The 54,850-nt window shown below is 73.9% G+C and carries 51 protein-coding genes and 1 pseudogene (1 of these 52 cut by a window edge); 34 read left to right on the top strand and 18 right to left on the bottom strand.

Annotation, left to right across the window (positions count from 1 at the left end; translation table 11 throughout):
• From FGE12_RS22775 to gyrB, 10 genes and pseudogenes are all read left to right on the top strand, one after another.
• Window positions 1-1,100: the end of a hypothetical protein gene (locus FGE12_RS22775; protein ID WP_153868681.1), read on the top strand. Its footprint begins 1,327 nt before the window's first position; the window shows 1,100 of its 2,427 coding nt (coding positions 1,328-2,427); its start codon lies off the left edge, out of view; its stop codon occupies window positions 1,098-1,100.
• 19 nt (window positions 1,101-1,119) lie between these two features.
• A pseudogene (locus FGE12_RS22770) lies at window positions 1,120-2,247 on the top strand (DNA replication/repair protein RecF); the annotation flags it as partial.
• Between the two features lie 458 nt (window positions 2,248-2,705).
• A complete protein-coding gene (locus FGE12_RS22765) occupies window positions 2,706-4,253 on the top strand; it encodes an ATPase domain-containing protein (RefSeq protein ID WP_153868680.1) in 1,548 nt (515 codons plus the stop codon).
• Complete coding sequence (locus tag FGE12_RS22760) at window positions 4,250-4,627, top strand: response regulator (protein WP_194798174.1); 378 nt, start codon at window positions 4,250-4,252, stop codon at window positions 4,625-4,627. The genes FGE12_RS22765 and FGE12_RS22760 overlap by 4 nt, the downstream gene beginning before the upstream one ends.
• Before the next feature lie 12 nt (window positions 4,628-4,639).
• Window positions 4,640-6,061 carry a sensor histidine kinase gene (locus tag FGE12_RS22755; RefSeq protein ID WP_153868679.1) on the top strand — a complete coding sequence of 474 codons (1,422 nt, stop codon included), beginning with the start codon at window positions 4,640-4,642 and terminating at the stop codon, window positions 6,059-6,061.
• Window positions 6,058-6,585: a response regulator gene (locus FGE12_RS22750; protein WP_228531010.1), complete on the top strand. Its 528-nt coding sequence runs from the start codon at window positions 6,058-6,060 to the stop codon at window positions 6,583-6,585. Before FGE12_RS22755 ends, FGE12_RS22750 begins: the two co-directional genes overlap by 4 nt.
• The gene (locus FGE12_RS22745; protein WP_153868678.1) at window positions 6,582-8,279 is read left to right on the top strand and encodes an ATP-binding protein; all 1,698 of its coding nucleotides are present in this window, start codon (window positions 6,582-6,584) and stop codon (window positions 8,277-8,279) included. Before FGE12_RS22750 ends, FGE12_RS22745 begins: the two co-directional genes overlap by 4 nt.
• Window positions 8,279-8,653: a response regulator gene (locus FGE12_RS22740; RefSeq protein WP_153868677.1), complete on the top strand. Its 375-nt coding sequence runs from the start codon at window positions 8,279-8,281 to the stop codon at window positions 8,651-8,653. Before FGE12_RS22745 ends, FGE12_RS22740 begins: the two co-directional genes overlap by 1 nt.
• Before the next feature lie 62 nt (window positions 8,654-8,715).
• The gene (locus tag FGE12_RS22735) at window positions 8,716-9,186 is read left to right on the top strand and encodes a hypothetical protein (protein ID WP_153868676.1); all 471 of its coding nucleotides are present in this window, start codon (window positions 8,716-8,718) and stop codon (window positions 9,184-9,186) included.
• Window positions 9,187-9,367: 181 nt separating this feature from the next.
• Window positions 9,368-11,833, top strand: a complete 2,466-nt coding sequence (gene gyrB / locus FGE12_RS22730) for a DNA topoisomerase (ATP-hydrolyzing) subunit B (RefSeq protein ID WP_153868675.1) — start codon at window positions 9,368-9,370, stop codon at window positions 11,831-11,833.
• Between the two features lie 4 nt (window positions 11,834-11,837).
• Here gyrB and FGE12_RS22725 read toward each other — a convergent pair whose 3' ends face one another.
• From FGE12_RS22725 to FGE12_RS22705, 5 genes are all read right to left on the bottom strand, one after another.
• Entirely contained in the window at window positions 11,838-12,185 is a 348-nt protein-coding gene (locus tag FGE12_RS22725) for a hypothetical protein (RefSeq protein WP_153868674.1), read from the bottom strand.
• A gap of 138 nt (window positions 12,186-12,323) precedes the next feature.
• Window positions 12,324-12,959, bottom strand: a complete 636-nt coding sequence (locus tag FGE12_RS22720; RefSeq protein WP_153868673.1) for a hypothetical protein — start codon at window positions 12,957-12,959, stop codon at window positions 12,324-12,326.
• Window positions 12,960-13,094: 135 nt separating this feature from the next.
• Entirely contained in the window at window positions 13,095-15,227 is a 2,133-nt protein-coding gene (locus FGE12_RS22715; protein ID WP_153868672.1) for an Ig-like domain-containing protein, read from the bottom strand.
• Window positions 15,228-15,231: 4 nt separating this feature from the next.
• Window positions 15,232-16,149 carry a hypothetical protein gene (locus FGE12_RS22710; protein WP_153868671.1) on the bottom strand — a complete coding sequence of 306 codons (918 nt, stop codon included), beginning with the start codon at window positions 16,147-16,149 and terminating at the stop codon, window positions 15,232-15,234.
• 183 nt (window positions 16,150-16,332) lie between these two features.
• Window positions 16,333-16,890 carry a hypothetical protein gene (locus FGE12_RS22705; RefSeq protein ID WP_153868670.1) on the bottom strand — a complete coding sequence of 186 codons (558 nt, stop codon included), beginning with the start codon at window positions 16,888-16,890 and terminating at the stop codon, window positions 16,333-16,335.
• 251 nt (window positions 16,891-17,141) lie between these two features.
• Here FGE12_RS22705 and FGE12_RS22700 point away from each other — a divergent pair, with 251 nt between their 5' ends.
• The gene (locus FGE12_RS22700; protein WP_153868669.1) at window positions 17,142-17,495 is read left to right on the top strand and encodes a hypothetical protein; all 354 of its coding nucleotides are present in this window, start codon (window positions 17,142-17,144) and stop codon (window positions 17,493-17,495) included.
• On the opposite strand, the gene FGE12_RS22695 is transcribed toward FGE12_RS22700, so the two are convergent.
• Window positions 17,492-18,454, bottom strand: coding sequence for a YafY family protein (locus FGE12_RS22695; protein WP_153868668.1), 963 nt, complete (start codon window positions 18,452-18,454; stop codon window positions 17,492-17,494). The two genes, FGE12_RS22700 and FGE12_RS22695, sit on opposite strands and share 4 nt — an antisense overlap.
• A 320-nt stretch (window positions 18,455-18,774) precedes the next feature.
• On the opposite strand from FGE12_RS22695, the gene FGE12_RS22690 reads away from it, so the two are divergent.
• The 9 genes from FGE12_RS22690 (at window position 18,775) to FGE12_RS22650 (ending at window position 28,741) form a co-directional block, all read left to right on the top strand.
• On the top strand, window positions 18,775-19,332 hold the full coding sequence (locus FGE12_RS22690) for a hypothetical protein (RefSeq protein WP_153868667.1): 558 nt from the start codon (window positions 18,775-18,777) through the stop codon (window positions 19,330-19,332).
• Between the two features lie 367 nt (window positions 19,333-19,699).
• Window positions 19,700-20,335, top strand: a complete 636-nt coding sequence (locus FGE12_RS22685) for a LysE family translocator (protein ID WP_153868666.1) — start codon at window positions 19,700-19,702, stop codon at window positions 20,333-20,335.
• A gap of 134 nt (window positions 20,336-20,469) precedes the next feature.
• The gene (locus FGE12_RS22680) at window positions 20,470-21,084 is read left to right on the top strand and encodes a TetR/AcrR family transcriptional regulator (protein WP_153868665.1); all 615 of its coding nucleotides are present in this window, start codon (window positions 20,470-20,472) and stop codon (window positions 21,082-21,084) included.
• Window positions 21,081-21,881, top strand: a complete 801-nt coding sequence (locus tag FGE12_RS22675) for a malonate decarboxylase subunit alpha (RefSeq protein ID WP_194798173.1) — start codon at window positions 21,081-21,083, stop codon at window positions 21,879-21,881. The genes FGE12_RS22680 and FGE12_RS22675 overlap by 4 nt, the downstream gene beginning before the upstream one ends.
• 65 nt (window positions 21,882-21,946) lie before the next feature.
• On the top strand, window positions 21,947-22,672 hold the full coding sequence (locus FGE12_RS22670) for a CoA-transferase subunit beta (protein WP_370459115.1): 726 nt from the start codon (window positions 21,947-21,949) through the stop codon (window positions 22,670-22,672).
• 48 nt (window positions 22,673-22,720) lie between these two features.
• A complete protein-coding gene (locus tag FGE12_RS22665; RefSeq protein WP_153868773.1) occupies window positions 22,721-23,758 on the top strand; it encodes a zinc-binding dehydrogenase in 1,038 nt (345 codons plus the stop codon).
• Between the two features lie 41 nt (window positions 23,759-23,799).
• On the top strand, window positions 23,800-25,053 hold the full coding sequence (locus FGE12_RS22660) for a hydroxymethylglutaryl-CoA synthase family protein (RefSeq protein WP_153868663.1): 1,254 nt from the start codon (window positions 23,800-23,802) through the stop codon (window positions 25,051-25,053).
• Window positions 25,054-25,301: 248 nt separating this feature from the next.
• Window positions 25,302-28,214: a PAS domain S-box protein gene (locus tag FGE12_RS22655; protein ID WP_153868662.1), complete on the top strand. Its 2,913-nt coding sequence runs from the start codon at window positions 25,302-25,304 to the stop codon at window positions 28,212-28,214.
• Between the two features lie 50 nt (window positions 28,215-28,264).
• Window positions 28,265-28,741: a peroxiredoxin gene (locus tag FGE12_RS22650; RefSeq protein ID WP_153868661.1), complete on the top strand. Its 477-nt coding sequence runs from the start codon at window positions 28,265-28,267 to the stop codon at window positions 28,739-28,741.
• Window positions 28,742-28,835: 94 nt separating this feature from the next.
• Here FGE12_RS22650 and FGE12_RS22645 read toward each other — a convergent pair whose 3' ends face one another.
• The 3 genes from FGE12_RS22645 to FGE12_RS22635 all read right to left on the bottom strand — a co-directional run bounded on the left by FGE12_RS22645 (window position 28,836) and on the right by FGE12_RS22635 (window position 33,803).
• Window positions 28,836-30,566 (bottom strand): hypothetical protein, encoded by a 1,731-nt coding sequence (locus FGE12_RS22645; protein ID WP_153868660.1) that lies wholly within the window; start codon window positions 30,564-30,566, stop codon window positions 28,836-28,838.
• 239 nt (window positions 30,567-30,805) lie between these two features.
• The gene (locus tag FGE12_RS22640) at window positions 30,806-31,267 is read right to left on the bottom strand and encodes a hypothetical protein (RefSeq protein WP_153868659.1); all 462 of its coding nucleotides are present in this window, start codon (window positions 31,265-31,267) and stop codon (window positions 30,806-30,808) included.
• A 97-nt stretch (window positions 31,268-31,364) separates the two neighbouring features.
• Entirely contained in the window at window positions 31,365-33,803 is a 2,439-nt protein-coding gene (locus FGE12_RS22635; protein ID WP_194798172.1) for an ABC transporter permease, read from the bottom strand.
• Window positions 33,804-34,028: 225 nt separating this feature from the next.
• On the opposite strand from FGE12_RS22635, the gene FGE12_RS22630 reads away from it, so the two are divergent.
• The 4 genes from FGE12_RS22630 to FGE12_RS22615 all read left to right on the top strand — a co-directional run bounded on the left by FGE12_RS22630 (window position 34,029) and on the right by FGE12_RS22615 (window position 36,968).
• Window positions 34,029-34,838, top strand: a complete 810-nt coding sequence (locus FGE12_RS22630; RefSeq protein WP_194798171.1) for a 1-acyl-sn-glycerol-3-phosphate acyltransferase — start codon at window positions 34,029-34,031, stop codon at window positions 34,836-34,838.
• The gene (locus tag FGE12_RS22625; protein ID WP_153868657.1) at window positions 34,835-35,758 is read left to right on the top strand and encodes an NAD-dependent epimerase/dehydratase family protein; all 924 of its coding nucleotides are present in this window, start codon (window positions 34,835-34,837) and stop codon (window positions 35,756-35,758) included. Before FGE12_RS22630 ends, FGE12_RS22625 begins: the two co-directional genes overlap by 4 nt.
• Window positions 35,759-35,783: 25 nt before the next feature.
• Window positions 35,784-36,335: a DUF2378 family protein gene (locus tag FGE12_RS22620; protein WP_153868656.1), complete on the top strand. Its 552-nt coding sequence runs from the start codon at window positions 35,784-35,786 to the stop codon at window positions 36,333-36,335.
• A 93-nt stretch (window positions 36,336-36,428) separates the two neighbouring features.
• Window positions 36,429-36,968, top strand: coding sequence for a DUF2378 family protein (locus FGE12_RS22615; protein WP_153868655.1), 540 nt, complete (start codon window positions 36,429-36,431; stop codon window positions 36,966-36,968).
• A 4-nt stretch (window positions 36,969-36,972) separates the two neighbouring features.
• Here the strand turns inward: FGE12_RS22615 and FGE12_RS22610 are convergent, their stop codons facing one another.
• The gene (locus tag FGE12_RS22610; RefSeq protein ID WP_153868654.1) at window positions 36,973-37,449 is read right to left on the bottom strand and encodes an STAS/SEC14 domain-containing protein; all 477 of its coding nucleotides are present in this window, start codon (window positions 37,447-37,449) and stop codon (window positions 36,973-36,975) included.
• Window positions 37,450-38,203: 754 nt separating this feature from the next.
• On the opposite strand from FGE12_RS22610, the gene epsC reads away from it, so the two are divergent.
• Window positions 38,204-39,025: a serine O-acetyltransferase EpsC gene (gene epsC, locus FGE12_RS22605; protein WP_370459114.1), complete on the top strand. Its 822-nt coding sequence runs from the start codon at window positions 38,204-38,206 to the stop codon at window positions 39,023-39,025.
• A gap of 16 nt (window positions 39,026-39,041) precedes the next feature.
• Entirely contained in the window at window positions 39,042-39,956 is a 915-nt protein-coding gene (gene cysK / locus FGE12_RS22600; protein ID WP_153868652.1) for a cysteine synthase A, read from the top strand.
• Here the strand turns inward: cysK and FGE12_RS22595 are convergent.
• Window positions 39,953-40,318, bottom strand: a complete 366-nt coding sequence (locus FGE12_RS22595; RefSeq protein WP_153868651.1) for an Hpt domain-containing protein — start codon at window positions 40,316-40,318, stop codon at window positions 39,953-39,955. The two genes, cysK and FGE12_RS22595, sit on opposite strands and share 4 nt — an antisense overlap.
• A 214-nt stretch (window positions 40,319-40,532) precedes the next feature.
• Between FGE12_RS22595 and FGE12_RS22590 the strand changes: the two genes are divergently transcribed.
• A complete protein-coding gene (locus tag FGE12_RS22590; RefSeq protein ID WP_153868650.1) occupies window positions 40,533-42,077 on the top strand; it encodes an alkaline phosphatase D family protein in 1,545 nt (514 codons plus the stop codon).
• Window positions 42,078-42,080: 3 nt separating this feature from the next.
• On the opposite strand, the gene FGE12_RS22585 is transcribed toward FGE12_RS22590, so the two are convergent.
• Window positions 42,081-42,947, bottom strand: a complete 867-nt coding sequence (locus tag FGE12_RS22585) for an HAD family hydrolase (RefSeq protein WP_153868649.1) — start codon at window positions 42,945-42,947, stop codon at window positions 42,081-42,083.
• Window positions 42,948-43,040: 93 nt separating this feature from the next.
• Here FGE12_RS22585 and FGE12_RS22580 point away from each other — a divergent pair, with 93 nt between their 5' ends.
• Window positions 43,041-43,577: an N-acetyltransferase gene (locus tag FGE12_RS22580; RefSeq protein ID WP_153868648.1), complete on the top strand. Its 537-nt coding sequence runs from the start codon at window positions 43,041-43,043 to the stop codon at window positions 43,575-43,577.
• Here the strand turns inward: FGE12_RS22580 and FGE12_RS22575 are convergent.
• Window positions 43,574-44,245 (bottom strand): hypothetical protein, encoded by a 672-nt coding sequence (locus tag FGE12_RS22575; protein WP_153868647.1) that lies wholly within the window; start codon window positions 44,243-44,245, stop codon window positions 43,574-43,576. The two genes, FGE12_RS22580 and FGE12_RS22575, sit on opposite strands and share 4 nt — an antisense overlap.
• A 264-nt stretch (window positions 44,246-44,509) precedes the next feature.
• On the opposite strand from FGE12_RS22575, the gene FGE12_RS22570 reads away from it, so the two are divergent.
• The 4 genes from FGE12_RS22570 to pabB are packed head-to-tail and all read left to right on the top strand — an operon-like array spanning window position 44,510 to window position 48,639.
• Window positions 44,510-45,367 carry an alpha/beta fold hydrolase gene (locus tag FGE12_RS22570; protein ID WP_153868646.1) on the top strand — a complete coding sequence of 286 codons (858 nt, stop codon included), beginning with the start codon at window positions 44,510-44,512 and terminating at the stop codon, window positions 45,365-45,367.
• A gap of 4 nt (window positions 45,368-45,371) precedes the next feature.
• Complete coding sequence (locus FGE12_RS22565) at window positions 45,372-46,499, top strand: RNA polymerase sigma factor (RefSeq protein WP_153868645.1); 1,128 nt, start codon at window positions 45,372-45,374, stop codon at window positions 46,497-46,499.
• A gap of 19 nt (window positions 46,500-46,518) precedes the next feature.
• Window positions 46,519-46,893 carry a VOC family protein gene (locus FGE12_RS22560; RefSeq protein WP_194798170.1) on the top strand — a complete coding sequence of 125 codons (375 nt, stop codon included), beginning with the start codon at window positions 46,519-46,521 and terminating at the stop codon, window positions 46,891-46,893.
• A 15-nt stretch (window positions 46,894-46,908) separates the two neighbouring features.
• Window positions 46,909-48,639, top strand: coding sequence for an aminodeoxychorismate synthase component I (pabB, locus tag FGE12_RS22555; RefSeq protein ID WP_153868644.1), 1,731 nt, complete (start codon window positions 46,909-46,911; stop codon window positions 48,637-48,639).
• A 468-nt stretch (window positions 48,640-49,107) separates the two neighbouring features.
• On the opposite strand, the gene FGE12_RS22550 is transcribed toward pabB, so the two are convergent.
• Together FGE12_RS22550 and FGE12_RS22545 are read right to left on the bottom strand one after the other, a co-directional pair.
• Entirely contained in the window at window positions 49,108-50,058 is a 951-nt protein-coding gene (locus tag FGE12_RS22550) for a hypothetical protein (RefSeq protein WP_153868643.1), read from the bottom strand.
• A gap of 58 nt (window positions 50,059-50,116) precedes the next feature.
• Complete coding sequence (locus FGE12_RS22545; RefSeq protein WP_153868642.1) at window positions 50,117-51,895, bottom strand: DUF885 domain-containing protein; 1,779 nt, start codon at window positions 51,893-51,895, stop codon at window positions 50,117-50,119.
• A gap of 92 nt (window positions 51,896-51,987) precedes the next feature.
• Here FGE12_RS22545 and FGE12_RS22540 point away from each other — a divergent pair, with 92 nt between their 5' ends.
• Together FGE12_RS22540 and FGE12_RS22535 are read left to right on the top strand one after the other, a co-directional pair.
• Window positions 51,988-52,455, top strand: a complete 468-nt coding sequence (locus tag FGE12_RS22540) for an MAPEG family protein (protein WP_153868641.1) — start codon at window positions 51,988-51,990, stop codon at window positions 52,453-52,455.
• 82 nt (window positions 52,456-52,537) lie between these two features.
• Window positions 52,538-52,735 carry a hypothetical protein gene (locus tag FGE12_RS22535; protein WP_153868640.1) on the top strand — a complete coding sequence of 66 codons (198 nt, stop codon included), beginning with the start codon at window positions 52,538-52,540 and terminating at the stop codon, window positions 52,733-52,735.
• Window positions 52,736-52,814: 79 nt separating this feature from the next.
• On the opposite strand, the gene FGE12_RS22530 is transcribed toward FGE12_RS22535, so the two are convergent.
• From FGE12_RS22530 to FGE12_RS22520, 3 genes are all read right to left on the bottom strand, one after another.
• Entirely contained in the window at window positions 52,815-53,654 is an 840-nt protein-coding gene (locus FGE12_RS22530; RefSeq protein WP_153868639.1) for a DUF3592 domain-containing protein, read from the bottom strand.
• A 30-nt stretch (window positions 53,655-53,684) separates the two neighbouring features.
• Window positions 53,685-54,134: a hypothetical protein gene (locus FGE12_RS22525; RefSeq protein ID WP_153868638.1), complete on the bottom strand. Its 450-nt coding sequence runs from the start codon at window positions 54,132-54,134 to the stop codon at window positions 53,685-53,687.
• 75 nt (window positions 54,135-54,209) lie between these two features.
• Entirely contained in the window at window positions 54,210-54,668 is a 459-nt protein-coding gene (locus FGE12_RS22520) for a YciI family protein (RefSeq protein WP_153868637.1), read from the bottom strand.
• Between the last annotated feature and the right edge of the window lie 182 nt (window positions 54,669-54,850).

The raw sequence follows: 54,850 nt of genomic DNA, 5'->3' as shown, positions 1-54,850 counted from the left end.
TCGGCGGGCGCAGCGGGCAGGTGTGGTTCGGCCCGCGCCTCTCCACCGCGCGCCCGCTCTACCTGGACCGCGCGCCGCTCGCCGCCACGCTGGTGACGGACGCGGCGAGCGCGGGCAAGACGAACCTGGCCGCCATCACCGAGAGCACGGTGGCGGTGGACCTCGGGCGCCCGGGGGGCAACGGCCTCACCGTGCTCACGCTCGCGGAGCTCAACGCGGCGAACGGCGTCGCCGACCCCGCGGCGCTGGACGAGCGCTTCCAGCTCGCGGCGCGCGTGGAGGGCTTCGAGGACTGGTTCGTGCTCAGCTCCGGGGACCTGGTGAAGACGGGGGCGGGCGGCGGCTTCGGGCCGCGCCTGCTCGCCCCGGACGGCAGCCCCGCGCAGGGCCCCTTCCACGCGGTGGGCACGCGCGAGGGCAGCCGCGCGAGCATGGTGCTCTCGGCGGCGGACCAGCTCTACTACTGGGAGCTGGACCCGGCCGCGCCCCTGAGCGCGCAGGCCGCGGCGAGCACGCTCGCGCCGCGGCTCACGCCGGAGCCGGGCTTCCCCATCCGCTCGCTCGCGCGCAACCGGGCCGTCACGCTCGCGGGCAGCAGCGAGCTGGACGTGGCGGGCTGGGTGGTGACGAGCCGCAACCTCTTCGCCTTCTCGCGGGTGCGCGCCGGCGGGCGCTGGGCGCTGGAGGGGCTGAGCGCGAGCGTGGACGAGCCGGTGGAGCTGTGGAGCGTGGGCGAGCCCCCGGCAGCCTACGGGCGCGTGGGCCTGCGCGACGGCACCGTGCTGCGGCTCCCCGGAGGCCTGCCGCTCACCGGGCGGCTGGTGCGCGAGGACGGGCGCGCGGAGCAGGTGCGCGACTACGCGAGCGTGGGCGGCTGGACGCTCGCGCTGGGGGAGGCGGGGCTGTACCAGGCCGTCACCCCCACGGCGGCCGGGAAGCTGCTCGCCTGGACGGCCGTCCCCCTGCCGGCGGGGGTGACGGGGGCCCAGCTCGCGGGGGCGCGGCTCGAGGTGCTGCGGCGCGAGGGCCGCGACATGCTCTACCTCTTCACCGCGCAGGGCTTCGCCTACGAGGTCGGCCGCGCGCAAAGCGCGGGATGAGGTTATAGCAAGCGCCCCCGTGCGCCTCCTCTCGCTCCAGGTCCAGGACTTCCGCAACCTCGCCGAGGTGCGCCTCGCGCCCAGCGCGCGCGCCAGCATCGCGGTGGGGCAGAACGGGCAGGGCAAGACGAACCTGCTCGAGGCGCTCTACGTCCTGGCCACCCTCAAGCCGCTGCGTGCCACCCGCCTCTCGGAGCTGGTGCGCTGGGGGACGGGCAAGGCGCGCGTGTCCGGCCGCTTCCTGCTCAGGGGAGCGGAGCGCGAGATTGCGGTAGAGGTCGAGGGCGGCCAGCGCCAGGCCTTCGTGGACGGCAAGAAGGCGCAGAGCCTCGAGGAGTACTTCGGCGGCGTGTCGGTCGTGGCCTTCACCCCGGACGACCTCGGGGTCATCAAGGGCGGCCCGGACGAGCGGCGCACCTTCCTGGACCGCGCCGTCTTCAACCGCTTCCCGGCCTTCCTGCAGGAGAGCCGCAGCTACGCGCGCGCCCTCAAGAGCCGCAACCGGCTGCTGCGCGAGGGGGCGGGGCAGGTGCCCGACCCCGCGTACCTCGAGGCCTACGACGCCACGCTCGCGCGCGCCGGCGCCCGCATCCTCGTGCGCCGCCGCGCGCTGATGGCCGAGCTCGCGCCGCGCGCGCGCGCCACCTTCGAGGCCATCGGGCGTACCGAGGCCCGCGCGACGTACGGCTACCACCCCAGCCACCTGGGAGACGTGCACAGCCTGGACGAGGGGGCGCTCGCGGCGCGGCTGCAGGAGGTGCTCGCGCACCGGCTGCAGCGCGACCTCGCCCGCGGCTTCACCAGCGTGGGGCCCCACGCGGACGACGTGGAGGTGACGCTGGGCGGGCGCAGCGCGCGCGCCTACGCGAGCCAGGGGCAGCAGCGCGCGCTCGTGCTCGCGTGGAAGATTGCCGAGATCGAGAACCTGGAGGCGGCGCTCGGCGTGCTCCCCCTGCTGCTGCTCGACGACGTCTCGAGCGAGCTGGACCCCGAGCGCAACGCGTACCTCATGGGCTACCTGCACGCGAGCGGCGCGCAGACCTTCCTCACCACCACCGAGGGCAGCCTCGTGGGCGCGGCCGCCGGCCCCGACACCCTGTGGCTCGAGGTCGCCGCGGGGCAGGTGCAGCGCGGCGCGGGGCCCGAGGGGTGGGGGGCGCCGGCGACGAACGCCGGGCCTGCGGCCGAGGCCGCGGCGCTGCAGGCCGCCGAGGTGCCGGAGCCCGGCGCGTCGGAACCCGCCGAGCCCGCACCCGATGCCCCGCCCGCGCTTGCCCGGGCGCACTGAGGACGGGCGCGGCGCGGGACCGTGCACGCCCGCGCGGGTGCGCTTATGGACTCGGGCCCTCGCGGGCGGCCTCCCCCAGGAATGGGGCTCCCATGCTCCCCGGCCGCCCGCGGTGGCTCGGCTCGTACCGTGGGCTGAGGAATAGGGCGCCCGGCGGTTGAAGGGGCGAGATGTTCGCCTTCCCAATCGCGGCACGGGTGCTACAACCAAGCGCTCCGGCGCACGGGCGCGGCCTTGGCCGCGGGCCCTCTCGCGCTGGCACCCCTATGGGCCCGGCCCACCGCGCGTGCGGCCCGGGCGCTCGGAGCACCCCCGCCATGAGCGCAGTCGAATCCCCCTCGGTCCACCTGCCCCGCGTGTCCACCGGCATCGAGGGCCTGGACACGGTGCTGCACGGCGGCCTGCTGCAGGGGGGCACCTACATCGTCGTGGGCATGCCCGGGGCGGGGAAGACCATCCTCGGCAACCAGTTCTGCTACCACCACGTGAAGGGGGGCGGGCGGGTGGTCTACGTCACCCTCCTCGCCGAGACGCACAGCCGCATGCTCGCGCACCTGCGCGAGATGGACTTCTTCACCGCCGAGCCGCTGGCCACCGCGTTCCAGTACGTGAGCGCCTACCGCACGCTGGTGAAGGAGGGGCTCGCGGGGCTGCTCGAGAGCTTGCGCAAGCTCATCCGTGAGCACCGCGCGAGCCTGCTGGTCATCGACGGCCTGGTGAGCGCGACGCACAACGCCGCCAACGAGCTCGCCTTCAAGGAGTTCATCCACGAGCTCAACACCCTGGTGGGGGTGATGAACTGCACCACGCTCTTGCTCACCAACGGCCAGGGCCCGGACGACGTGCACCCCGAGCACACCATGGTGGACGGGCTCATCGAGCTGAAGGACGAGCTGGTGGGGGTGCGCAGCGTGCGCCACCTCAACGTGCGCAAGTTCCGCGGCAGCGCGCACCTGCGCGGCGAGCACACCTTCGTCATCACCGGGCACGGCATCACGGTGTACCCGCGGCTCGAGGCGCAGCTGGGCGAGAACGCGGTCATCCCCCAGGAGCAGGAGGGGCAGCTGCCGCTGGGCGTGCCCGAGCTGGACCGCATGCTGGGCGGCGGCCTGCAGCGCGGCAGCGTCACGCTGCTGATGGGCCCCTCGGGCAGCGGCAAGACGCTGCTGGGCCTGCAGTTCCTGCACGAGGGCGTGCAGCGCAACGAGAGCTGCCTCTACTTCGGCTTCTACGAGAGCCCGCCGCGCCTCATGGCCAAGGCGGACGGCATCGGGCTGCACCTGCGCCCCGCGCTGAAGAGCGGGCTGCTGCAGGCCCTGTGGCAGCCGCCCAGCGAGCTGTTGCTGGACGCGCTGGGCGAGCGGCTGCTGATCACGGTGAAGGCGCGCGGGGTGAAGCGGCTGCTGCTGGACGGGCTGATCGGCTTCAAGGAGGCCACCGTCCACCCCGAGCGCATCAACCGCTTCTTCGCCGTGCTCACCAACGAGCTGCGCGCGCAAGGGGTCACGGCGGTGTTCACCGAGGAGACGCGGCTGCTCTTCGGCCCGGAGGTGGAGGCGCCGGTGAAGGCGATGAGCGCGCTGGTGGAGAACCACCTCTTCCTGCGCCAGGTGGAGATGGACGGCGAGCTGCGCCGCGCCATCACCATCCTCAAGACGCGCGAGAGCAACCACGAGACGAGCGTGCGCGAGCTGCACATCAGCGCGCAGGGCTTCCGCGTGGGCGGCCCCTTCCGGGACGTGGACTCGCTGCTCACCGGCCAGAGCAAGCCGCGCACGGAGCGCGCCCTGCGGGCCAAGCCCCCGTCGAAGGCTTCGCCGAAGGGCGCCAAGAAGCGCGCGCCGGGGCGCGGGGGGAGCAAGTGAGAACCGTCCTGCTCGTCGACGACGAGCACGCCATCGTGGATGCCCTGCAGGGCATCCTCGAGGACGAGGGCTACCGGGTGCTCACGGCCGCCCACGGCCGCGAGGCGCTCGCGCGCCTGGCCGAGGCGAAGCCGGACGTGGCCCTGCTGGACGTGATGATGCCGGTGATGGGGGGCAGGGAGCTGCTCGCGCACCTGCGCGCGAGCCCCGAGTGGAGCCGCCTGCCCGTGCTGATGATGAGCGCGGTGCCGCGCGAGGTGCTCGAGCGGCAGGAGGGCGGCGCGCTCGCCTGCGACGCCTTCCTCGAGAAGCCCTTCGACCTGGGCACGCTGCTGGCCACCCTGGACCGGCTCGCGGGCCCGGAGAAGGGCTAGGAGGCCGGGACCGTGCCCGAGCGGCAGACCGCGCACTTCCGCCGCCTGCTCACGCGCTCCGTCGCGGTGCCCATCCTGCTGCTGCTGGCGCTCGCCGCGGTGCTCTTCCTGCAGCTCACCCAGCTGCTCGCGGCCTACCGCGCCACCGAGCACTCGGACGCCATCATCCTGCGCGCCGAGCGGGTGCGGCAGCTGCTGGTGGACCGCGAGACGGGCCTGCGCGGCTACCTGCTCACCGGCGAGCCGCGCTTCCTCGAGCCCTACGAGCGCTCGGAACGGGAGCTGCCCGGTGCGATGGCGGCGCTCGAGGGTCAGCTGGACCTGCCGCAGCAGCAGCAGCGCTACGGCCAGCTGCGCGAGCGCTGGAGAGACTGGGAGAGCATCGCCGCGCAGGAGCGGGCGCTCAAGGACGAGGGGGGCGACTACCGCGCCCTGGTGGCCGGCGGCGAGAGCAAGGCGCGCATGGACCGGCTGCGCGCGACGCTGGACGAGCTGGTCTCCTTCGCGCGCGAGCGCCGCGCCCAGCGCGCGGACGCCGCCCAGGCGAGCGCGCGCCGGGTGCTGGTGGGCACCGGCGCCGCGGTGCTGCTCATCGGCCTGGGGCTCGCCTACGTGAGCCGCCGCCAGCTGTTGATGCTCTCCGGCCGCTACGAGTCCAACGTGCGCGCGCTGCGGCAGCTCAACGCCGAGCTGGAGAGCCGCGTGGAGCAGCGCACCCGGGAGCTGCAGCACATGAACCGGGAGCTGGAGACCTTCAGCTACTCGGTCAGCCACGACCTGCGCACCCCCTTGCGCGCCATCGACGGCTTCAGCCAGGCGCTGCTCGAGGACGAGGCCGCGCGCATCAGCCCCGAGGGCCAGGACTCCCTGCGCCGCGTGCGCGCGGCGGCCGGGCGCATGGGGCAGCTCATCGACGACCTGCTGCGCCTCAGCCGCGTGGGGCGCGCCGAGCTGCAGCGCGCGCCGGTGGACCTGGGGGCGCTCGCGCAGGAGATCCTCGCGGAGCTGCAGCGCCGCGAGCCCGGGCGCCAGGTGCAGCTGGACGTGCAGCAGCCCCTGCCCGCGCACGCGGACCCGCAGCTCGCCCGCGTGCTGCTGGAGAACCTGCTGCAGAACGCCTGGAAGTTCACCGCGCGCAAGGCGCAGGCCCACATCGCGCTCCGGCGCGAGCCCGAGGGCGTGACCGGAAGCGCGCCCGGCGGCCCGCCCACCTACCGGGTGGAGGACGACGGGGCGGGCTTCGACATGGCGTACGCGGGCAAGCTCTTCAGCCCCTTCCAACGTCTGCACAAGACGAGTGAGTTCCCGGGCACGGGCATCGGGCTGGCCACGGTGCAGCGGATCGTGCACCGTCACGGCGGGAGCATCCGGGCGGAAGGAAGGCCCGGCGAGGGCGCCCGCTTCATCTTCACGCTGGGGGAGGCGAGCACATGATGGCAGGCGCGGCGGGGATGGAGGGCGCGGGAGGCGCGGGCTCGCTCGCGCCGCCGGGCACGGTGCTGCTCGTGGAGGACAACCCGGACGACGTGGCGCTCACCCTGCGCGCCTTCCAGCGCGCCGGCATCACCCACCCCGTGGTGGTGGTGGAGGACGGGGTGGAGGCGCTCGAGTACCTCTTCGGCGAGGGGCGCCACCAGAAGGAGGGCGCCGCCCACCGCCCGCTCGTGGTGCTGCTGGACCTGAACCTGCCGCTCCTGGACGGCCACGAGGTGCTGCGCCGCATCCGCCAGGATCCTCGGACCCGTACCCTGCCCGTGGTCATCCTCACCTCCTCCGCCGAGGACCAGGACGTGGTGCGCAGCTACGACTCGGGCGCCAACAGCTACGTGCGCAAGCCCGTCTCCTTCCTTGCGTTCGTGGAGGCGGCGCGCCAGCTGGGCGTGTACTGGCTGCAGCTCAACCACCCGCCGCCCCCGCGCCCCAGCTTCCCGAGCCCCGGCTCCGGAGGCTCGCGATGACCCTGTCGGCGACCCCCCCGCGCCCCCTCGCGGTGCTGCACGTGGAGGACAGCGCGGACGACGTGCTGCTGCTCGAGCGCGAGCTGCGCCACGGCGGCTTCGCCATCGCGCGCAGCGCGCAGGTGGAGACGGAGCAGGCGCTGGAGGCGGCGCTCGCGCAGGGCCCCTGGGACGTGGTGCTCGCGGACTACACCATGCCGCACTACAGCGCCCCCGCCGCCCTGCAGCTGCTGCGGCGCCGCGGCCTGGACATCCCCTTCATCGTGGTGAGCGGCACGGTGGGGGAGCACGAGGGCGTGGAGATGATGCGCGCGGGCGCCAGCGACTACTTCGGCAAGCACTACCTCACCCGGCTGCCGGCCGCGGTGGAGCGCGAGCTGCAGGCGGCGCAGAGCCGGCGCGAGCGCGCGCGGGGCGAGCGCGACCGGGCGCTGCTCGCCAGCGCGAGCGAGCTGCTGGGGCGCTCGCTCGACTACGAGCGCACGCTCGAGCAGGTGGCGCGGCTCGCGGTGCCGGAGGTCGCGGACTGGTGCGCCGTCTTCCTGCCGGACGGCCACGGCGGCCTGCGCCTGGGCGTGGTGGCGCACCAGCTGCCGGGCCTCGAGGCGCAGGTGCAGCGCCTGAGCGAGGGGCTGCAGCTCAACCCCGCCGCGCGCGTCGGGCCCCTGCAGGTGGCGCGCACGGGCGAGCCCGAGCTCGTCACCCGCGCGAGCGCGGAGCGGCTCGCGCAGATCGCCCCGCCCGCGCTGAAGGAGGCGCTGGACGCGCTCGGCATCTGCACCGGCGTGCACGTGCCGCTCGCCTCCTCGCAGGGGGTGCTCGGGGTGCTCAGCCTGGTGGGCATGGGCGCGCGCGCGCCGATGGGCCCGCAGGACCTCGCGCTCGCGCAGGAGCTCGCCCGGCGCGCGAGCCTCGCGCTGCAGAACGCGCGCCTCTACCGCGAGGCGCAGGCCGCGGTGCACCTGCGCGAGGAGTTCCTGCAGGTGGCGGCGCACGAGCTGCGCACCCCGCTCACCACGCTGCGCCTGCAGCTCGGAAGGCTCGCGAGGTCCGAGGAGGTGCGCAGCGCGAGCCCCGCGCTCGGCGGAGGCCTCGAGCGCGCGCAGCGCCAGGTGGGGCGCCTCAGCACCCTGGTGGAGAGCCTGCTGGACGTGAGCCGCCTGGAGAGCGGCGCGCTGCAGCTGCACCGCGAGGAGGTGGACCTCGCGGAGCTGGTGCGCGAGGTGGCCGAGCGCTACGCGGACGAGGCGCGCGGGGCGGGCTGCCCGCTGCAGCTGGAGCTCGCGCCGGGGCTGGTGGGGCCCTGGGACCGGCTGCGGCTGGACCAGGCCGTGGCGGCGCTGGTGGCCAACGCCTTCAAGTTCGGCCCGGGCCACCCCGTTCAGCTCTCGACCGCGCGCGTGGGCGCCGCCGCGCAGCTGGTGGTGGAGGACCGGGGCATCGGGCTCGCGCCGGCGGACCTCGAGCGCATCTTCGAGCGCTTCGAGCGCGCGGTGAGCGAGCGGCACTACGGAGGCCTGGGCCTCGGGCTCTATCTCGCGCGCCGCTCGGTGCGCGCCCACGGCGGCGAGCTGCGCGCGGAGGCCCGTCCCGGCGCCGGCGCGCGCTTCGTGCTCGAGCTGCCGCTCGCCGCGCTCGAGGGCTTCTCGCCCTCCCCCGGCGGCTCGCGCAGTGGCTCTGGAGGTCTGCACTGATGGCCCGCTCCCTGATGGTCGTGGACGACGACGCGGACCTGCGCGAGACCCTGCAGGAGGTGCTGAGCGACGCGGGCTTCGAGGTGCAGGGCGCGCGCGACGGCGCCCACGCGCTCGAGCTGCTGCGCACGCGCGAGCGGCTGCCGGACCTGCTGCTGCTGGACATGATGATGCCGGTGATGGACGGGCGCAGCTTCCTGCGCGCCGCGCACGCGGACGCCACGTACGCCGGCCTCAAGGTGGTCATCTTCAGCGCCTCGGTGGACGTGGAGCGCACGGCGAAGGAGCTGGGCGCCTCCGGCTACCTGCGCAAGCCGGTGAGCGTGGAGGGGCTGCTGGACCTCGTGGAGCGGCAGCTCGTCGACAGGGCCTGAAGACCGGGCCTGAGGCTGCGCTGGCGCCGGGCGCGCGCCGGCAGTACCTCTAGCCCTACCGCATGGACGCCCGCTTCTTCGCCTACGACCCGCGCCGCACCCGGCTCCTCCTCTTCCTCGGCGCCTGTGCGCTCGCGGTGCTGTGCGCCGCCTCGCTCGCGGCGGCGCGCGCCGGCGGCGGCCGCCCGGCGCTCGTGCGCGCGGGCTTGAGCGCAGGCCTGCTCCTGCTCTTCCTCCTCGCGCGCTTCCGGCTGCGGCCGCGCGCGGGTTGGGGCGTGGTGCTGGCCACGCGCGGGGTGAGCGTGGCGCGCCCCTTCGCCGCCGAGCCGGTGGCGCTCGCGTGGGGGCAGATCGCGCGCGTGCGGCGCACCGGCCGTAGGGGCGGCGTGCTCGCGCTGTGGCTGCAGGGCGAGGGCGCGGAAGGGGCCGGAAGCGTGCGGGTGAGCCGCCAGCTCTTCGCGGACGCGGCCCACTTCGAGGCGCTCGCCCAGGCGCTCGAGGAGCGCGTCCCGACCCCGGCGTACGACGCCTGAAATGGCGGTCCGGAGGGCCCCCGCCGCGCCCGCCTGCCGGGCAGGCGGTCTGGAGCCTCTTTCCCGAATGTTTCTGCAGCTTTGCGCGGGCTCGTTAAGCTTGTCCGTTCTGTTGTGACCCCCGGCCTTCGGTGATAGTCAGGAGGGCCGTCAAAGCACCGTTTCCCAAGGACATTTTCGCATGGAAAAGACCCCCGCCACCGGCACCGCTGCGGCTGCACCCAACGTGCCCAACCCCGCGGAGTACGGGGCCGAGAGCATCACCAAGCTCGAGGGGCGCGAGGCGGTGCGCAAGCGCCCGGGCATGTACATCGGCGACACCATGACCTACGGGCTGCACAAGCTCGTGTACGAGGTCGTGGACAACTCGGTGGACGAGGCGCTCGCGGGCCACTGCACCGACATCGAGGTCGTCATCCACGTGGATGGCTCCCTGAGCGTGCAGGACAACGGCCGCGGCATCCCGGTGGGGCCGCACCCCGACCCCAAGTTCAAGGAGAAGGACACGGTCGACGTGGTCCTCACCGAGCTGCACGCGGGGAGCAAGTTCGGCAACGGCGCGTACAAGGTCTCCGGCGGCCTGCACGGCGTGGGCGTGACCTGCGTGAACTTCCTCAGCGAGTGGATGAAGGTGCGCATCCAGCGCAACGGCCGCGTGTACGAGCAGGCCTACGAGCGCGGCATCCCCCCCGGCAAGGTGCAGGAGGTGGGCGTCACCGACAAGCGCGGGACCTTCATCCACTTCAAGCCCGACACCCAGGTGATGGAGACGGTCGACTTCAACTTCGACACGCTCAGCCAGCGCCTGCGCGAGCTCGCGTTCCTGAATGCGGGGCTGCACATCGTCGTGCGCGACGAGCGGACGAACAAGGAGCACGACTTCAAGTTCGACGGCGGCATCGTCTCGTTCGTGGAGTACCTGAACAAGGCGAAGCAGGCGCTGCACGAGCGGCCCATCTACATCCAGGCCGAGAAGGACGGCGTCTCGCTCGAGATCGCCATGCAGTGGAACGACGGCTACGACGAGCGCATCTACACCTTCGCCAACAACATCAACACCCACGAGGGCGGCAGCCACCTGTCCGGCTTCAAGTCCGCCCTCACCCGCACGCTCAACAGCTACGCGGAGAAGGGCGGGCTCTGGAAGGACCTCAAGGAGACCCCCACGGGTGAGGACGCGCGCGAGGGGCTCGCCGCCGTCATCAGCGTGAAGATCCCGAACCCCCAGTTCGAGGGCCAGACCAAGACCAAGCTGGGCAACAGCGAGGTGAAGGGCCTGGTGGAGCAGATGGTGAACGACCAGCTCGCGACCTTCCTCGAGGAGACGCCGCTCATCGCCAAGAAGGTGGTGGCGAAGATCGGCGACGCGTGCCGCGCCCGCATGGCGGCGCGCAAGGCGCGCGAGACCGTGCGCCGCAAGGGCATCCTCGAGGGCGGCGGCCTGCCCGGAAAGCTCGCGGACTGCCAGAGCCGCGACCCCAGCGAGAGCGAGCTCTACATCGTCGAGGGTGACTCGGCAGGTGGCTCCGCGAAGCAGGGCCGCGACCGGCGCAACCAGGCGATCCTCCCGCTGCGCGGCAAGATCCTCAACGTGGAGAAGGCCCGCTTCGAGAAGATGCTCACCAGCGCGGAGATCGTGACGCTGATCACGGCGCTGGGCACGGGCATCGGGCGCGAGGACTACAACCCGGAGAAGGCGCGCTACCACCGCATCATCCTGATGACGGACGCAGACGTGGACGGCAGCCACATCCGCACGCTGCTGCTCACCTTCTTCTACCGGCAGATGCCGGAGCTCATCCAGAACGGCTACCTCTACATCGCGCAGCCGCCGCTCTACAAAGTCACGCGCAACAAGAAGGACATGTACGTGAAGGACGAGCGCGGCCTGAACGAGTACCTGCTGCGCATCGCCGCGCAGCACTCCACCGTGAGCACGCCGCTGGGCGAGGTCACGGGGGATGCGCTCAAGGAGCTCTTGCAGAAGGTCATCACCTACGAGGAGCGGCTGGAGAAGTTCGCCCAGCGGCGCGACCCGCGCGTCATCGACGCGCTGGTGCAGAGCGCCCGCATCGACGCCGCCACGCTCGCGGACACCGAGGCGCTCAACGCCGAGGTGGAGAAGATGCACGCCTACTTCGCCGCGCACTACCCGGACGTGCTCGCCCAGCTCAAGGTGTTCCGCAAGGACGACCCCGAGCACCAGGCGAAGAAGCTCGTGCTGCGCACCGAGGTCGGCGGCGTGCTGCGCGAAACCGTGCTCGACCACGCCTTCCTCGCGAGCCCCGAGTACGGCGAGCTCAAGGCGCTGCGCGACGCGTTCCGCGGCCTCGGCCTGCCGCCCTACACCGTGAAGCTCGAGGGCGGCGACGTGGTGTGCACCACGGTGCAGCAGGTGCTCGCGGCGGTGCGCAAGGACGCGCAGCGCGGCCTGGGCATCCAGCGCTACAAGGGTCTGGGCGAGATGAACCCCGAGCAGCTGTGGGAGACCACCATGGACCCCGCGCGCCGCACCCTCCTGCAGGTGCGCGTGGAGGACGCGGTGGAGAGCGACGAGATCTTCAGCCTGCTCATGGGCGAGGCCGTGGAGCCCCGCCGCGAGTTCATCGAGAAGAACGCGCTCGACGTGCAGAACCTCGACATCTGAGGCGCTAGTGCGCCGCCGCGGCCGCCTCTTCGGCCGCGGCGCCCGCCGCCGCGCCGCCCAGCGCGAGCGTGCGCTGCAGCAGCCGGGTGTGGCGCTGCAGGTACAGCTCGCGGGCGCGGTGCCAGGCCTGCGAGTCGGCGGCGAGGCGGCCCAGCTGCTCGAGCCCCTCCCACGCGGCGCGCAGGTCCTCGCGCAGGGAGTCCAGCTCCGCGCGCGTCGCCTGCCAGCTGTTGGCCTCGCTGCCGGGGGTGCCCAGCTCCAGCCGGTCGATCTCCGCCTCGAGGTAGCGCAGGTCCTGCGCCTGGCGCTGGGTGTACTGCGCGTGTAGCTGGGTGAGCTGAGTCTGCTCCACGGTGTGGCTCCCTGGGCGCGCACGGGTGGCCTGGCGCTGCGCGGCGCGTCCCCACTGCGGAGGAGCATGGGTCCTCACGCCCCTTCGTGCATGGGACCCGGGTCGGACTCCCGGCCGGCGGGTGAGCTGCTGGACGCTTCAGGCGTAGCGCACGCGCTCGGCGGGCAGCAGGCGCTGTGCGCTGTGAGACAGGGCCTCGAGTGCGCGCTCGAAGTCGCGGCGGGTCCGGGCCCACTCCCGGTCCTCGCTGCGCAGCATCCGCTCCAGCAGCCGCCAGGTGGCGTGCAGCTCGCAGCGCAGCCACGCGAGCGACAGCCCCAGCGCGGCGCTCGGGTGGGGCGAGCGCGCCACCTCCGCCTCGGCGCGCGCGTAGCCGTCCTCGAGCGCGCGCAGGTGGGCCTCGGCGCGGAAGGCGAGGTCCTGGCGCAGCAGCTGCAGCCGCTCGTGCACCTCCAGCCGCGCGCGCAGGAGCGCCGAGCGCGCCCCTTCCGCGTGCGCGTGCAGGGAGTCCTCGGGGGTGAAGGGCTGGCCCGCGGCGCGCCCGTCACGCCGGTGCAGCGCCTGCACCCAGCCCCCGAGCGCCTCCCAGCGGGCGCGCGCCCAGGCGAGCTCGGGTACGTCCTCTGCCCCGCCGGCGAGCTGCAGCGAGCGCTCCAGCTCCGCCAGCTCGTCGTCGGCCGCCCTCAGCTCCGCCTCCAGGCGCCCGACGTAGCCCGTCTCTGCTGCCCCTGTGCTGTGCCGTAGCTCGCCCATGGCCACGTGCCCTCGCCGCACGCCCCCGCCCGCCTCCTCTAGAGATGGGAAGGGGCGCGCGCCGGGCCCATGGCACCCTGGTCTCACGCGCGGTGCAGCATCGCGAGAGGCGGCCAGTCGGTGGCGCGGGAGGGCGCTCGACTGGCGCCCCGCCCGCTACGGCGCGCGCTCGCCGCCCTCCGTGCGGCGCCGGCGCCGCAGCGCCCGCAGCGCGAGCAGGAGCAGCGGCGAGGCGAGTCCCGGAGCGCTCGCCTCGCTGCAGCCGCAGCCCTGCGCCTCCACCCGCGCGCTGCGCACCTCCTGCGCGAGCGGCGCGGAGGTGCTGGGCAGGTAGCGCTCCGCGCCCGCGTAGGCGGCCACGAGCGAGTGGGTGCCCGCGCCGAGCAGGCTCGCCTCCAGCGTGGCCACGCCCGCCGCATCCAGTGCGGCGCTGCCCAGCACGCGCTCGCCCTCGCGGAAGGTGACGAGGCCCGTGGGGGTGCCCGCGGCCCCGCTCGAGGTCACGGTGGCGCTGAGGCGCGCCGGGGTGTCCAGGTCCACCGGGCCCGCCGAGGCGAGCGCGGTCTGCGTCTGCGCAGGCGACACCTTCAGCGCGAGCGCAGGGGCCTCCGCGCCGCTGAAGTGCGCGTCCCCCGAGTACACCGCGCGCAGGCTGTAGGCGCCCGGCTCGAGGGAGGGCGCCACGAGGCTCGCCCCGCGCGCGCTCACGGGCGCCACACCCAGCGCACGCTCGGGGCCCGCGCCCTGCGTCGCGAAGAAGGCCACGCTGCCGGTGGGCTCGCCGCTCGCCACCGCGAGCCGCGCGGTGAGGGTGAGGCTCTGCCCGTACGCGGCCGGGCTCGGCGTGGCGGAGAGCTGCGCGGTGGTGTCCTGGTAGTCCGCGGGGCGCACCACCTCGAGCGTGTAGCTGCGCTCCGCCGCGCAGCGGTGCGCATCCGTGGCGCCCACGCGGAAGAGGAAGGTGCCCGGCTGGGTGGGCAGGCCCTTCAGCCGCCCGTCCACCAGCCCGAGCCCGATGGGCAGCGTGCCCATCAGCTGCAGTGTGCTGGGGGCCTGGGCGCCCGTGTGGCTGAAGAGGGGGCCCTCGTAGGGCTCGCCCGCGGTGGCGCCCGGCACGCTGTCCGGGTCCACCGAGGTGGCGGGGCAGGGCACGCTGAGCACCAGGCTCCGCTGCACGCTGCAGCCGTTGTCGTCCGTGCCGGTGAGGGTGAGGGGGAAGTCGCCGCCCTCGGTGGGCGTACCCTCGAGCACGCCGCCCGAGGCCTGCATGCCGCGCGGCAGCGCGCCGGTGAGGCTGAGCTGCGCGCGGCCCAGCCCGCCGCGCAGCGCGAGCTCCACGGGGCCGTACGCCGTCTCCAGCGCGGCCGGGGCGAGCGCCGCGGGCTCGAGCGTGCATGCGGCCGCGCCCAGGCCGTCCAGGCGGTTGTTGCCGTAGCTGCCGAGGCTGCCCTCACCCGCGAGGCGCGTCGGAGCAAGGCTGCTGCCGAGCGCGGTGGCGCGCGAGAGCCGCACCTGCGCGCTCGCACCCCGCAGGCCCACGGCCTCCAGGGCGAGGGCGTTGTGGCTCAGCTGCGCGCGCTCCACGTTGAGCTCCGCGCTCGCGCCCGCACCCGAGGCGCGCACCCCCAGGCCCGCGCCCGCGTTGCCGGAGGCCGTCACGTCGTACGCGGTGGCGCGCCCGCCCGCCTCCACCACGAGGCCCTGGCTGCCGCGCTGCAGGCTCGCGCGCTCGAGGAAGGCCACCGCGCTGCCCGAGAGGCTGCCCACGCGCAGGCCCGCGCCCGCGTTGTCCGCGCTGCTCACGTTGCGCAGCAGCAGCTGCCCGCCCGCGTCCGGCGTGAAGCGCAGCCCGTCCCCGGTGAAGCCGGAGACGCGGCTGTCCTCCACGCGCACGCTCCTCGCGGCGAGTACGCGCAGGCCGTCCAAACCGCTGCGCGCGCCCTGCAGCGAGAGGTTGCGCAGCACCACGGTGGCGCCCGGCGCGTTCACCACCACGGCGTGCGCGTCCTCGGCGAGCACGCGGCCCACGCCGCGCCCGTCCAGGGTGACGCTGCGGGTGACGGTGACGGGGCCGAAGTCGCCCGCGTCCAGCGCGTCGATCTCCCCGCCGGAGGCCGTCTTGGGCAGGGCGCCGGCGAAGGTGCGGCAGGGTGCGGTGCGGCTGCAGGGGTTCACGTCGTCGCCGACGCCGGACACCCACGTGCGGGTGGCCTGGGCGAACGCGGGCGAGGCGGCGCACAGCAGCGCGGCCGCGAGGGCAAGACGAAGTGGGAACGCCGGGGACGCCATGGGTCTAGTTCTGGGGCAGCTGGGTGGAGGGGGCGCCGTCGGTGCCGTTGCCGGCCGCCACGCGGTTGTTGCCGAAGGAGGCCACGTTGCCCGTGAGGCCCTGCGTGTTCTGGCCCACCATCACGTCGCTCAGGCGCACCTGCGCGGGCGCGTCCGCCTGCACGCCGGTGCCACTCTGCGCCACCATGCCGCGCTCCAGCAGCACCTGGCTGCTGCCCTGCGCGAGCACCCCGGCCGTCACGTGGCCCACCAGCGTGGAGTCGTGCAGCGCCACCTTCGCGTCGTTCTGCGCCGAGACGCCCACGGTCGCGCGCGCGAGCTGGCTCTTCTCCACCACCGCCGCGCCGCCCTCCATGCGCAGCGCGCTCGCCGCGTTACCGCTCGCCGTGCCCGAGCTCCAGTCGCCGTTGAGCGTGCTGTTGCGCACGAAGACCTGGGTCGCCGCCGGCGCCGCCACCCACACCAGGTTGCCACTGAAGCCGAAGAGGGTGCAGTTCTCCACGTAGACCGCCGCGGCCGCGATCACCCGGATGCCGTGGGTGCCGACGGTGCTGCCCGCGCCATTGATGCTCAGGTTGCGCAGGATGACCGTGGCGCCCGGCGCGTTGATCACCACGCCGATGGTGCCGCTGGCGAGGATGCTGCCCATCCCCGCGCCGTCGATCGTGATCGACTTGGTCACGGTGACGGCGCCGAAGCCGCCCGGGTCCAGCGCGTCGATCTCCCCGCCGGCAGCCGTCTTGCTGATCGCCCCCGCGAAGGTCTTGCAGGGCGCGGTGCGGCTGCAGGGGTTCACGTCGTCGCCCACCCCGGACACCCACGTGCGGGAGGCCTGGGCGTGCGCCGCGCCCGCGGCGAAGAGCAGCGCGAGCAGGGTGGGGAGGGTGAGGCGGTGGAACGAGATCCGTCGAGAGGAGAACATTCCCGGCACACTACACAGCCGAGCCCCGGGCGCGAAGGTGGGCGGGGCCCCTACCCGCGCGGGGCGCAGAAAGACGGATGGGCAGCGGCGCTATCCCCTGCGCCCTGCCCATCTGCCTTTCCCGACCTTGTTGAACCGGGCGGGTGCGCGCGCGCACGCGGCGGCGCGCCCCGTCCTGGGCCCTTACGGCAGGAAGCGTGCGAGCACCGACCACTTGTTGGAGGTGCCCGCCTTCATGTTGAGGACCGCGGTGAGCGCAATCACGCCCGCCATGGTGGCGAGGTTCGCGATGCCCATGAGGTTGATCGCCCGCATCGCCTTCACCGCCGGCTCGGGCGTGTTGGCGGTGGGGGTGTTGCCGGAGGCTGAGGGCACGGCGCCCTCGGGGGCCTGCTTCGCGAGGAAGGCGCCGGTGAAGATGTTCGCCGCGCCCAGCGCCACGCTGGCGCCCAGCAGCGCGTCCTTCGCGAGCACCAAGCCGTGCGTGGAGCTGTCGATCTCGCGCCCACTCAGCTGCGAGCGCCCGAAGAGCCAGGTGAGCGCCGCGGTGCCGATGGAGACGGCGTTGATGATGTTGTAGCCGTTCCAGGCGAGGTTCGTGACCTTGCCCCGCTCCTCTTCCGACGAGATGGCGGAGACCGCCGGGTTGAGGGCCACCTTGCCGAACAGCGAGCCGCCGAAGGCGGTGGCGAGGCCGAGGTTGTGAAGGACAAGACCCGTCGAGGACAACGCAGGCGTCATCGAGTGCTCCGAAGTGGTGAGGGGGTGTGCTCAGAAGGTTAGGCACGGGGGCCCGGGCGGGGAGCGCGACCGGCGGACACTGCGGCTGACGCCCCGCGCGCGGTGCCCCAGCGGGCGTGCCAGCAGGAGCCCGAGTGCTCGCCCCCTCTGCGGGGAGTGGGCGCCCGGCCGCTGCATGGGTGCTGCCCGGGACGATGGCCGTTGCTCCCTCCCGTGCGTAGCTGAAGAGGAGGCGAGGGAGGCCACACACGATGGCGGTGCGAGCGAAGCAGGCGACGAAGCGTGCGGGGAGCGCGGGCGGTGGGGCGGCGCGCGCGAAGAAGCCGGCGATGAAGAAGCGCGACCTGAAGAAGGCGGGCGGCCGCAAGAAGCTGCACACCGACCCCCTGCTGGACGGCGGCTCCGTGCCGGTGATGGGCATGCAGCGCAAGCGCACCGCGAAGAAGGCGCCGGCCGGCCCGCTCAACAAGACCGAGGTGACGGCGAACCGGCGCGCCAAGGCCTACTCCACCGGCATCGCGCGCGGCGGCGTCACTGGCGGCAAGGGCGAGGGCAAGCGCACCCACTCGGTGGGCCGGCGCGGCAAGAACCCGGGGCGCGGCTAGGCGCCCCGCGCGAGCGCGAGCAGCCGGCGCGCGTGCTCGGCGAGCACGTCGCGCAGGGCCGCGGGCTGCTGCACCTCGAAGGGGAAGGACAGGCGCGAGAGCTCGCGCGCCACCCACGGCAGCTCCTCCGCCTCGGTGCGCAGCAGCACCCCGCCCGGCGCGGGCTCGAGCACGCCGAAGGAGGGCGCCACCTCGCGCCGCGCGCGCTCCAGGTCCGTGCGCAGCAGTACCTGCACCGCGTGCGCGCGCGGCAGCGTGGCGAGCGAGCGCGTGAGGTGCGCGAGCGCGTCGAAGTCGCGCGGGCGCTCGAAGTGCAGCCCCTGCGGCACCACGCCGCGCACGCGGTCCAGCCGGAAGCTGCGCAGCCCGCCGCGCAGGTGGCAGGTGCCCACCACGTACCAGCGCCCCTGGCGGTACGCGAGGCCGAAGGGGTCGAAGTCGCGCTCCGTCTCCTCGCCGCTCGCGGCCGCCGCGGCGTAGCGCAGCCGCACGCGCTCCTGCGCCTGCGCGGCCGCTGCGAGCGACACCAGCGCCGCGTTGTCGCGCGCGGGCTCGCGGGGGCGCGCGAGCTCGAGCGCCACCGTCTCGTCCACCGCGCGCACGCGCCGCTTCAGCCCCGCGGGCATCACCCGCTCCAGCTTCGCCTGGGCGCTCGCCACCGCGGGCGCGCCCTCCGCGAGCCCCAGCCCGCGCGCGGCGAGCAGCCCCACGGAGAGCGCGAGCGCCTCGTCGTCGGTGAACATCATCGGCGGCAGCTTGAAGCCGGCCACGAGGCCGTAGTGGCCATCGCGCCCGCGCTCCGCCGTGAGCGGGATGCCCAGCTCCTCGAGCGCCGCGATGTAGCGGCGCACCGTGCGGCGGTCCACCTCGAGGCGCGCCGCCAGCTCCGCGCCGCTCAGCCGCCCATGCGTCTGCAGCAGCTCGAGCACCGCGAGGACGCGCGTCGTGGGGCGGGACATGCCCGCGGAGGGTAGTCCGGATGCGGGCGGGTGGGGCCCGTCCATTGCGGGTGCGGCGTCGAGGCCATTCGGAGGGGAGGGGCTCGGAGGAAGACGGGTGGGACGGCCTCCTTTCGCTTGCGCCGAGCGCGAGGGGGCGCCGGCCTGCGCGGCGTTCCGGGGAGGCTCAGGGCTTCGTCGAAGTGCACGCGCGTGCGGGTTCGGCGGAGGCAGGAGCGGCCGAGTAGAACCGCCATTCTCGTCCGTGGAAGTGCCGCCCGCCCGCAGGTCCCGGGAGATGAGGCGTAGACCTCCGCGCGCCCTCCTGCGTTCTGCACCTCATGCACCTCTCGCCGGGCCTTCCTGCCGCTCGCTTCCTGGGCCTCGCCCTCATCGGAGCCCTCCTTGCCACCGGATCCTCGCGTGCCGACGAGCCTCTGCCACCACCCAGTGCACGGCGGGTCTGCTCACGCAGCGGCCGCTTCTGCGCGCGGACGGATCCGAAGGCCTGGCGCACCACCGTGGTGCGCGTGGCATCCGATGGGTCGGAGCGCTTCTCCTGGGAGATGCCGGGCTGGTTCCGCGAGGCATCGCTCTCGGACGACGGGGACCACCTGGTCGTCGGCTTCGATGGCCAGGACCTGCTGCCGCGCGACTACGACCGTGCAGAAACGATGCTCCGGTTCTTCGAGCGCGGAAGGCTGATTCGCGCCGTTCGGCTCGACGAGCTGGTCGAGCACTTCTGGCTGCTCCTGCCCACCGTCTCCCACTGGTGCTGGGGGCGCTGCGAGGGCATCGACGCAGAGGGGCGGTACACCGTCGTGACTCTCGATGGACTGCCGTGGCATCGAGAGCGCGTCCACCGCTTCGACGTGACGACGGGACAGTCGGTCCCGTGAGCGCTGGACGGAACACTTCGTCCACGGCCGGCGGAGGGGAAGGGGGGCACCCTCCCGGTCGCAGGTCGGTGCGGAGCTAACGACAAACCTCGGGGGTTTTGAAAACTCCCGAGGTTTGTATTTAGCGTCGCACAGCACTCGGCCCGACACCCCCTCTCTGTCGCATCCCCGGAGCGCCGCGCAGGGCAGCGCCCCGGGGTGCTGGGCGCATGCGACGGGAGCCCGTCCCGTCCGTCTTCCCCAGGAGCAGGCGACGTTCTGGCCGGTGCGCATCGACCCAACGATGACGCGGGGCTCCCCACCTGGCCGCAGAGGCGCGTCCGAATGCGGGCAGGTTGTGCCCTGTATGGGGCGCACGGTGCTGCGCATGGAAAACGCACTGCACCTGTGGCTCTTCTTCCTGGTCGTGCTCGGCGTGGTCGTGCTGCCGGGCCTGGACATGGCGTACGTGCTCGCGAGCGCACTGGTGGGCGGCAGACGCGCGGGACTGAGCGCCGTGGCGGGCATCGTCGCGGGCGGCGTGTGCCACGTGGTGGTGGGGGTCACGGGCATCGCGGTGCTGCTGAAGGTGGTGCCCGCCGCCTTCGACGCGCTGCTGTGGGCAGGCGCGCTCTACGTGGCGTACCTCGGCGTGTCGCTCGTGCGAGGGGGCGCGGCGTTCAAGGCCTCGCCGCTCGCGCGGGCGCAGTCGAGCGCCGCCACCTTCCGCCGCGGCGCGCTCACCAACCTGCTCAACCCCAAGGCCTACCTCTTCATGCTCGCGGTGTTCCCCCAGTTCCTGCGCCCGCAGGCAGGGCACCTCGCGCTGCAGGCCGCGGTGCTCTGGGTCATCATCGCCCTCACCCAGGCAGGCGTGTACGGTGGGCTCGCGCTGGCGGCCGCGAGCTCGCGCAGCTGGCTCGAGCGCCACCCCGCCGCAGGCGCCGCCGGCGCCCGGGCCGTGGGCGGAGTGCTGGTGCTCGCCGCGCTGCTCACCGTGGCGGGAGGCAGCCGCGGCTCCTGAAGCCCCCGTGATTCCAGCCCCTTGGGCCTCCCAGGCCGAGGCGCCGCTCCCACAAAGTGCGTTGACGTCCCGCGTCATCCCGTGTTACCGACCGGTCGGTAGGTCGACGCAAGACGCCGCACGAGGGGAGCGAGATGACGCCGCCGCCGGGAAGGCAGAAGAACGAGGACGAGCGCTACCGGGGGATCCTCGAGACCGCGGCGCGCCTCATCTGCGAGCGCGGGTACGAGGGGACGTCCATGCAGGACATCGCCGCGGCCTGCCGGATGACGAAGGCGGGGCTCTACCACCACGTGCAGAGCAAGGAGCAGCTGCTCCTAGCGATCATGACCTACGGGATGGACGTGTTCGAGGAGCGGGTGCTCTCGCGCGTGCAGGACCTGGCGGACCCGGTGGAGCGGCTGCGTCGCTGCATGCGCCTGAACATCGACCTGGTGACGCGCGGCTGGAGCAAGGAGGTCACCATCATCCTGCACGAGCACGCCACGCTGCACGGCGAGGCGCGCGAGTACATCGACGGGCGCAAGAAGCGCTACGTGCGCTTCCTCGAGGAGTCCTTCGCGGAGGCGGTGAAGCAGGGGCGCATCCGGCCGGTGCAGCCCACCGTGGCGGCCTTCGCGTTCCTCGGCATGGTGCTGTGGATCTACAAGTGGTTCCAGCCCGACGGCCGGCTCACCGATGAGCAGGTGGCGGACGGGATGATCGACCTGCTCTTCACGGGGCTCGAGCGGCCCGGGAGCGCACCGTGAGGCTCACGCGCTGGGTGAGCGTGGCGGAGCTGGCGGCGAGCGTGCCGGACGGTGCGTCGCTCGCGACGGGCGGCTTCATGCTGGGGCGCGCGCCCATCCGTGCGGTGCTCGAGCTGGTGGCGCAGGGGCGGCGCGGGCTGCGGCTCCTGTCCCTGCCCAACCCGCTGCCCGCGGAGCTGCTGGTGGCGGGCGGGTGCCTCGCGCGGGTGGAGCTCGCGTTCGGGGCGCTGACGCTCGAGGGGCGGGTGCGCAGCATGCCGGCGCTGAAGCGGGCGCTGGAGCGCGGCAGCGTGGAGTGGGCCGAGCACGACGGCTACCGCGTGGTGCAGCGGCTGCGCGCGGCCGCCATGGGGCTGCCCTTCCTGCCGGCGCCGGGCGCGGACGTGTCGCAGCTCTCCGAGCAGGACCCGCCCTTCAGCGTGGACCACCCGGTGAGCGGGGAGCGTGTGCCGGTGGAGCTCGCGTTCAGCCCGGACGTGGCGCTGGTGCACGCGCGCGCGGCGGATGCGCGCGGCAACCTCTACATCGAGGACCCGACCACCGACCTGCTCATGGCGGGCGCGGCGAAGCGGGTGCTCGCGACGGTGGAGGAGCGGGTGGAGCGGCTGCCGCGCGTGACGCTGCCCTCCTTCCAGGTGGAGCAGGTGGCGCTCGCGCCCGGGGGCGCACTGCCCACGGGCTGCGCGGGGCTCTACCCGCACGACGACGCCGCGCTCGCGCGCTACCTCGCACGGGCGGAGGCCGGCGAGGTCGCCGAGGCGCTCGCCGAGCTCACTGCGCACCGGAGGGCCGCATGAACACCGCGTCGACGTCCCCTCTCCCTCTGGGAGAGGGTCAGGGTGAGGGAAGTGGGCTCGAGCCCGTGTCCCCCGCCGAGCTCCTCGTCTCCGTGCTCGCGCGCGAGATCGAGGACGGCGCGGTCGTCGCCACCGGCGTCGCCTCGCCCCTCGCCATCCTGGCCATCGCCGTGGCCCGGGCGACGCACGCGCCGCGCCTCACCTACCTCGCGTGCGTGGGCTCACTCGACCCGGAGCTGCCGCGGCTGCTGCCCTCGTCGGAGGACCTCGCGTACCTCGACGGCCGCTCGGCGGAGGTGAGCATCCCGGAGCTCTTCGACCACGCGCGCCGCGGCCGGGTGGACACGGTCTTCTTCGGCGCCGCGGAGGTGGACGCCGAGGGCCAGACGAACATGAGCGCGAGCGGGAGCCTCTCCGCGGTGCGCACGAAGTTCCCGGGCGTCGCGGGCGCCGCCACGCTGCGCCAGTGGGTGAACCGCCCGGTGCTGGTGGTGCCGCGCCAGTCGAAGCGCAACCTGGTGGCGCGCGTGCAGGTGGCCACGACCCGAGACCCCGCGCGCGAGGCGCGGCTCGTCACGGACCTCGGCACCTGGAGCATCGGAGGCCCGCTCGGAGCGCGCCTGCTCACGCGCCATCCGGAGGTGCAGCTCGAGAGCATCGTGCAGCGCACGGGCTTCCCCTTCGGCGTGCCGGAGCTGCTGCCCGAGACGCCCCTGCCGGACGCGGCGACGCTCGCCGCCATCCGCGCGCTCGACCCGCTGCGCCTGCGCGACGCGCTCGTCGGCGGCTGAAGCGCGCCTCTCTCCCCCCCCGTGAGCCCAAGGAGTCCCAGCATGAAGATGAAGGCGGTGGTGCTGCGCGCGTTCGGCGCTGCGGAGAACCTGAAGCTGGAGTCGGTGGCGCGGCCCTCGCCCGGGCGCGGCGAGGTGCTGCTGCGGGTGCGCGCGTGCGGCGTCTGCTACCACGACGTCATCAACCGCCGCGGGCGGCTGCCGCGCACGGGCGTGCCCGCGGTGCTCGGCCACGAGGCGGCGGGCGAGGTGGTCGAGGTGGGCGAGGGCGTGAGCGGCTGGGCGGTGGGAGACCGCGCGGCGACGCTGCAGCGGCTCTCCTGCGGCGAGTGCGCGCCCTGCCTCGCGGGGCGCAACAGCCTGTGCAAGGTGGACCCGCGCTTCTTCGGCGAGGAGCTCTCCGGCGGCTACGCGCAGTACCTCGTCGCGCCGGTGCGCGGCCTCGGGCGGGTGCCTCCCGGCATGCCCTGGGCGGTGGCGGCCACGGTGTGCTGCACCACGGGCACGGCGGTGCACACGGTGCGCACGCGGGCGCGGGTGCAGCCGGGCGAGAGCGTGCTCATCACGGGGGCGAGCGGCGGCGTGGGGCTCAGCGCCGTGCAGCTCGCGCGGGCAGACGGGGCGCGCGTGCTCGCGGTCACCTCGAGCGAGGCGAAGGTGGGGGCGCTGCACGAGGCGGGCGCGCACGAGGTCATCGTGAGCCGCGGCCTGGACTTCGCCTCCGAGGTGCGACGGCGCACCGGCGGCGAGGGCGTGCAGGTGGCGGTGGAGATCGTGGGCAGCGCCACCTTCGCGCAGACGCTCAAGGCCATGGCGGTGGGGGGCCGCGTGGTGGTGGTGGGCAACCTCGAGAGCGGCGCGGTGGAGCTGAACCCGGGGCTGCTCATCGTGAAGGAGCTGGAGATTCTGGGCGCCTACGCGACGACGCGCGAGGAGCTGGACGAGGCGCTGCGCCTCACCCAGGCGGGCGTGGTGCGCCCCTTCGTCGCGGAGAGCCTGCCGCTGGAGGAGGCCGCGCGGGCGCACTTCCGCCTCGAGCAGCGCGAGGTGGCGGGCCGGCTGGTGCTGGTCCCGCCCGAGACCTAGACGCAACTGGATTGCACCTGAATTCCCCAGGAGAACACGCCATGAAGCCTTCCGTCGGAATCGAGGCGCTCGCCGTCGCCGTGCCCCGCCGCTACCTCGCGCTGGAGGACCTGGCGCGCGGGCGCGGGGTGGACCCGGGCAAGTACACGCAAGGGCTGGGCGCACTGCAGATGGCGGTGCCGGACCCGGGCGAGGACGCAGTCGCGCTCGCGGCCACCGCGGCGCGGCGGCTGCTCGCGCAGGGCAGCGTGGACCCGCAGCGCCTGGGCATGCTGGTGGTGGGCACCGAGACGGGGGTGGACCACTCCAAGGCGGTCGCCTCCTACGTGCAGGGGGCGCTCTCGCTCCCGCGCCACATGCGCACCTACGACACGCAGCACGCCTGCTACGGCGGCACCGCGGCCCTGATGGCGGCGGCCGAGTGGATCGCGAGCGGGGCGGCCGCGGGGCGCAGCGCGCTGGTCATCGCGAGCGACGTGGCGCGCTACGGGCTCCACAGCGCCGGGGAGCCCACCCAGGGCGGCGCGGCGGTGGCGCTGCTCGTCTCCGAGCGCCCCGAGCTGCTCGCGCTGGACGTCGGGCTCAACGGCGTCTCGAGCGCGGACGTGTTCGACTTCTGGCGCCCGCACGGGCAGCGCGAGCCGCAGGTGGACGGGCACTACTCCATCGGCTGCTACCTGGAGGCGCTCTCGGGGGCCTACCGCGGCTGGCGCGAGCGGGCGCTCGCGGCGGGCCGGGTGCGCTGGGAGGCGAGCCTGCCGGGCGAGCAGCTCGCGCGGGTGCTCTACCACGTCCCCTTCTGCAAGATGGCGCGCAAGGCGCACGCGCAGCTGCGCCTGTGCGACCTCGAGGACGCGGTGGGCCCGGCGCCGGGCAGCCCCGAGGCGCGCGAGGAGGTGAGCCGCTCCTCGGCCGCGTACGAGCAGCAGGTGGCCCCGAGCCTCTGGCTCAACGCGCAGGTGGGCAACGCGTACACGGCCTCGCTCTACCTCGCGCTCGCGGGGCTCCTGCACCGCGAGGCCGCAGCGCTCGCGGGGCAGCGCGTGGGGCTCTTCTCCTACGGCAGCGGCAGCTGCGGCGAGTTCTTCAGCGGGGTGGTGGGGCCGCGCGCCGCGCAGGCCATCGCGCGCGCCGAGCTGGACCTGCTGGTGGCCGCGCGCGAGCGCATCGACCTGGCGGAGTACGAGCGGCTGATGGGCCTGCCCGCGCACGCCCCCGAGCCCGTGGCGCCGCCCCCCGGCACCTTCCGCCTCACCGAGGTGAGGGAGCACCGCCGCCGCTACGCCGCCGGCTGAGGGAGGCGGCGGGCGCTGGGCGAAGCCGCGTGAAGGTCCCCTCTCCCCCTGGGAGAGGGTCGGGGTGAGGGATGACCCCCCGCCGTGCCCCCGAGCAACCGGCCGGGCCCTCCGGGCGCGTCCCGCACCGCGGCGCTAGAGGACGTCTCCCGCCCGACACGGGCCGCACCCCTGCGCCTCCCGTGACTTCCGCTGTGCCATAGGGAGGGACCGCCGTCCGGCTGCCCGCGCTCCTCGTGCCCTCCCCCGTGCCGAACTCCCTGCCCCCCGCGCCGCTGCTGCTGGTCGACGACCACCCGCCCAACCTCCTCGCGCTCGAGGCGGTGCTCGCGCCGCTCGGCCAGCCGCTGGTGAAGGTGACCTCGGGAGACGCGGCGCTCAAGGCGATGCTGGTGCAGGACTTCGCGGCGGTGCTGCTGGACGTGCAGATGCCGGGCCTCAGCGGCCTGGAGACGGCGGCGCTCATCAGGCAGCGCAAGCGCTCGGCCTCCACGCCCATCCTCTTCCTCACGGCGGTGAGCCGCGACGAGGGCAGCATCCTGCAGGGCTATGCGCACGGGGCGGTGGACTACATCGTCAAGCCCTATGACCCGGACATCCTGCGCACGAAGGTGGGCGTCTTCGTGGACCTCTACCGCCGCGGCCAGCAGCTGCAGCGCGAGGAGGCGGAGGTGCGGCGGCGCGAGCGCGAGCTGCTCGAGCGCGAGGCGGGCGCGCGGGTGCAGGCCGCGGTGCAGGAGGTGCAGCGCGCGGTGGGGCCGCTGCCCCTGGTGGACGCGCTGCTCGCGGCGGCGCCGGTGGGCGTGACGCTGGTGGACCGGGAGCTGCGCTACGTGCGCTGCAACGCGTGGATTGCCCACGCCATCGGGCGCACCCCCGAGCAGGTGGTGGGCCGCCACATCGAGGAGATCTCCCCGCCCGAGGCGGTCTCGCGCATCCGCGAGCGCGTGCAGCAGGTGCTGCGCACGGGCGAGAGCCTGGTGGGGCTGCCCACGCACGTGGACCTCGCGCACACCGGGCAGCGGCGCCACCTGCTGGTGAACTACTTCCCGGTGCGCGGGCAGGACGGCAGCGTGGTGGCCGTGGGCTCGGTGTTCCTGGACGTCACCGAGCAGCACCAGGCCCAGCAGCGGGTGGAGGCGCTCGCCGAGCGGCTCGCGGGCGAGCAGCAGTGGCTCGAGGCGGTGCTGCACCGGGTGCCGGTGCCGCTGGTGCTGGTGGAGCGGGGCAGCGGCCGCTTCAGCTTCGCGAACGAGGCGGCGGACCGGCTGTGGGGCGGGCGCTTCCCCACGCCCGAGTCGCGCGCCGAGTACGACCGCACGGTCAGGGCGCGCCACTTCGACGGCACGCCCATCGCACCCGAGCAGATGCCCTCGGCGCGCACCGCGCGCGGCGAGAGCGTGAGCGGGCTGCAGATGGCGCTGGACACGCCGCACGGGCGCAGCGCCATCCTGGTGGAGTCCTCGCAGGTGCCCGCGGTGCAGGGCCGCCCGCCGGTGGGCGTGGTCACCTTCCAGGACATCACCGCGCTCAAGGATGCTGAGCGAGCGCTGCAGCAGCGCGAGCAGGAGTACCGCACGCTCGCCGAGTCCATGCCCCAGGTGGTGTGGACGGCGCGCCCGGATGGGCACATCGACTACGTGAACCAGGTGCTCGCGGACTACATCGGCCGCACGGTGGAGGCGGCGCTGGGCACCTCGTGGACCGAGCTGATGCACCCCGGGGACCTGCCGGAGGCGCAGCGGCGCTGGGAGCACGCGGTGCGCACCTGCGAGCCCTACGAGGTGCAGGTGCGCATGCGCGGCAAGGACGGCACCTACCGCTGGTTCCTCAACCGCGCCCTCTGCATGCGCACGCCCGACACGGGGGCGCCGCTCAAGTGGTTCGGCACCGCCACGGACATCCACGACGCGCGCCGCGGCCAGGAGGCGAGCCGCTTCCTCGCCGAGGCGAGCGCGCTCCTGGGCAGCACGCTGGACGCGGAGGCCACCCTGCAGCAGGTGGCGCGGCTCGCGGTGCCCGCGCTCGCCGACTGGTGCGGCGTGGACGTGCTGGAGGAGGACGGCACGCTGCGCCGGCTCGCGGTGGCGCACACCGAGCCGCAGAAGGAGCAGCTCGCCTGCGAGCTCGCGCGCCGCTACCCCACGGACCTCAGCGCCGAGCAGGGCGTGGCGCGGGTGCTGCGCAAGGGCGAGCCCGAGTGGGTGCCGGACATCACCGACGCCATGCTCGTGCGGGGCGCGAAGGGGGACGCGGAGCGGCTGCGCCTGGTGCGCGAGCTGGGGCTGCGCTCCTTCCTCGCCGTGCCGCTGGTGGCGCGCGGGCGGGTGCTCGGCGCGCTCACCATGGCGCAGGCGGAGAGCGGCCGGCGCTACACGGAAGCCGACGTGCAGCTCGCCGCGGACCTGGGACGGCGCGCAGGGCTCGCGCTGGACAACGCGCGCCTGTACGCCGCGAGCCAGGCGGCGGTGCGGCTGCGCGACGACTTCCTCGGCGTGGCGAGCCACGAGCTGAAGACGCCGCTCACCCCCATCCAGCTCAAGGTGCAGGCGCTGCAGCGGCGCCTGCGGGCGGAGCCCGGGGGCATGCTGCCCGCGCAGGTGGTGGCGCCGGTGCTCGACTCGGTGGCGCTGCAGGCGCGCAAGCTCGGCATGCTGGTGAGCGGGCTGCTGGACGTGTCGCGGGTGAGCGCAGGGCGGCTCGAGCTGCGGCGGGAGCCCACGGACCTCGCCGAGCTGGTGCGCGAGGTGGCGCACGCCTTCGAGCCCGAGGCGCAGCGCGCCGGCTGCGCGCTGCAGCTGGAGCTGCCGGAGGGCGCGCTGGTGGGGCAGTGGGACCGGCTGCGCCTCGAGCAGGTGGTGACGAACCTGCTGGCCAACGCGCTCAAGTACGGGGCGGGCAAGCCGGTGCAGGTGGCGCTGCGCGGGGAGCGCGGAGGCGCGGTGCTGTACGTGCAGGACCAGGGCATCGGCATCGCGGCGGACGCGCAGGCGCGCATCTTCGAGAAGTTCGAGCGCGCGGTGAGCGACCGGCACTACGGGGGCCTGGGGCTGGGGCTCTACATCGCGCGGGAGATCGTCCACGCGCTGGGCGGCAGCATCGCGGTGCAGAGCGCCCCGGAGCGCGGCGCGCGCTTCACCGTCTCGCTGCCGCTGGACTGAGTCGCGCGGCGATCGTTGCACCCGGCGCACGGTGCGAGCACATTGCGGCCATGTTCCCCATCGCCGGCCTCTTCTCTGCCACGACGCCCCGCGAGGGCGACGTGGTCCCCGACTTCACCTGCACGGACACGGAGGGGCGCACGCACACGCTCTCGGCGCTGCTGCAGGCGGGGCCGGTGGTGGTGGCCTTCTTCCCCAAGGCCTTCACGCCCACCTGCACGCGGGAGCTGAAGGGCTACCGCGACCGGCACGAGGAGCTGACCCGGGCGCACGGCCAGGTGCTGGCGGTGAGCATGGACGACGTGGAGACGATGCGCCGCTTCAAGCAGGAGCTCGGGGCGCCCTTCACCTTCGTGCCGGACCCCGAGGGCGAGCTGGTGAGGCGCTTCGGGGTGAAGATGCCGCTCATCCCCGTGCCGCGCCGCTACACCTTCGTGCTCGGCGAGGGGCGCCGGGTGCTGAAGGTGGAGGCGGGTAAGGATGCGGCGGACCCGGGCGGGGCCATCGGCGCCTGCCCGCTGCGCTGAACGAGCCGAGGGCGCCGAGCGAAGCCGCGTGAAGGTCCCCTCTCCCCCTGGGAGAGGGAAAGGGTGAGGGACAGGCCCGCCCCACGGTGTCCCGCTACTGCGCCCGCTTGAGCGCCGCGCGCTCGGCTGCACCGCCACCGCCCGCCGCCTCGCGCACGGCGAGCACCCGCCCCGTCCCGGGCAGCGCGCGGGTGTGGAAGCCGAAGTCCTCGGGCTCGGCGAGGAACGCCCGGAAGTCCGGGTCCTGGGCGAGCTGCGGTGCGTGGACGAGCTGCGGCTCGAGCACGGCGAGGCGCACGTGGCGCCGCTCGAGGAAGGCCTCGAAGGACTCGCCCGGAAGGCGCTGGGTGGGAGACACGCGCACGGCGCCGCGGCCGAGGTACACGTCGTAGCCGCCCTGCGCCTCCAGCACGCCGAGCGGCCCCGCCTGCGGGGAGAGCCCCTCGGCCGTCTCTCGCAGCGCGGCGACCACCTGCCGCTGCACGGGCTGCGAGGAGGGCACGAGCGGCCCCAGCAGCGGCGCCGCAGGGATCAGCGCGACCGCGAGCGCACCTGCGAGCGCGCCCGCCCCCCGCGGCTCCTCGCGGCCCATCCCCGCCGCGGCCGCCGCAAGCCCGAGCACGCACAGCGGCAGCAGCACCCCTTGCAGGACGAGGTAGTGCTCGCGCGGGTGCAGCAGCACCGAGGAGAGCGCGCTGGGCAGCAGCACGGCGGCGAGGACCAGCGCGAGCGGCACGACGCCGTGCCCGCCGCTCATGCGCTCGAGGACACCGGGCCGCCGCAGCGCCTGCACCCCGAGCGCGAGCAGCCCGAGCGCCATGCCCGCGAGCAGCAGCGCATGCGCACGGCGCGCGGGGCTCGGGGGCGCGGGGACGAGGAGGCTCGCGTGGGAGGCGCCGCGCAGCATCAGCTCGAGCGAGGCGCCGGGGTAGGCCTGCAGGTTGTCGCGCAGGTGGACCCAGAAGGCATGGGGGTTCGCGCGCGCGGCCTCGCGCACGCTGTGCACCTCGCCGAAGCTGCGCTGCATCACGGCGTCGCACTGGCCCCAGGGCTCGAGGTCGAGGTGCGAGCGCTGCACCTCGCCGAGGGCGTAGTGCTGGCAGAAGGCGTAGAGGCGCCGGCCGGTGCGGTCCGCGGCGGGGTTGCCGAGCACCGCGAGCAGCGCGAGCGCGAGCGCCCCGTAGCTCAGGCCGAGGCGCACGAGCGGCCCTCGTGCCTCGCCCCGGCGCGCGCGCACGAGCAGGCGGGCGAGGAGCAGCAGGGAGAGGAGCACGAAGGAGAGGAAGAGCTCGGGGCGCGCGTAGCAGGCGAGCAGCAGCGAGAGGCCGAGCGCGGCGCACGCGCCCTCGAGGCTGCGGCCGGGCGCGAGCGCGACCCAGAGCCCCCCGAGCACCACCGCGAGCGCGAGGAGGCTGGGGCGCGGCGCCACGTGGGGCGCGCCACTCGCGAGGAAGAGCAGCGCGCCCAGCAGGGCAAGGGCGCGCGGGATGCGCGCGCGCCGGGCGCAGAGGAAGAGGCCCAGGGTGGGCAGGGTGACGAGCAGTCGGTAGGCGAGGTCGTGCAGTGCGACGGGGTCGGGGGTGAGCTGCGCGAGCGCGAGGTAGAGGAGCGAGTGCAGCGGGCCCCACTCGGGAGCGGGCAGGCCGCGCTGGGGGAGGGCGAGCCCGCGGCGCAGGTAGTCGGCCTCATCCCAGAGCGTGAGGTCGCGCGCGGCCTCGAGGGACCCGAGCGCGCGCAGGCACACGAGCGCGAGCGCGAGCAGGAGCGCGGCATCGAGGAGCAGCCCGAGCTGCCGAGCGCGCGGGGTGGGGGAGGACGACGTCACCTGGCGCGGGGTAGCACCTCCGCCTCACACGGGCATGGACCCGTGGGCCAGGGTTGCCCACCGCTGAACTGTGCCCGCGCTCTCTCAAAGACTGGGACGCAGTGAGCGAATCCGTCCCCTCTCCCTCGGGGAGAGGGTCGGGGTGAGGGATAGAAGTCCGTCACGGTCCGCCTGAGCCGCGTTAAGTCGCGATGCACGCGCCCCGCGACGTGCACCGCGAGGCGTGTGGCGGACCGGCGTTACCAGGAGTACCAGTACGCTTGGAGCGCACCATCCCTGCCCAGCTTCCACCACGTGGCCTCGTCACCGAACGCCCAGCGCACGGAGCCGCGTACGGTGATGTCACGAATGACGCCGCCCCGGTGAGCCAGGAAGCGCACCCGAGCGGTGTCTCCTTGCTGATGACCATCCGCGTAGACGCACCACTGCACCTCACCGCGAGACGTGCGGAGCAGCACGGTCGCTGACTCTCCGGTTGCGGAAGCGTCGTAGCTCTCGAGCTGCCTGTCGCCGCCGAGCGGATAGAGCTGATCAGGCGTGCGGCCCAACTGCGCGCAGTCCGAGCGCGCTCGCCCTCGAAACGGCCCGTCGTCGAGCCAGGGATTCCACATGCGCCAGTAGAGGAGCAACGCAGGAGCGCTGACCAGCAGTGCCACGACAACGAGAGGCCGGAGCCAGCGAGGAGTGCGGCGGTCGCGCATCGCACGACTCTAAGTCATCGGCTCTGCACGGCGAGCGCTCCGGCGCCGCGCTGCGAGGGCATTCCGAAAGCCTGGCCCACACCACCCGTGGGGAGCGCTACTCCCCCCGCAGCGCGAGCAGTGGCGACACGCTCGCGGCCTTTCGCGCGGGCACGTAGCTCGCCACGGCGGCCGCCCCCGCGAGCAGCAGCGACACGCCGAGGAAGGTCCCGGGGTCCGTGGGGCTCACGCCGTACAGCCACCCCGAGAGCAGGTGGGTGAGCAGCAGCGCCGCGACGATGCCGAGCGCGAGGCCCGCCGCCGTCCTGCGCAGCGCCTGCAGCAGCACGAGCCGCAGCACGTCCGAGGCCTGCGCCCCGAGCGCCGTGCGCACGCCGATCTCGTGCGTCCGCTGCGCCACCGTGTACGCCATCACGCTCGCGAGCCCGAGCAGCGTGAGCAGCAGCGCCACGCCCGCGAAGGTCCCCAGGAGCACGGTGACGAAGCGCTGCGGCACCAGCGTGCGCTCGATCGCCGCGTCCACGGTGCGCACCGCTCCGAGCGGAAGCCCCGCATCCAGCGCCTGCACCTCGCGCCGCACGCCGCCCGCCAATGCGAGCGGCTCACCCTCCGTGCGCACCAGCAGGGTGAGCGAGCTCAGGGGGAACTGCCGCAAGGGCACGTACACCTCGGGCCGTGGCGGCGCGCCCAGCGCCTGGTGGTGCACGTCGCGCACCACGCCGACGATCTGCTTCGGCCCATCCCCGCCCCAGCCCAGCACCACCCGCTGTCCCAGCGGCGAGCGGTCCGCGAGGAACCTGCGCACGAAGGCCTCGTTCACCACGGCCACCGCGGGCCCCTCCCGGTCGTCCTGCGCACCGAAGTCCCGCCCCGCCACCTGCCCCACGCCCAGGGTGCGGAAGTAGTCCAGCCCCACGAAGCGCAGCTGCGCCTCCTGCCGTACGCCCTTCGCCGCGCCTTCGAGCTCCACGCTGGTGCCGTTGTCCTGGCCGCTCAGGGGCAGCGCCTCGGCGACGCTCACCCCCGTCACGCCCGGCAGCGCGCGCACGCGCCCCTGCAACTGCTCCCAGAACGCGCTCACCTGCTCCGACTTCATCGGGTAGCGCGACGCCGGCAGGTCCAGCGTCACGCTGAGCAGCCCGTGCGGGCGGAAGCCCGGATCCACGCGCATCAGGCGCACCGTGCTGTTGACCAGCAGCCCCGCGCCCACCAGCAGCACCAGCGCGAGCGCCGTCTGCGCCACCACCAGCGCCCCGCGCAGCCGCTGCCCGCGCGAGCCCTCGGTGGCGCTGCGCCCCGCGTCCTGCAGCGCCTCGTGCAGGCCGGTGCGCGCGCTGCCCAGCGCGGGCACCAGCCCCGCGACCAGCGCCGTCACCAGCGACATCCCGAGCGCGAACGCGAGCACCGGCCCGCTCAGCCGCACCTCGCCCAGGCGCGGCACGTCCGGAGGCGCGAAGGCGAGCAGCGCGTCCACGCCCCACGCGGCCATCAGCACGCCCAGCGCCCCGCCGATGAGGCACAGCAGCAGGCTCTCGCACAGCAGCAGCTGCGCCACGCGCGCGCGCCCCGCCCCCAGCGCGAGCCGCACCGCCACCTCGCGTCGGCGCACGGTGGCGCGCGCGAGCAGCAGGTTCGCCACGTTCACGCACCCGATGAGCAGCACCAGCCCCACCGCGCCGAAGAGCAGCAGCAGCACCGGGCGCACGGGGCGCACCAGCCGCTCGAGCGCGGGCGTGACGCGCACCTGCGTGTAGCTGCCTGCGTCCGGATGCTCCTTCGCGAGGCGCTCGGCGAGCCCGTCCATCGCCCCTTGCGCCTGCGCCGCCGTGACCCCGGGCCGCAGCCGCGCGAGCGCCGCCTCGTAGCGCATGTAGCCGCGGCTGGTGGGGATGGTGCCGCCGTAGAGGCGGGGCTCCGCGTCCACCGCCACGCTCACCCACAGCTCCGCGGGCTCACCGCGCAGGGGGAAGGCGAAGCCCTCGGGCATCACCCCCACCACGGTGAAGGCCTCGTCGTCCAGGCGCAGCACGCGCCCGAGCGCCGCGGGGCTCTCCCGGTACAGCCGCTTCCACAGCGCGTGGCTGAGCACCACGGGGCGCACCGCGCTGCCGCCGAGCCGGTCCTCCTCGGGGCGCAGCGTGCGGCCGAGCAGGGGCGGGGTGCCGAGCACGCGGAACAGGTCCGCGCTCACCACCGCGCCCGCCACCCGCTGCGCCTCGCCCGCCCCCTCCAGCGCGAAGCTCGCGCCGCCGTAGGCCGCCACCCCCTCGAAGAGCCCGGAGCTGCCCGCACGCCAGTCGAGCAGGTTCGGATAGGAGACGCCCCCGGGCTCGCCGGGCTTGGCCTGCTGCAGCTCCACGAGCCGCTCGGGCTCGGGGAAGGGCAGGGGCTGCAGCAGCACCGCATGGACGACGGAGAAGAGGCTCACGTTCGCGCCCAGCCCCAGCGCGAGCACGAGCGCGGCGACGAGGGTGAAGCCGGGGGTGCGGCGCAGGCCGCGGGCGGCGTAGCGCAGGTCCTGCAGGAGGGTGTTCATGGCCGAGCCCCGCTTTCTGCCCCTTCGCCACTGGAAGAATCGTGCCGCACGCATCCTGCCCGCACACGCCTGCCCGGTGGGTACGGACGCCGCCCGCTTGTGGGATGTGTCGTCCCACGAGCGGGCGCAGCCAGGCAGCCGGGCAGGGCGCGCGCGCAGGGGCCGCCGGGCCCCGGCCGCCGTGCTACAGGGGCAGCCTCTTGCAGGAGCCCGGGGGAGGGACGCGTGGCGCGCACCGAGTCGGCACAGGCGCTGGTGGACAAGCTGGAGCTGCCCTTCAACGCGCTGGGGCAGGACCCCTACGGCATCTCGCGCGACGCCCTGGTGCGCGGGCTGCAGCTGCTGGGCTTCTTCTACCAGCACTACTTCGACGTGCACTGCCACGGCCTCGAGCACGTGCCGGCGCGCGGGCGCGGGATGCTGGTGGGCAACCACTCGGGCGGCTACGCCGTGGACGGGGCGATGGTGCTCGTCTCGCTGATGCTGGAGAAGGAGCCGCCGCGGCTCGCGCAGGGGATGGCGGAGCGCTTCCTCGTGCGCCTGCCCTTCTTCAGCCAGTGGACGGCGCGCACGGGCCAGTTCACCGGCCTGCCGGAGAACGCGGAGCGGCTCTTACGAGACGAGCGCCTCCTGCTCGTCTTCCCCGAGGGCGCGCGCGGCACGGCGAAGCTGTTCAGCGAGCGCGACAGCCTGGTGGACTTCGGCACCGGCTTCATGCGCCTCGCGCTCAAGACGAAGAGCCCCATCCTGCCCTTCGGCTTCCTGGGCGGCGGGGAGGCAATTCCCACCATCGCGAACCTCTACCGGCTGGGGCGGCTCTTCGGGGTGCCCTACATCCCGGTGACGCCGTACGTGGTCCCGCTGCCCCTGCCGGTGCGCCTGGACATCGTGTACGGCGAGCCGATGCTCTTCGAGGGCACGGGGAGCGAGGAGGACGAGGTGGTGCTCGCGTACGTGGAGCGCGTGAAGCGGCGCATCAAAGAGCTCATGCATCAAGGCCTGGTGCAGCAGGGCAAGGAGGCACGGGGGCCATGAGGGTGCTGGTGGCAGGGGTCGCGGGCACGGTGGCGCAGCGGCTCGCGGTGCGGCTGCTCGGCGAGGGGCACGAGGTGGTGGGCCTGGACGCGCGCGAGGTGCGCGGGGTGCCCAAGGACCTCGAGGTCGTGCGCGCGGACCTGCGCAAGCGCGCCGCGGAGGACGTGTTCCGCAAGCTGCGCCCGCACGCCGTGGTGCACATGGCCACGGTGACCAGCCTCGCGGTGAGCAGCGAGGAGCGCAACCGCATCAACCTGGGCGGCACGCAGGCGGTGTTCGAGTACTGCAAGCGCCACGGCGTGAAGCAGTGCCTCTTCGTGGGCCGGCACACCTACTACGGGGCCGCGAGCGACGCGCCGCTCTACCACACCGAGGACGAGCCGCCGCGCGCGCTGGACGCCTTCCCCGAGCTCGCGGACCTGGTGGCCGCGGACCTCTACGCGGCCACCGCGCTGTGGCGCATGCCGGAGCTGAACACGGCGGTGCTGCGGCTCTGCTACACGCTGGGCACGCCGGGCGCGGGCACGCTGAGCCAGTTCATCGCGGGGCGCACGGTGCCGCTGGTGCTCGGCTACGACCCGCTCTTCCAGGTGCTGCACGAGGAGGACGCGGTGGAGGCGCTCGCGCTCGCGCTCACCAAGCGCCTGCGCGGCATCTTCAACGTGGCGGGGCCGCAGCCCCTGCCGCTCAGCCGCGTGGTGCACGAGACGGGGCGCACGCCCTTGCCCCTGCCCGAGCCCCTCCTGCGCCTGCTGGTGGGGCGCGCGGGCTTCCCGCGGCTGCCGGCCGGCGCGCTCGAGCACCTGAAGTTCCCGGTCGTCATCGACGCGCGCGCCTTCCGCGAGGCCACCGGCTTCACCCCGCGCTACGACGAGGTGCAGACCCTGCACCGCTTCCGCGACGTCTCGGCGGTGCGCTGAAGGGCGTGCTAGAAGAGAGGGTTGCATGAGCACCTCCTCCCCGCCGCTCACCGACACCTCCATCACCCAGGGCAGCGTGGTCGAGGGCATGTTCGTCCGCGCACTTCAGCCCACCGGCGCCTTCGCGGACGAGCTGCGAAAGGTGGGCGTGGACGTAAAGCGCCTGGAGCCCACCTACTCCACGCAGGTGTGGCAGGCGGCGCTCGCGGTGGCGCGGCGGCACGTGGCGCCCGGCCTCTCCGAGGCGGCGGGCTACCAGCTGCTGGGCCAGAAGTTCATCGGCGGCTTCTTCGACACGCTGGTGGGCAGGCTCGTGGCGGTGGGGCTGCCGCTGGTGGGGCCGGATCGCACCCTGCAGCGCCTCGCGCGCACCTGGGCCGCGGCGCAGCCCACCCTCAAGGTGGAGACGGTGCAGGAGGCGGCGCAGCACTGGCGCATCACGCTGCGCGAGCCGGGCATCATCGCGGACTTCTGCGCGGGCATCTTCCAGGGCGGCCTCGGGCGCACCGGGGTGAAGCCCCAGGTGGTGGTGAGCGAGAAGAGCCCGGAGCACTGCGTGATCCAGGTGCGCTGGTAGCGCACACGCCGGCCCTGCCTGGTCGTACGAGGTGCGGGCGCGCGTGGAGGGGAGGGCTCGCCAGGAGCCGGGCGCACTGGTACAGGGCGCCGCATGAGTACGTCGGATCCCAAAGCCTTCATCCAGGGCAGCGCCGTGGAGGGCCTCTACGTCCGGGCCCTCAAGCCCACGGGCGCCTTCGAGGAGGAGCTGCGCCAGGTGGGCGTGGACGTGAAGCGCCTCGAGGCCACCTACCCGCTGCCCGTCTGGTACGCCGCGATGCGGGTGGCGCTGCGGCACGTGGCGCCGCACCTGCCGGAGGAGCAGGGCTACCGGCTGCTCGGCGATCGCTTCATCGCGGGCTTCTTCGACACGCTCGTGGGCAAGCTGGTGGCGGTGGGCGTGCCGCTGCTGGGGCCGGACAAGACGCTGGAGCGGCTCGCGCGCACGTGGAGCGCGGCGCAGCCCACGCTGCGGGCCGAGACGCGCAAGGTGGGTGACGGGCTGTGGCAGGTGACGCTGCAGCAGGCCGGGGTGCTGCCGGACTTCTGCTCGGGCATCCTCGAGGCCGGGCTCTCGCGCGCGAACGTGAAGCCGCAGGCCACGGTGCTCGAGCGCAGCTACGACCACTGCGTCATCCAGGTGCGCTGGTAGCGCTTCAGCGCGCGGGCACGGCGGGCGGCGAGCCCACGCCGAGGCGGGCGCGCGCGCGGGCCGCGGCGGCGGGGTTGCCGTCCTTCTCCAGCAGGTCGCAGGACCAGCGGTAGGCCTCCTCGACCGAGCCGAAGATCTGCGACGGGCAGCCGATGGGCTGGATGAAGAGCACCGCGCGCACGATGACCCGCAGCAGCGGGTTGTCGATGACGAAGGCGACGCCGAGGTTCATCTGGCGCACCGCCTCGGCGTTCTTCTTCTGCCACTCCGCCTGCCACTGCCGCTGCTCGTAGGTGAGGTTCTTGCCCGCGCGCAGGTCGTAGAAGATGACGCGCTTCTCGGGGCGCGGCACGAGCGCGTCCAGCTTGCGCAGGTACTCGCGGAACTGCTCGTCGTCGATCTGCCCGTGCAGCTCGATGATGACGAGCGGGTAGAGCTCCTCGTTGACGACGACGCGGGAGGCGGTGCTGGCGGTGCTCACGGCGGCTCTCCCTTCCGGCGGGGTGGGGCACGGGGACGGTGCTGTGTCTGGCGTGCAGTCATAACGCGGCGCACCGCGCGCTGCCAGGCGGCCCGGAAACCGGGGCAGAGCTGACCCGCTCGGGGCGCGCAGGGACGAGGTCTGCGCATCGCTCCGGGAGGACGAGGGATGGGCCGGTGTCCGTCGCCTCCGCCCAGCGCGAGGGGGCGTCCGCCTGCGCGGCGCTCCAGGGAGGCTCGGGTGTGGACCCAGTTCCGACAGGAGCCGCGCGACGTCTCGAGGTCTGCGCTCCGGTCGCCGAAAAAGCACGCGCGTGCGGGTTCAGCGGGCGCAGGTCGGTGCGCTGCTAACGACAAACCTCGGGACTTTCGAAAACTCCCGAGGTTTGTCTTTAGCTCCGCACAGCACTCGGCCCGACACCCCTCTCCTCACTCGCGCCTCCCCGGAGCGATGCGCAGGGCAACGCCCGGGCGCGCTCGGCAGAAGCGACAGGAGCCCGTCCCGTCCCGGCTTGCCATCGAGCCTGCCGCGCGCTTGGCATCCCCGCCCGGTTCACGAGCGCCCCGGGGAGCGCGGCAGGAGGCCGAGCGAGCGCCCTCCTCCCGCCTGTGCGGTAGCAACCGGGCGCCGCCTCTTTCCCCATGTGGGCAGTGCGGGCCTGCGTTAGCAGAGTGCGGCGATGAGCCTGCGCGTCCCTTTCCCTGGTGTCTCCGCGACCCCCCCGAGCTCCCGGCAGCGGCTGGTGGAGCAGCTGGTGAGGGCGCGGCAGCGGCCCTGCTTTCCGCCGGAGGTGCGCACCCTGAGCGAGCGGCTCGCGGCGCGCGCGCTCGGGCTGCTCTTCCCGCACTACGCGGAGCACCCGGACTGCAGCGCCGCGGGCGTGGAGGGCGAGCTCGCGGAGCTGCAGGGGCTGCTGCGCCAGCTGCAGGGGCTGCTCGCCGCGCACGTGGCGGGCGGGGAGGGCGTGCGCGACCCGTCGCTGCCCGAGCGCTTCGAGGAGGTGCTCGGGACGCTCTACCCGCTGCTGCAGGAGGACGCGGACGCGCTCTACCGCGGCGACCCCGCGGCGCGCAGCGTGGACGAGGTCATCCTCACCTACCCGGGCTTCTACGCGGTGGCCATCTACCGGCTCGCGCACGCGCTGCACGCGCTCGCGCTGCCGCTGGTGCCGCGGCTGCTCACCGAGATGGCGCACCGGCGCACCGGCGTGGACATCCACCCGGGCGCGCGCATCGGCCCGCGCTTCGTCATCGACCACGGCACGGGCGTGGTCATCGGGGAGACCTGCGTCATCGGCGCCGGGGTGAAGCTGTACCAGGGCGTCACGCTGGGCGCGCTCACGGTGGACAAGGCGCTGGCGGACCAGAAGCGCCACCCCACCCTGGAGGACCGGGTGGTGGTGTACGCGAACGCCACCATCCTCGGCGGGGCGACGGTCATCGGGCACGACAGCGTCATCGGCGGCAACGCGTGGATCACCGCGAGCGTGCCGCCCTACTCGCTGGTGAGCCGCAAGAGCGAGGTGCGGGTGCGCGCCTCCGACGGCCAGACCATGGATATCGAGTTCCACATCTAGAAAGGCGGAAGCGCGCATGAAGGCACAGAGCGTCCTGGACACCATCGGCAACACCCCGCACGTGCGCGTGCGGCGGCTCTTCGCGCACCGCGACGTGGAGGTGTGGGTGAAGAGCGAGCGGATGAACCCCGGTGGCAGCATCAAGGACCGCATCGCGCTGTCCATGATCGAGGCGGCCGAGCGCGAGGGGAAGCTGACGAAGGACAGCACCATCATCGAGCCCACCAGCGGCAACACGGGCATCGGGCTCGCGATGGTGGCGGCGGTGAAGGGCTACCCGCTCGTCCTCGTCATGCCGGACTCGATGAGCATCGAGCGGCGGCGGCTGATGGCGGCGTACGGGGCGAAGTTCGAGCTCACCCCGCGCGCGCAGGGCATGAAGGGCGCCATCGCGCGGGCGCAGGAGCTGGTGGCGAGCACGAAGGGCGCGTGGATGCCGCAGCAGTTCGAGAACCCGGCGAACATCGAGGTGCACGTGCGCACCACGGCGCAGGAGATCCTCAAGGACTTCCCCGAGGGGCTCGACTACCTCATCACCGGCGTGGGCACCGGCGGCCACATCACCGCGTGCGCCGAGGTGCTCAAGGCGCGCTTCCCGAAGCTGAAGGTGTTCGCGGTGGAGCCGGTGAAGAGCCCGGTCATCAGCGGCGGGGCGCCGGGGCCGCACCCCATCCAGGGCATCGGCGCGGGCTTCATCCCGAAGAACCTGCACACGCAGGCGCTGGACGGGACCATCCAGGTGGCCGAGGAGCAGGCCTACGAGTTCACGCGGCGCTCGGCGCGCGAGGAGGGGATGTTCGTGGGCATCTCCTCGGGCGCGAGCCTCGCGGCGGTGAGCCAGAAGCTGCCGGAGATCGCCGACGGCAGCCGCGTGCTCACCTTCAGCTACGACACGGGCGAGCGCTACCTCTCCATCGAGAACCTGTTCTAGAGCTCCGCGCTCAGCAGGGGCAGGGCCTCCTGGAACGCGGCCTCCAGCTGGCCCATCAGCGCCTCGGCGCCCCCGAGCCCCTGCGTGTGCAGGTGATGCTCGAGGGCGAGGGCGCGCAGGCGCATGCGGGTGATGCCCAGCGCGCCGCAGCTGCCGTTGAAGCTGTGGGCCTCGCGCTCGAGCTCCGGGACGTTGCCGGCGCCGAGCAGGGTGCGCATGCGCGCGAAGCGCTCGGGGGTGCGGGCGAGGAACTCGGCGACGAGCTCGGCGACGAGGCGGTCGTCGCCCTCCTCGAGCGCGTGGAGGCGGGCGATGACGCCCGCGTCGAGGATGGGTTCGGCGCTGAGGTCGGGCTCGCTCATGGGCCGCCATCATGGCCGCTCGGGGGCGGGGCGCCAGTCCCGAGGCGGGTGCGAGGGCGCCCTACCGGCCGGGAAGCGGGCGAGGAGGCGGTGACTCCCGCGCGCCGTGCGGAGGACACAGAGTCCCCGAGTCCTCCCTCTCCCCCTGGGAGAGGGTCGGGGTGAGGGTGCCGGGCTCCCGGCCGTGTCCCCGTGCCGAGGAGCGCCCACGCCGATGCCCCAGCCCCTGGCCTTCGCCATCTCCCCGCTGGAGCGCGCCGTGGCGGTGGGCGCCGTGACGTCCACCTCGGCGCGGCTGTGGTTTCGAGCACCGAGCTCCGGCCCCTACACGCTGCTGCTGCGGCGCGAGGGCGGACGCGCGCAGCGGCTCGCGCTGCCCTGCGCCCCACGCCCCGGCGCCGACGGCACCTGCGCCTTCACGCTCCCCGGGGACGTCCCCGGCGCGCCCGCGCTGCGGCCCGACACGCCCTACAGCTTCGAGCTGGGGTCCGCCGGCGAGCGGCTCGGAGAGGGCCGCTTCCACACGGCTCCGGACGCGCACCCTCCCGAGCGCCTCGCGTTCGGGCTGGTGAGCTGCCACCAGCCCTTCGACCCACACGGCCGCGTGCGGGAGGACGCGCGCGCGGTGCTGCGTGCGGCGCAGGAGGCCTACGCGCGCGCCGGCGTGCGCTTCGTGCTGTGGACGGGAGACCAGCTCTACGCGGACCAGCCCGAGCGGCTCTCGCTCTATGCCCCCGCCTACTTCGCCCCGCGCGCCCCGGCGGGCCGCGCGCGGCTGCAGGCGTGCACGGCGGCCGAGGTGCGCAGGCTCTACCAGGCGCGCTACCGCGAGTTCTGGGCGCTGCCGGAGCTGCAGGCGCTGCAGGCGCAGTTCCCCGGCTACCCGATGCTGGACGACCACGACGTGGTGAACAACTGGGGCTCGGACCCGGCACACGCGGGGCCCGGGTGGCGCAGCGTGCGGCAGGGGGCGCTCGCGGCGTACCGCGACTACCAGGGCTCGCGCGTGGGGAGCGCGCGCGCCTCGGGCTCGCTGCACTACGCCTTCGACTGGGGCCCGGTGGGGCTCTTCGTGCTGGACCTGCGCACGGGGCGCCGCGTGGAGCGCGAGGGAGAGGAGGGCGGAGGCCGCGTGCTCGCGCCCAGGCAGCTCTCCGCGCTCGCGCGCTGGCTCGCCGCGCGCGCCTCCGCCCCCGCGCTCTTCGTGGTCGCAGGCGTCCCTCCCGTGTTCCTGCCGCGCTGGGCCGCCACGCTCATCGGCCGCGTGGCGCGCACCAAGCCCAACGAGGGCGCGGACCGCTGGAGCCACCGGCACTTCGTGCGCGAGCGCGACGCGCTGCTGCGCCTGCTGCATGCGCACCAGCGCGCCCACCCGCGCCAGCGGCTCGTGCTCCTGAGCGGCGACGTGCACGTCGGCTCGGCGCTCGCGCTGCGCTGGCCGGACGCGCCGCCCAGCTACCAGCTCACCTCCAGCGCGCTGACCAACGCGCCGCGCGAGCTGCTCGGCCCGCTGGTGGCGCGCAGTGCGCCGCACGTGCACCGGCTGCTGCGCGTGGACGGCGGAGCGCGGCCCGTGCGGGTGCGGGTGGATCCCCTGCCGGGCGCGGCCGCGCGCGGGCGCAACCCCTACGGCGGGCTCAACTTCGGCCTGGTGGAGGTGGACCTGCGCGAGCCGGCGCAGGCCCGGGTGAGCCTGAGGCTGCTCGCGGCCGGGCGCGGAGGCGCTCCGCGCGCGGTGTTCGAGAGCGGCCCGCTGTAACGGCTAGGCCGCGAGCGCGACGAGCTCGGTGAGCGCGCCCACCACCTGGCCGCGGGGCAGCGCCGCCACGGCCGCCTGCTCGAAGCGCGGGGTGTTGGGGCGGGTGATGAGGCGCACGGTGGCGCCGAGCGCCGCGGGCAGGGCGAGGTCGAGCTCGAAGATGTCGCCGCACACCAGGGTCTGCTCGGGGCCCACGCCGCACTCGGCCCAGATGCTGCGCAGCACCTCGAGGTAGCGCGGGCGGTGCAGGAACACGGGGCGGTCGAGCCCGGCCACGCGCACCTCGGCGGGCACGGAGGCGGGGCCCGCCCAGGCCTCCTGCGGCTCGCACAGCACGTACTTCTTCGCGTCCCCGCGCACGTCCAGGTGGCGTGCGGCGCCGCGCAGGTTCTCGGCGATCTTCTGGCGCACGTCCTCGGTGCCGGAGTTGGTCACCACGAAGAGGCGCGCGCCGGTGGCGGCGAGCGCCTCGATGGCCGCGCCCGCCTCCGGGCGGAAGTGCGGGAGCACCGCGCGCCGGCCGAGCCGGAAGAGGTAGTCGAGCACCGCGAGCCGCTCACGCGGGGCCTGGAACATGCCGCGCGCATCCAGCAGCCGCTCGCTGATGGCGCGCGACTTCACGTAGGGGTCCGCGTACGCGGGGGCCACGATGCGGCCCGCGGCGTCCGTCCAGCCGTAGCGCGCGGGCTCGGCGTCCATCTGCGTGTCGAGCGCCTCCCACTCCTGGAGGAAGGCGGCGCTGGCGCTCGCGTCGTGCGCGCCCAGGAGCCACCCGAGGTGCTCGCGGTACAGCGGCGTGTAGCTCTGCGCCTCCGCGTCCACGTGCGTGAAGGTGCCGTCGAAGTCCAGGACGATGCAGCGTGCGGCCATGCGTGGGGTGCCCTCGAAAAAAGCGCGCGGACCCTAGCAGCGCGCCGGCAAGAGGATCAAACCGGGGTAGCCTCCCTGCCCACCTGCACCGCCATGTCCGTGCCCCTGCCCTCCATCGAAGACCTCGAGGCCCGTCCGCTCCTCCCCGAGCAGCTGCCCCTGCTGCAGGCGCTGCTGCAGCGCTGTGACGACTACCACCAGCTCGTCTACGGCCTCCCGGCGCGGCCCGACGAGGCGGACCAGCTGGTGCGCGGGCGGCCCTCCGAGGTGACCGAGGCGCAGAAGCACCTGTGGGGGCTGTTCCGCGCGGACGGCACGCTGGGCGGAGCGATGGATGCGCTGAGCGACTTTCCCGGCCCGGGCGAGTGGTACCTGGGGCTGCTGCTGCTGGAGCCCGAGCTGCGCGGTGGGGGCCGGGGCCGCGCGCTCGCCCAGGCCTTCGAGCTCCACGTGCGCCGCAGCGGCGGGCACCTGCTGCGCCTTGCGGTGGCGGAGCAGAATGCGAAGGCCCTGCGCTTCTGGACGCGCGAGGGCTTCGTGCAGGAGGCGCGCGTGGGGCCGCGGCTGCTCGGCGCGCGCGAGAGCTACCTGCTGCGGCTGAAGAAGCTGCTCGTCGCGCAGGCCTACTAGAACGCGTAGCCGAGTGCGAGCTGCGTGACGGGCTGGAGGGCCCACTGCGTGAAGTGTCCCTGCACCTCCGTCCGCAGATGCACGGTGTGCCCCTGCGGGTCGATGCCGACACTCTCGTTCCAGCCGCTGAGCGCGCGCGCGTAGCCCAGTCGCGCGCCCACCGCGGCCTGTAGGGTGAGGCGGCGGCCGAGCACGACCGAGTACCCGCCCAGTGCACTCGCGCTGAGGTCCAGGGAGGTGCCGGCGGCCCCGGTCCTGTAGTCAGGGTTGAGGTCACTGCTCGAGCCCTCGTGAGACCAGCGCACGCCCACGCCCAACTGGGGGCCGATCCAGAGCCCCTCCAGGGCACGGCCCGTCAGGAACAGGCGTGCGCCCGGCTCGAACGCGAGGATCACGCTTCGGTGGCTCATGTTCCAGCTGCCGCTGGAGTCGCTCGCGGTCTCAAACGGCACGTGCGCCCACAGAGCGCTCACCCCGGTGCGAAGCCCCAGCCGCAGGCTGATCCGTTCGTGCACGGCGCGCTCCGCGGACACGGACACGGACTCCTGGAGCAGCCCGCCCACGTCGATCGCCACCACGTTGCGCCGCGGGGTCTCCGCAGGCGCCTGCTCCTCGGCCATTGCCCCACCTGCCATCAGCACTGCCGCCAGCATCACTCTCTTGTGCATCTGCCCTCCCGTGGGCGCGCGCCGACTCCTCCATCCGGAGGCCCGAACACACGCAGTGATGTCGGGGCCCTTGTGCAATGGCGGCGCCAGGCACTCTTTTCGAGGGAGCCGGGTCTTCCCGGGCGCAGGGCCGCGACACCCTGTCGCGGGCCCTCCGAATCCACAGGACAGAAAGGCAGCGCGAAAAAAAAGCGACGCCCCCATGTCACCTTTTTGCGCCCCGCGAGACCTGGAGAGGAACCCGCAGTTGAGAGGACCTCCGCCATGCTCCTGCCCCTGATGCTCGCCGGCCTGCTCGCCGCCACGCCCGCCGCGCCTCCCGCTGCGCCGCGTCCCTTCGAAGTCCAGGTGCAGGGCAAGGGCCGCCCGGTGCTGCTGGTCCCCGGGCTCTCCTGTCCCGGCCAGGTGTGGGAGGCGACGGCGAAGCGGCTCTCCGCGCAGCACGAGGTGCACGTGGTGAGCCTCGCGGGCTTCGGCGGCGTGCCCGCGTCCGCGAGCCCCTCGCTGCAGGCGGTGCGCGACGGGCTCATCCAGTACGTGAGGGAGAAGGGGCTGAAGCGCCCGGTGCTGGTGGGCCACAGCCTCGGCGGCTTCCTCGGCTTCTGGGTGGCGGAAGAAGCGCCGGACCTGCTCGGGGGCGTGCTCGCGCTGGATGGCGTGCCCTTCATGCCCGCGCTGCAGAACCCGGCGGCCACGGCGGAGGCCATGCAGGCGCCGGCCGCGCAGATGCGTGCGGCCATCTCGGGGATGAGCGCGGAGGCCTACGCCGAGCGCACGCGCGCCTCGCTCGCGCAGATGGTGACCGACCCGCAGGCGGCGAAGCAGCTGGGGGACTGGAGCGCGAAGAGCGACCCGAAGACGGTGGCCGAGGCCATGGCCACGATGCTCACCACGGACCTGCGCCCGGGGCTCGCGAAGGTGAAGGTGCCGGTGCTGCTGGTGGGCTCCTCCAACCCGATGCTCCCCGCGGACGCGACGCTCGCGCTCTACAGCGCGCAGGTGAAGGCGGCGCCGCAGGCCCGCACGGTGCTGGCCGAGGGCTCGCGGCACTTCGTGATGTACGATCGCCCGGACTTCTTCTACGCCCAGCTCGACGCGTTCCTGAAGAAGGCGGAGCACTAGCCCCATGACCACGCTCGCGCTTGCAGCAGACCCGGACGTGCTCGCCGCCGCGGGAGGAGACCGCGGCGCGTATGGCCGGTTGGTGGGCCGCTACCAGGGGCTCGTGTGCGCGCTGTGCCTCACGCTGGTGCGCGACGTGGCGGCGAGCGAGGACCTGGCGCAGGACGTGTTCCTCGCGGCGTGGCGGGGGCTGCCGCGGCTGCGCAGCCCGGACTCCTTCCTGCCCTGGCTGAAGCAGCTCACGCGGCACCGGGCGCGCACCTACGTGAGCACCCGCACGCGCGCGCCGCAGTTGCTCGAGGACGAGGCCACGCGCGAGGCGCTGGTGGCCTCGCTCGCGGACCCGAAGCCGCACCCGGGCGAGGCGGCGCTGCAGGCGGAGGAGCGGCGGCTGCTGCTCGAGGTGCTCGACACGCTGCCGGAGGAGGCGCGCGAGCTGGTGACGCTGTTCTACCGCGAGGGGCGCAGCGTGGCGCAGGTGGCGGCGCTGCTGGAGCTGAGCGAGGAGGCGGTGCGCCAGCGCCTCAGCCGGGCGCGGGCGCGGCTGCGCGCGGGGCTGCTCGAGCGCTTCGGTGAGCTGCTGGGCCGCACGGCGCCGGACGCGCGCTTCAGCGCGGGGGTGCTCGCGGCGCTGCCCATCGCGGGGCCCGGGGGCGGGGTCGCGGCGGGCCTCGGGCTCAAGGCAGCCGGCGCGAAGCTGAGCGGCGCGGCGCTGGGCGGCGCGCTGCTGGGGCTCGCGGGCGGGCTCGCCGGCGTGTTCTTCGGGCGCAGGCAGGCGCTGAATGCGGCGCGCGACGAGGGAGAGCGCCGCGGGGTGCGCCGCCTCTCCGCGTTCGGAGCTGCGCTGTGCACGGCCTTCGTGCTGCTCACGATGCTGGCGGTGCACCTGCACTGGCCGCGCCTGGCGCTCGCGGCGGTGTACGCGGGCTTCCTCGGGCTGATGGGCTGGACCTACGGCGTGGCCTTCCCGCGGCTCGTCGCCCCGCGGCTGGAGGCCGAGCTGCGCGAGGACCCGGAGGGCGCCCCCGCGCGCCACGCGCGAGCGCGCCTGTGCAGCCGCTGGGGGCTGTGGGGCGGCATGGCCCTCGCGACGATGGCGATGGCGTGGTCGCTGTGGCACTACCCCTACTGACCATTCAGAGGGAGCCACGGTGATCGACCACATCGGACTGAAGACGCGCGACTTCGAGCGGGCGAAGGCCTTCTACGCGGCGGCGCTCGCGCCGCTCGGCTACACGCTGCTGCGCGACATCGACGTGCCGGGCTACCGGGGCGCGGGCTTCGGGGCGGACCGGAAGCCGGACTTCTGGATCGGCCAGGCCGAGACGACCACGCCGGTGCACCTGGCGATCGCCGCGCAGACGCGCGCGCAGGTGGACGCGTTCCACCGCGCGGCGCTCGCGGCCGGGGCGAAGGACAACGGCGCGCCCGGCCCGCGGCCCATGTACCACCCGGGCTACTACGGGGCCTTCGTCATCGACCCGGACGGGCACAACCTGGAAGCGGTCTGCCACAAGCCGGAGTAAGTGGGACGGCGAGCCATGTCGCCGCCCCTGCTCCTCTTCGACTTCCCGCCCGAGCGGCTCGCCTTCGCGCACCCCGAGCGGGTGCTGGTGGCCGAGCGGCTCGAGGACGTGCGCGGGGTGCTGCGCGAGGTGGAGCGCGCGGCGGCCGCGGGGCTCTGGGCCGCAGGCTACGTGTCCTACGAGGCGGCGCCCGCCTTCGACCCGGCGCTGCAGGTGCGCGAGGGCCACGTGCTGCCGCTCGCCTGGTTCGGGCTCTTCCGCGCGCCCGTGCCGGCGCCGGCGCCCGCAGGGCCCTCGCAGTTCGGCGCGTGGGAGCCCAGCGTCACGCGCGAGGCGTACCGCGCGGGCATCGACGCCATCCGCGAGGCGATCGCCGCGGGCGAGACCTACCAGCTCAACTACACGCTGCGGCTGCGCGCGCGGCTCACGGGGGACCCGCTCGCGGCCTACGAGGCGCTGCGGGCGGCGCAGCGCGCGCGCTACTGCGCGTACCTGGACCTGGGGGCACACCGGCTGGTGTCCGCGAGCCCGGAGCTGTTCTTCGAGCGCAGCGGGGAGCGGCTCGTCACGAGGCCGATGAAGGGCACGCTGCCGCGCGGGCGCTGGGCGGAGGAGGACGACGCGCGGGCCGCGTGGCTGCAGGCCTCGGAGAAGAACCGGGCCGAGAACGTGATGATCGTGGACCTGCTGCGCAACGACCTGGGCCGCGTGGCGCAGGTGGGCAGCGTGCAGGCGACGCGGCTCTTCGAGGTGGAGCGCTACCCCACGGTATTGCAGCTCACGAGCACGGTGGAGGCGCGCGCGCGGCCGGGCACTACGCTGGAGCAGGTGTTCGGGGCGCTCTTTCCCTGCGGGTCCATCACGGGCGCGCCGAAGGTGAGCACGATGCGGCTCATCTCGCGGCTCGAGGGGCGGCCGCGCGAGGTGTACTGCGGCGCCATCGGGCTGGTGCGGCCGGGAGGGGACGCGACCTTCAGCGTGGCGATCCGCACGCTGTGGCAGGACGCGGCGAGCGGGTGGGCGGAGTACGGGACGGGCGGCGGCATCACCTGGGACAGCACCGCGGCGGACGAGCACGCGGAGGCGCTGGCGAAGGCGCGGGTGCTGAGCGAGCGCTGGCCCGCGTTCGAGCTGCTGGAGACGCTCGCGCTGAGGAACGGCGAGTACGTGCTGCGCGAGCGCCACGTGGAGCGGGTCCTCGCGAGCGCCCGCTACTTCGGCATCCCGCTCACGAGGGAGCAGGTGGAGTCCGCACTGTTCCCTCTCCCCCTCGGAGAGGGAAAGGGTGAGGGATTACCGAAGCGCGTGCGCCTCCTCGTCTCGCAGCAGGGCGAGGTTCGCACCGAAGCCACGCCGCTCACCGAGCTCCCCCCGGGCCCGCTCCCCATCGCGCTCGCGCGCGCACCGGTGAGCCGCCACGACCGCTTCCTCTTCCACAAGACGACGCACCGCGAGGTCTACACACGCCACAAGGCCGAGCACCCCGAGGCCTTCGACGTGCTGCTCTGGAACGAGGAGGGCGAGCTGACGGAGCTGACCACGGGCAACCTCGTGCTGGAGCTGCCAGACGGCCGCAAGCTCACGCCGCCGCGAGACTGCGGCCTGCTCGCGGGCACGCTGCGCGAGGAGCTCCTCTCCCGCGGCGAAATCGAAGAGCAGGTCCTCACCCGCGAGGACCTCGGACGCGCCCAGCGCCTGTGGTTCATCAATGGCGTGCGCGGCTGGGTGGAGGTCTCGCTGCGCTAGCGCTGGCAGAAGAACTGGGTCGCGATCACGCGCCCGCCACGGATCCACGCGGTGCAGCGGGCTGCGCTCTCCCGGGGCTCGTCGGTGCACCTCCCTGCGTACACGCCACCCAGCAGGACGGGCTCGGCTTGGTACGCCGGAAGACTGCAATCCACGTTGCAGTGCTGGCACTGGTCCGGCTTGTAGCCGCAGCCCCTGCAACAGCTCAGCTCGTTCGCGGGCCCCCGCACGGCAGAGCCATGCCCTGTCAGTCCCGAGCTCAAAGGCAGCTCGCCTGCGGGCGTTCCCAGCTCGAGGTCGTTGCAGGCCTCCTCGGGAGAGCTGCACCCCGCGAGTCCCAGCAGCCACACCGACAGCCCCAGACCCACGAACCCCCTGCGCACCGCCCGCTGCTTCCTCACGTGATGCCCCCTCGGCTTCCCGGCCCCGGGCACGGTCTAGCAGAAGCCGCGAGCCCTGATCACCCCGCTATCCGTACACGGGCACGAGGAACACGGCGCGGTAGTCCACGCCGGGGCGGGCCGCGCGGCACTCGAGCTCCCAGTAGCGCGGCGCCTCCGCGCTGAGGCAGGTGGCGAGCTCGGCGGCGTCCGACGGGAGCGGGAGCGCGAAGGAAAGGGGCCGTCCCTCGGCGAGCGCCGCGGCCTCCACCGTTTGGGACTGCGTGTGCAGCGCGTAGTGCACCACGGCGTGCTGGCGCTTGTTCCCCGAGCGCTGCACCTCGGCGCGCTCCTCCACGCAGCGCAGCGTGAGCTCCACGCTCTGCACGCCGGAGAGGGGGCGCGCGGGCCGCAGCGTGGCCTCGAGCGACTCGCCCAGCATGCAGGGCACGCGCTCGAGCGAGAGCCGGCTCGTCCCGAGCCGCAGGTAGCGCAGCAGCAGGTAGACCGCCTTGCCGACGAGGGCGAGCAGGAAGAGGTCGAAGAGGAGCGCGGCGGCGAGCATGACGCCCGCGCCCTTCTGCGTGAGGCCGATCCAGTGGAAGGGGATCATGAAGAGGCCGAACACGGCCGGCACGAGCCAGGCCTGTGCGAGCTCCGCGCTGCCGTCGTCCTTCAGCTCGGACGACCAGGTGCGCTCCCAGCGCCAGGGCTGGTCCGGGTACTCACCGCGCAGCCGCTGCGCCCGCTGCCCGAGGGCGTAGCGCCGGGCCGCCTGCAGCCCGAACGCCGCGCCGCAGAACACCAGGAGCGCGCCGAACGCGAGCAGGATGCCGCGCGGGGCGTTGGGCGGGAGCCCACCCCGCAGGCGTCCCAGTGCGGTCGCGAGCAGGAACCCTCCCACGCCCTCGCAGATCACGAAGAGGAGGAGCGCGACCCCCGGGATCGTGGGAGTGCCGTAGCGCGTGCGGCGCCCCTGCAGGCGCAGCACGGCGCGCGGCGCGGCGAGGGGCTCGGGACGCAGGAGGGGGCGGGGCATGCGCCGCAGTCTACGCGGAGGCGAGCCCCGCACCCTCACCCCCCATCGGGAGCGGAGGCTACTTCGCCTCCTGCTCGAACATCAGCCGCCGCACGATGGGCACGGGCGGGTAGCCGTAGCTCACCACCTGGTCGTGGAAGCGCTGCAGGGTGAAGTCCTTGCCCCACCTGGCCTTCGCCTCCTCGCGCAGGTCCATGAGCATGTGCTTGCCCAGGGCGTAGACGAGGTAGGTCGGGTCCGAGGTGCCGCGCTTCGCCTCGCGCTCGGCGTTCACGCGCTCCATGTACGCCTCCTTCTCGAAGAAGGAGACGGCCTGCTCGTAGGTCATGCCGCGCGTGTGCAGCTGCAGCCCCACCATGTAGCGCGCGAGCCGCTGCAGGTAGAGCGCGAGCTGGTTGAGGCGCAGCTTGTCCGCGACCGGGCCCGTGCCGCCGTAGCCCTCGTCGAGCATCATCTGCTCGGTGTACAGGCCCCAACCCTCGCTGAAGGCGCCCGAGCCCATCAGCTTGCGCACCTTGGACTGCACCTTGTTCGTCCAGAGGAACTGCACGTAGTGGCCGGGGTACACCTCGTGGATGGAGATGATGGGCAGCGCGTAGCGGTTGTAGAAGCTCATGTGCTGCTCGGTCTGCTCGGCCGTCCACGTGGGGTCCGGGGGCGTCACGTAGTAGTAGGCCTCGGTGGCGCGCTTCTCGAAGGGGCCGGGGATGCTCATGCTCGCGAAGGAGAGCGCGCGGCTGAACACGGGCGTCTCGGCCACCTGCGCGCGCACCTCGCTGGGCACGCCGATGATGTGCCTGTCGAGGAGGAACTGGCGGATCTGCTCGAGCGTCGCGGTGGTCTCGGGCAGCAGCTGCGCGGGCGCGGGGTGGTCCTTGCCGAGGTTGCGGTAGACGAGCATCGGCATCGCCTTGCCGTTGATGCGCGCGGCCGTCTCGCGGAACTGCTGCTGCGTGCGCGCGAGCTCCTCGCGCCCCCAGGTGAGCAGCGCGTCGATGCTCTCGGTGACGCCCTCCTCGTACTGCAGCTTCTGGCGGTACACGTCCTCGCCGATGGCGAAGTCGCCGCGGCTGCGCGGCAGCAGGTCCTCCTTGAGGAAGCGCAGGTAGGCGTCGATGGCGGCGAGGCACTTCTGCTGCTCCGCCTTGAACTGCTCCTGCAGCGCCGGGTCCTGCACCGAGGCGAAGGCCTGGGGCAGCGTCTTCTCGTAGAGGCTACGGGTGCCCTGGCCCTGGGAGAGGGCGATCTCGGTCCACAGCTGCGGCGGGTTCTGCAGCGTGGTCCGGGCCGCGGCGAACACCTCGGGCACGCGGCGCATGCGGGCCACGGCGGAGCGCATGCGCTCGGGCAGCGGGGCGAAGTCGCGGTTGATGAGCTGGAACACCGCGCCCGAGGCGAAGGAGGAGTAGGTGCTGGGGTTGCGCTCCCAGCTGCGCACCTGCTCGAGGTCCAGGATGCGCGCGCGCAGCGTGTTCTCGAGGATGTCGTAGTCGGCCGCATCCAGCGCGGAGAGCTCGCTGCGCTTCACCTGCTGCGGGAGCTCGGCGAGGGTGCGTTTGAGCAGCCCGAGAAAGTCCGCGCGCTCGGCGGAGGTGAAGCCGCGCAGCTCCGCATCGTAGGTGTGCACTCCGGCGCTCGTGGCCTGCAGCGGGAAGCGGCGGAAGTACTCCTCGAGGTAGCGGTCCACGAAGGTGCTCAGGGCCTCTGACGCGGACGGTGCCGGAGCCGGTGCGGCGGCGGCCGGAGGCTGCGCGGCGGACTCCGCCTTCGGGTGGGAGGCAGTGCAGCCGGCGGCGAGGGCGAGCAGCGCGGCGGCGAGAGCAGCGGGGCGGGGCATGAGACCTCCCATGAGACCTCCGGAGATGGGAGGCGAGCCTCGCGCAGGTGCCCCGCGCGGACAACCGCGCACTCGTGCGAACGTGCGCTGCCATGGACGAACTGCTGCGCCACCTGACGCCGGACCTCTTCCTCTCGCTGCCGGGCTTCCGGCTGCTCGCGCTGTGCACGCTGCTGCTGGTGCTCAAGATGCACGCGGTGGGCATCTGGACGGGCGTGGTGCGCAGCCGCCGCGGGCTGCGCACCAACCCCGAGGATGCGCAGAAGTACGGTGGCCAGGCGGCGAGCGCCGAGCACCCGGACGTGGAGCGCGGCCTGCGCGCGCACCGCAACGACGTGGAGAACATCCCGCCCTTCCTGCTGCTCGCCTTCGCGGCGGTGCTCGCGGGCGCGGCGCCGGACGCCGTGCGGGTGTGCGTGGTGGCCTTCACCGCCGCGCGCTTCGTGCACTCGCTCGCGTACCTCCGCTCGGTGCAGCCCTGGCGCTCGCTGTCCTGGGGGGTGGGGCTGCTCGCCACGCTGGTGCTCTGTGGGCTGTTGGTGGCGCGCCTGCTGGCCTGAGCACTTTTCTGCGTCACCTTTTTCCGGGCCGCGAGACCTGGAGGGGCATCCCCGCTGGATGCCCCTCATCCGGAGTGACGCCATGGTCCGCTTCAGCCCCCTCACCGCCCTCCCGCTCGCCCTCCTCCTCTGCGTCGGCGCCCTCTCGAGCGCCGCGCTCGGCACCGTGAGCAGGCCGCTCGGCTGGGTGGCGGGGCTGGGCTTCGGGTCCGCGGGGGCGCTCGTGGGCCTCGGGCTCGCGCTGAGCGGCCTGGTGCGCCAGCGCGTGCTGCGGCGCTGAGCTCAGCGGCAGGAGCGCCCCGCTCGGGAGGCGCCCCGCATGCCCTGCCGCCGACACGCGCGGCGGCGGGCGGAGCCGCTCAGGTACCGGTGGCGCGCGCGCCGGGCTCCTCGGCCGGAGCGACCGCGGTCTCGAAGGAGCGCACGAAGGGACCGCCGTTCTCCTCGAGCACCAGCACCTGGCCGGGCGCGCGCGGAGAGACCGCGGCGAGCACGTGCTGCACACCATCGAGCGACACGAGGACAGGGGGCTGCTTGAGCGTCTCGGTGTGCTTGCGCGCGGGCGCGCCGTCCGCGCCGGGAAGCACCACGGTGACGCGGAAGACGTTCTTCTGCTTCGTGATCTTCTCGAGAGGCACGTACTGCTCCTCGCCGTCGCGCGCGCACAGGCCCACCATCGCGTGGCGGCGGCGCTCGTTGGAGAAGATGGCCTTCGCGCCGCCCAGGACGACCATGGGCAGCAGGAGGAAGATGAGCGAGGCGAGCCAGCGCGGCAGCTCCACCTGCCACGCGAGCACGAAGCGCTCGGGGCGGCGCGGGTCCACGCGCACCTCCGGGGTGACGTCGGTGTTCACGCCCGCGAAGAGGCGCTGGAACTCCACGTGGCCGGTGCGCTGCTCGCCCTGGGCGTCCTCGTACGTCACGTCCAGCTTGAAGTCGTGGAACACGGGGATGCCGAGCGGCCCCGAGGTGCGCACGTCGCCCGAGTAGTCGAGCACCTGGCCCGCCTCGCCGTGGCGCCACACGCGGCTGTCGTTCCACACGTCGCGCGTCTGGGTCGAGGCGAACCAGACCATCAGGCCGCCGAAGGCGACCATGAAGGCGAAGAGCAGGTACGCGCCGATGCGCTCACGGCGGCGGCGCTTCGTGTCGATCTGCCAGGGGGAGGGACCGAGGAGGGTGCCGTCGGAGGAGGTCATGGGCGAGGCAGCCTAGCGGCCTCGCAGCAGCTACCGGAAGGCCCCCAGGACCACGCGGGAGCGCCCGTCCATGGGTAGGTCTACCTCCTCCACGAGCGCGAAGCCCCGCTCGCGCGCGAGCTCGGCGAGGTGGCGGCGCCACGGGTTGTAGGGCATCGAGTTGTCCGAGCAGCAGGGCACCACGGCGAAGGGCAGCTGGTGCTTCGCCGCGTACTCGATGATGACGCGCGTGGCGCCGTCCGGGTGCATGCCCACCACGAGGTCCGCCTCGCAGGGCTCCTCGAGGGTGAAGATGCGCTCGGCGTAGCGCACCGGCAGGCGCTTGTGGCGCAGGTCGAAGGTGGTGACGGTGCGGCCCAGCCGGGTGAGGGCCTCGTTGAGCTTTCCCTGTCCTCCGGCCACGTCGAAGACGCGCAGCGCCTGGGGGAAGCGCTCCACGAGGAGCTGCGCGAAGAGGTCGAAGCGGCGCTTGTCGGCCATGGCGCGTGCTGCTCTAGCAGAGCGGGGCGCCGCGCGGGGAGCGGCGGCGCTGCAGCGGCCTGCCTGCCTGCCCCGCTACTTCTTCGCGGGTGCGGGGGCCGGCGCGGGCTGCTCGGGCAGGGGCGGGGCCTTGGGGAAGGCGAGGTAGCCCTTCTCGGTGAACCAGGCGAGGACCTCGACCTTGAGGCGGCCGGCCTTGACCATGGGGTCCTGCTCGGCGAGCTGGCGCGCCTCGTCCTTCGTCGCCGTGCGGTAGATGCAGGCGCCGCGCATGCGCACGTCGTCCTGCTCGTCGAAGGGGCCCGCGAGCACCATCTTGCCGCTCTGCCCCATGCGAACCAGGTGGGCGATGTGCGCGGCCTGCAGCTTCTCGAGCGCTTCGGGCGCGAGCTGCGGCGCATCCGGCGGGCGCACGAGGAGCACGAGGTAGTGCTTGTCGAACTCGAACTTCTTGGGGGCTTCGGGCTTCGCGGCGGGAGTCGCAGCGGGCGCCGCGGAGAGGGCGAGCAGCAGCAGGGCAGCGGTGAGGTTCATGGTGCCTTCCACCCTACGGCTGGGAACTGACACCGCGCCAATTTCCCCTCTCCCTCTGGCTCGTGTTTCGCCCTTTTGGGCGGCGCGAGGGGGGGAGGAAAGTAAGAGCCGCGCGGCGCGCAGTCTCCCGTAGGGTTGGGGTGTCTAGACCTAACTCTGCGAGCGAGAAAGGAGGCGCCGCG

The sequence above is a fragment of the Aggregicoccus sp. 17bor-14 genome, from assembly GCF_009659535.1.
Classification (GTDB): Bacteria; Myxococcota; Myxococcia; order Myxococcales; family Myxococcaceae; genus Aggregicoccus.
The sequence above is the reverse complement of the archived record's forward strand: the minus strand, read 5'-3'. Positions and strand labels throughout refer to the sequence as shown.

What these genes read in the sequence shown, in the direction of transcription:
- FGE12_RS22765 (WP_153868680.1), top strand. Translation starts at nt 2,706, where the DNA reads ATGAGCGCAGTCGAATCCCCCTCGGTCCACCTGCCCCGCGTGTCCACC.
- FGE12_RS22750 (WP_228531010.1), top strand. Translation starts at nt 6,058, where the DNA reads ATGATGGCAGGCGCGGCGGGGATGGAGGGCGCGGGAGGCGCGGGCTCG.
- FGE12_RS22745 (WP_153868678.1), top strand. Translation starts at nt 6,582, where the DNA reads ATGACCCTGTCGGCGACCCCCCCGCGCCCCCTCGCGGTGCTGCACGTG.
- FGE12_RS22740 (WP_153868677.1), top strand. Translation starts at nt 8,279, where the DNA reads ATGGCCCGCTCCCTGATGGTCGTGGACGACGACGCGGACCTGCGCGAG.
- FGE12_RS22735 (WP_153868676.1), top strand. Translation starts at nt 8,716, where the DNA reads ATGGACGCCCGCTTCTTCGCCTACGACCCGCGCCGCACCCGGCTCCTC.
- gyrB (WP_153868675.1), top strand. Translation starts at nt 9,368, where the DNA reads ATGGAAAAGACCCCCGCCACCGGCACCGCTGCGGCTGCACCCAACGTG.
- FGE12_RS22715 (WP_153868672.1), bottom strand. Translation starts at nt 15,227, where the DNA reads ATGGCGTCCCCGGCGTTCCCACTTCGTCTTGCCCTCGCGGCCGCGCTG.
- FGE12_RS22710 (WP_153868671.1), bottom strand. Translation starts at nt 16,149, where the DNA reads ATGTTCTCCTCTCGACGGATCTCGTTCCACCGCCTCACCCTCCCCACC.
- FGE12_RS22705 (WP_153868670.1), bottom strand. Translation starts at nt 16,890, where the DNA reads ATGACGCCTGCGTTGTCCTCGACGGGTCTTGTCCTTCACAACCTCGGC.
- FGE12_RS22700 (WP_153868669.1), top strand. Translation starts at nt 17,142, where the DNA reads ATGGCGGTGCGAGCGAAGCAGGCGACGAAGCGTGCGGGGAGCGCGGGC.
- FGE12_RS22695 (WP_153868668.1), bottom strand. Translation starts at nt 18,454, where the DNA reads ATGTCCCGCCCCACGACGCGCGTCCTCGCGGTGCTCGAGCTGCTGCAG.
- FGE12_RS22690 (WP_153868667.1), top strand. Translation starts at nt 18,775, where the DNA reads ATGCACCTCTCGCCGGGCCTTCCTGCCGCTCGCTTCCTGGGCCTCGCC.
- FGE12_RS22685 (WP_153868666.1), top strand. Translation starts at nt 19,700, where the DNA reads ATGGAAAACGCACTGCACCTGTGGCTCTTCTTCCTGGTCGTGCTCGGC.
- FGE12_RS22680 (WP_153868665.1), top strand. Translation starts at nt 20,470, where the DNA reads ATGACGCCGCCGCCGGGAAGGCAGAAGAACGAGGACGAGCGCTACCGG.
- FGE12_RS22665 (WP_153868773.1), top strand. Translation starts at nt 22,721, where the DNA reads ATGAAGGCGGTGGTGCTGCGCGCGTTCGGCGCTGCGGAGAACCTGAAG.
- FGE12_RS22660 (WP_153868663.1), top strand. Translation starts at nt 23,800, where the DNA reads ATGAAGCCTTCCGTCGGAATCGAGGCGCTCGCCGTCGCCGTGCCCCGC.
- FGE12_RS22650 (WP_153868661.1), top strand. Translation starts at nt 28,265, where the DNA reads ATGTTCCCCATCGCCGGCCTCTTCTCTGCCACGACGCCCCGCGAGGGC.
- FGE12_RS22640 (WP_153868659.1), bottom strand. Translation starts at nt 31,267, where the DNA reads ATGCGCGACCGCCGCACTCCTCGCTGGCTCCGGCCTCTCGTTGTCGTG.
- FGE12_RS22635 (WP_194798172.1), bottom strand. Translation starts at nt 33,803, where the DNA reads ATGAACACCCTCCTGCAGGACCTGCGCTACGCCGCCCGCGGCCTGCGC.
- FGE12_RS22625 (WP_153868657.1), top strand. Translation starts at nt 34,835, where the DNA reads ATGAGGGTGCTGGTGGCAGGGGTCGCGGGCACGGTGGCGCAGCGGCTC.
- FGE12_RS22620 (WP_153868656.1), top strand. Translation starts at nt 35,784, where the DNA reads ATGAGCACCTCCTCCCCGCCGCTCACCGACACCTCCATCACCCAGGGC.
- FGE12_RS22615 (WP_153868655.1), top strand. Translation starts at nt 36,429, where the DNA reads ATGAGTACGTCGGATCCCAAAGCCTTCATCCAGGGCAGCGCCGTGGAG.
- cysK (WP_153868652.1), top strand. Translation starts at nt 39,042, where the DNA reads ATGAAGGCACAGAGCGTCCTGGACACCATCGGCAACACCCCGCACGTG.
- FGE12_RS22595 (WP_153868651.1), bottom strand. Translation starts at nt 40,318, where the DNA reads ATGAGCGAGCCCGACCTCAGCGCCGAACCCATCCTCGACGCGGGCGTC.
- FGE12_RS22590 (WP_153868650.1), top strand. Translation starts at nt 40,533, where the DNA reads ATGCCCCAGCCCCTGGCCTTCGCCATCTCCCCGCTGGAGCGCGCCGTG.
- FGE12_RS22585 (WP_153868649.1), bottom strand. Translation starts at nt 42,947, where the DNA reads ATGGCCGCACGCTGCATCGTCCTGGACTTCGACGGCACCTTCACGCAC.
- FGE12_RS22580 (WP_153868648.1), top strand. Translation starts at nt 43,041, where the DNA reads ATGTCCGTGCCCCTGCCCTCCATCGAAGACCTCGAGGCCCGTCCGCTC.
- FGE12_RS22575 (WP_153868647.1), bottom strand. Translation starts at nt 44,245, where the DNA reads ATGCACAAGAGAGTGATGCTGGCGGCAGTGCTGATGGCAGGTGGGGCA.
- FGE12_RS22570 (WP_153868646.1), top strand. Translation starts at nt 44,510, where the DNA reads ATGCTCCTGCCCCTGATGCTCGCCGGCCTGCTCGCCGCCACGCCCGCC.
- FGE12_RS22565 (WP_153868645.1), top strand. Translation starts at nt 45,372, where the DNA reads ATGACCACGCTCGCGCTTGCAGCAGACCCGGACGTGCTCGCCGCCGCG.
- pabB (WP_153868644.1), top strand. Translation starts at nt 46,909, where the DNA reads ATGTCGCCGCCCCTGCTCCTCTTCGACTTCCCGCCCGAGCGGCTCGCC.
- FGE12_RS22550 (WP_153868643.1), bottom strand. Translation starts at nt 50,058, where the DNA reads ATGCCCCGCCCCCTCCTGCGTCCCGAGCCCCTCGCCGCGCCGCGCGCC.
- FGE12_RS22545 (WP_153868642.1), bottom strand. Translation starts at nt 51,895, where the DNA reads ATGCCCCGCCCCGCTGCTCTCGCCGCCGCGCTGCTCGCCCTCGCCGCC.
- FGE12_RS22540 (WP_153868641.1), top strand. Translation starts at nt 51,988, where the DNA reads ATGGACGAACTGCTGCGCCACCTGACGCCGGACCTCTTCCTCTCGCTG.
- FGE12_RS22535 (WP_153868640.1), top strand. Translation starts at nt 52,538, where the DNA reads ATGGTCCGCTTCAGCCCCCTCACCGCCCTCCCGCTCGCCCTCCTCCTC.
- FGE12_RS22530 (WP_153868639.1), bottom strand. Translation starts at nt 53,654, where the DNA reads ATGACCTCCTCCGACGGCACCCTCCTCGGTCCCTCCCCCTGGCAGATC.
- FGE12_RS22525 (WP_153868638.1), bottom strand. Translation starts at nt 54,134, where the DNA reads ATGGCCGACAAGCGCCGCTTCGACCTCTTCGCGCAGCTCCTCGTGGAG.
- FGE12_RS22520 (WP_153868637.1), bottom strand. Translation starts at nt 54,668, where the DNA reads ATGAACCTCACCGCTGCCCTGCTGCTGCTCGCCCTCTCCGCGGCGCCC.